At 67.4% G+C, this 54569-nt stretch carries 55 protein-coding genes and 1 tRNA gene (2 of these 56 cut by a window edge); 38 read left to right on the top strand and 18 right to left on the bottom strand.

The features are described from left to right. The 6 genes from asd to ACFOPI_RS07470 all read left to right on the top strand — a co-directional run. On the top strand, positions 1-439 hold the 3' portion of the coding sequence (gene asd, locus ACFOPI_RS07495; RefSeq protein WP_382172581.1) for an archaetidylserine decarboxylase. It extends 467 nt beyond the left edge of the window; only the last 439 of its 906 coding nucleotides appear in the window; its start codon lies beyond the left edge, outside the window; its stop codon occupies positions 437-439. Positions 440-558: 119 nt separating this feature from the next. Then, positions 559-855 (top strand): hypothetical protein, encoded by a 297-nt coding sequence (locus ACFOPI_RS07490; RefSeq protein WP_382172579.1) that lies wholly within the window; start codon positions 559-561, stop codon positions 853-855. 260 nt (positions 856-1115) lie between these two features. Then, positions 1116-2132, top strand: a complete 1017-nt coding sequence (locus ACFOPI_RS07485) for a M14 family zinc carboxypeptidase (protein ID WP_382172577.1) — start codon at positions 1116-1118, stop codon at positions 2130-2132. 13 nt (positions 2133-2145) lie between these two features. Next, positions 2146-2907, top strand: coding sequence for an alpha/beta fold hydrolase (locus ACFOPI_RS07480; protein ID WP_382172575.1), 762 nt, complete (start codon positions 2146-2148; stop codon positions 2905-2907). A 20-nt stretch (positions 2908-2927) separates the two neighbouring features. Further along, positions 2928-5204 (top strand): esterase-like activity of phytase family protein, encoded by a 2277-nt coding sequence (locus ACFOPI_RS07475; RefSeq protein WP_382172573.1) that lies wholly within the window; start codon positions 2928-2930, stop codon positions 5202-5204. Between the two features lie 160 nt (positions 5205-5364). Further along, positions 5365-6345 carry a porin gene (locus ACFOPI_RS07470; protein ID WP_382172571.1) on the top strand — a complete coding sequence of 327 codons (981 nt, stop codon included), beginning with the start codon at positions 5365-5367 and terminating at the stop codon, positions 6343-6345. A gap of 103 nt (positions 6346-6448) precedes the next feature. Here ACFOPI_RS07470 and ACFOPI_RS07465 read toward each other — a convergent pair whose 3' ends face one another. Both ACFOPI_RS07465 and ACFOPI_RS07460 read right to left on the bottom strand, forming a co-directional pair. Next, a complete protein-coding gene (locus ACFOPI_RS07465) occupies positions 6449-8893 on the bottom strand; it encodes a UvrD-helicase domain-containing protein (RefSeq protein ID WP_382172569.1) in 2445 nt (814 codons plus the stop codon). After that, on the bottom strand, positions 8893-9516 hold the full coding sequence (locus ACFOPI_RS07460) for a Crp/Fnr family transcriptional regulator (RefSeq protein WP_382172567.1): 624 nt from the start codon (positions 9514-9516) through the stop codon (positions 8893-8895). The genes ACFOPI_RS07465 and ACFOPI_RS07460 overlap by 1 nt, the downstream gene beginning before the upstream one ends. An 85-nt stretch (positions 9517-9601) precedes the next feature. On the opposite strand from ACFOPI_RS07460, the gene ACFOPI_RS07455 reads away from it, so the two are divergent. The 3 genes from ACFOPI_RS07455 (at position 9602) to ACFOPI_RS07445 (ending at position 13465) form a co-directional block, all read left to right on the top strand. Beyond that, positions 9602-10084 (top strand): (2Fe-2S)-binding protein, encoded by a 483-nt coding sequence (locus ACFOPI_RS07455; RefSeq protein ID WP_382172565.1) that lies wholly within the window; start codon positions 9602-9604, stop codon positions 10082-10084. Then, positions 10081-12288 carry a xanthine dehydrogenase family protein molybdopterin-binding subunit gene (locus ACFOPI_RS07450; RefSeq protein ID WP_382172563.1) on the top strand — a complete coding sequence of 736 codons (2208 nt, stop codon included), beginning with the start codon at positions 10081-10083 and terminating at the stop codon, positions 12286-12288. The genes ACFOPI_RS07455 and ACFOPI_RS07450 overlap by 4 nt, the downstream gene beginning before the upstream one ends. Positions 12289-12487: 199 nt before the next feature. Continuing rightward, a complete protein-coding gene (locus ACFOPI_RS07445; protein ID WP_382172561.1) occupies positions 12488-13465 on the top strand; it encodes a GMP reductase in 978 nt (325 codons plus the stop codon). On the opposite strand, the gene ACFOPI_RS07440 is transcribed toward ACFOPI_RS07445, so the two are convergent. Further along, complete coding sequence (locus ACFOPI_RS07440) at positions 13458-14345, bottom strand: alpha/beta hydrolase (protein WP_382172559.1); 888 nt, start codon at positions 14343-14345, stop codon at positions 13458-13460. The two genes, ACFOPI_RS07445 and ACFOPI_RS07440, sit on opposite strands and share 8 nt — an antisense overlap. A 96-nt stretch (positions 14346-14441) precedes the next feature. Between ACFOPI_RS07440 and ACFOPI_RS07435 the strand changes: the two genes are divergently transcribed. From ACFOPI_RS07435 to ACFOPI_RS07405, 7 genes are all read left to right on the top strand, one after another. Continuing rightward, entirely contained in the window at positions 14442-15155 is a 714-nt protein-coding gene (locus ACFOPI_RS07435) for a GntR family transcriptional regulator (RefSeq protein ID WP_382172557.1), read from the top strand. A gap of 60 nt (positions 15156-15215) precedes the next feature. After that, positions 15216-16112 carry an NAD(P)-dependent oxidoreductase gene (locus tag ACFOPI_RS07430; RefSeq protein ID WP_382172555.1) on the top strand — a complete coding sequence of 299 codons (897 nt, stop codon included), beginning with the start codon at positions 15216-15218 and terminating at the stop codon, positions 16110-16112. Positions 16113-16209: 97 nt separating this feature from the next. Beyond that, entirely contained in the window at positions 16210-17010 is an 801-nt protein-coding gene (locus ACFOPI_RS07425; RefSeq protein WP_382172553.1) for a motility protein A, read from the top strand. Between the two features lie 3 nt (positions 17011-17013). Then, positions 17014-17814 (top strand): OmpA/MotB family protein, encoded by an 801-nt coding sequence (locus tag ACFOPI_RS07420; RefSeq protein WP_382172551.1) that lies wholly within the window; start codon positions 17014-17016, stop codon positions 17812-17814. A gap of 35 nt (positions 17815-17849) precedes the next feature. Continuing rightward, a tRNA-Ala gene (locus tag ACFOPI_RS07415) sits at positions 17850-17925 on the top strand. A 111-nt stretch (positions 17926-18036) separates the two neighbouring features. Next, positions 18037-18264, top strand: coding sequence for a hypothetical protein (locus tag ACFOPI_RS07410; RefSeq protein WP_382172549.1), 228 nt, complete (start codon positions 18037-18039; stop codon positions 18262-18264). A gap of 92 nt (positions 18265-18356) precedes the next feature. Next, the gene (locus ACFOPI_RS07405; protein ID WP_382172547.1) at positions 18357-18566 is read left to right on the top strand and encodes a hypothetical protein; all 210 of its coding nucleotides are present in this window, start codon (positions 18357-18359) and stop codon (positions 18564-18566) included. Between the two features lie 3 nt (positions 18567-18569). On the opposite strand, the gene ACFOPI_RS07400 is transcribed toward ACFOPI_RS07405, so the two are convergent. Next, the gene (locus ACFOPI_RS07400) at positions 18570-18899 is read right to left on the bottom strand and encodes a hypothetical protein (protein ID WP_382172545.1); all 330 of its coding nucleotides are present in this window, start codon (positions 18897-18899) and stop codon (positions 18570-18572) included. Positions 18900-19072: 173 nt separating this feature from the next. Here ACFOPI_RS07400 and ACFOPI_RS07395 point away from each other — a divergent pair, with 173 nt between their 5' ends. The 8 genes from ACFOPI_RS07395 (at position 19073) to ACFOPI_RS07360 (ending at position 25360) form a co-directional block, all read left to right on the top strand. Next, on the top strand, positions 19073-19264 hold the full coding sequence (locus tag ACFOPI_RS07395) for a helix-turn-helix domain-containing protein (RefSeq protein WP_382172544.1): 192 nt from the start codon (positions 19073-19075) through the stop codon (positions 19262-19264). A 234-nt stretch (positions 19265-19498) separates the two neighbouring features. Beyond that, on the top strand, positions 19499-19741 hold the full coding sequence (locus tag ACFOPI_RS07390) for a hypothetical protein (protein WP_382172542.1): 243 nt from the start codon (positions 19499-19501) through the stop codon (positions 19739-19741). Further along, a complete protein-coding gene (locus tag ACFOPI_RS07385; protein ID WP_382172540.1) occupies positions 19738-20043 on the top strand; it encodes a hypothetical protein in 306 nt (101 codons plus the stop codon). Before ACFOPI_RS07390 ends, ACFOPI_RS07385 begins: the two co-directional genes overlap by 4 nt. Beyond that, a complete protein-coding gene (locus tag ACFOPI_RS07380; RefSeq protein ID WP_382172539.1) occupies positions 20031-22130 on the top strand; it encodes an AAA family ATPase in 2100 nt (699 codons plus the stop codon). The genes ACFOPI_RS07385 and ACFOPI_RS07380 overlap by 13 nt, the downstream gene beginning before the upstream one ends. A 159-nt stretch (positions 22131-22289) precedes the next feature. Then, positions 22290-22703, top strand: a complete 414-nt coding sequence (locus ACFOPI_RS07375) for a hypothetical protein (RefSeq protein ID WP_382172537.1) — start codon at positions 22290-22292, stop codon at positions 22701-22703. A gap of 55 nt (positions 22704-22758) precedes the next feature. Next, positions 22759-23025: a hypothetical protein gene (locus ACFOPI_RS07370; RefSeq protein WP_382172535.1), complete on the top strand. Its 267-nt coding sequence runs from the start codon at positions 22759-22761 to the stop codon at positions 23023-23025. A gap of 347 nt (positions 23026-23372) precedes the next feature. Further along, on the top strand, positions 23373-24506 hold the full coding sequence (locus tag ACFOPI_RS07365; RefSeq protein ID WP_382172534.1) for a phage major capsid protein: 1134 nt from the start codon (positions 23373-23375) through the stop codon (positions 24504-24506). 263 nt (positions 24507-24769) lie between these two features. Further along, positions 24770-25360 (top strand): hypothetical protein, encoded by a 591-nt coding sequence (locus tag ACFOPI_RS07360; protein ID WP_382172532.1) that lies wholly within the window; start codon positions 24770-24772, stop codon positions 25358-25360. A 234-nt stretch (positions 25361-25594) separates the two neighbouring features. On the opposite strand, the gene ACFOPI_RS07355 is transcribed toward ACFOPI_RS07360, so the two are convergent. Together ACFOPI_RS07355 and ACFOPI_RS07350 are read right to left on the bottom strand one after the other, a co-directional pair. After that, entirely contained in the window at positions 25595-26134 is a 540-nt protein-coding gene (locus ACFOPI_RS07355) for a hypothetical protein (RefSeq protein ID WP_382172530.1), read from the bottom strand. Then, positions 26131-27348 carry a phage integrase gene (locus tag ACFOPI_RS07350; RefSeq protein ID WP_382172529.1) on the bottom strand — a complete coding sequence of 406 codons (1218 nt, stop codon included), beginning with the start codon at positions 27346-27348 and terminating at the stop codon, positions 26131-26133. Before ACFOPI_RS07350 ends, ACFOPI_RS07355 begins: the two co-directional genes overlap by 4 nt. A gap of 368 nt (positions 27349-27716) precedes the next feature. Here ACFOPI_RS07350 and ACFOPI_RS07345 point away from each other — a divergent pair, with 368 nt between their 5' ends. The 8 genes from ACFOPI_RS07345 (at position 27717) to ACFOPI_RS07310 (ending at position 35495) form a co-directional block, all read left to right on the top strand. Continuing rightward, positions 27717-28457 carry a GntR family transcriptional regulator gene (locus ACFOPI_RS07345; protein ID WP_382172527.1) on the top strand — a complete coding sequence of 247 codons (741 nt, stop codon included), beginning with the start codon at positions 27717-27719 and terminating at the stop codon, positions 28455-28457. 10 nt (positions 28458-28467) lie between these two features. Beyond that, the gene (locus ACFOPI_RS07340) at positions 28468-29475 is read left to right on the top strand and encodes a tripartite tricarboxylate transporter substrate binding protein (protein ID WP_382172526.1); all 1008 of its coding nucleotides are present in this window, start codon (positions 28468-28470) and stop codon (positions 29473-29475) included. Beyond that, positions 29472-30275 (top strand): amidohydrolase family protein, encoded by an 804-nt coding sequence (locus ACFOPI_RS07335; protein WP_382172524.1) that lies wholly within the window; start codon positions 29472-29474, stop codon positions 30273-30275. Before ACFOPI_RS07340 ends, ACFOPI_RS07335 begins: the two co-directional genes overlap by 4 nt. 20 nt (positions 30276-30295) lie before the next feature. After that, a complete protein-coding gene (locus ACFOPI_RS07330) occupies positions 30296-30964 on the top strand; it encodes a response regulator (protein ID WP_382172522.1) in 669 nt (222 codons plus the stop codon). Further along, positions 30961-32385 (top strand): sensor histidine kinase, encoded by a 1425-nt coding sequence (locus ACFOPI_RS07325; RefSeq protein WP_382172520.1) that lies wholly within the window; start codon positions 30961-30963, stop codon positions 32383-32385. Before ACFOPI_RS07330 ends, ACFOPI_RS07325 begins: the two co-directional genes overlap by 4 nt. Positions 32386-32498: 113 nt before the next feature. Then, on the top strand, positions 32499-33485 hold the full coding sequence (locus ACFOPI_RS07320) for a tripartite tricarboxylate transporter substrate binding protein (RefSeq protein ID WP_382172518.1): 987 nt from the start codon (positions 32499-32501) through the stop codon (positions 33483-33485). Positions 33486-33535: 50 nt separating this feature from the next. Beyond that, the gene (locus tag ACFOPI_RS07315) at positions 33536-33982 is read left to right on the top strand and encodes a tripartite tricarboxylate transporter TctB family protein (RefSeq protein WP_382172516.1); all 447 of its coding nucleotides are present in this window, start codon (positions 33536-33538) and stop codon (positions 33980-33982) included. 1 nt (position 33983) lies between these two features. Next, positions 33984-35495, top strand: coding sequence for a tripartite tricarboxylate transporter permease (locus ACFOPI_RS07310; RefSeq protein WP_382172514.1), 1512 nt, complete (start codon positions 33984-33986; stop codon positions 35493-35495). Positions 35496-35532: 37 nt separating this feature from the next. Here ACFOPI_RS07310 and ACFOPI_RS07305 read toward each other — a convergent pair whose 3' ends face one another. Beyond that, the gene (locus ACFOPI_RS07305) at positions 35533-37059 is read right to left on the bottom strand and encodes a CoA-acylating methylmalonate-semialdehyde dehydrogenase (protein ID WP_382172513.1); all 1527 of its coding nucleotides are present in this window, start codon (positions 37057-37059) and stop codon (positions 35533-35535) included. 104 nt (positions 37060-37163) lie between these two features. Between ACFOPI_RS07305 and ACFOPI_RS07300 the strand changes: the two genes are divergently transcribed. Together ACFOPI_RS07300 and ACFOPI_RS07295 are read left to right on the top strand one after the other, a co-directional pair. Beyond that, entirely contained in the window at positions 37164-38147 is a 984-nt protein-coding gene (locus ACFOPI_RS07300) for a LysR family transcriptional regulator (RefSeq protein WP_382172511.1), read from the top strand. Positions 38148-38202: 55 nt separating this feature from the next. Continuing rightward, positions 38203-38421: a hypothetical protein gene (locus tag ACFOPI_RS07295; RefSeq protein ID WP_382172509.1), complete on the top strand. Its 219-nt coding sequence runs from the start codon at positions 38203-38205 to the stop codon at positions 38419-38421. 30 nt (positions 38422-38451) lie between these two features. Here ACFOPI_RS07295 and iolB read toward each other — a convergent pair whose 3' ends face one another. From iolB to ACFOPI_RS07255, 8 genes are all read right to left on the bottom strand, one after another. Next, the gene (gene iolB, locus ACFOPI_RS07290) at positions 38452-39255 is read right to left on the bottom strand and encodes a 5-deoxy-glucuronate isomerase (protein WP_382172507.1); all 804 of its coding nucleotides are present in this window, start codon (positions 39253-39255) and stop codon (positions 38452-38454) included. A 17-nt stretch (positions 39256-39272) separates the two neighbouring features. Next, on the bottom strand, positions 39273-40199 hold the full coding sequence (gene iolE, locus ACFOPI_RS07285; RefSeq protein WP_382172505.1) for a myo-inosose-2 dehydratase: 927 nt from the start codon (positions 40197-40199) through the stop codon (positions 39273-39275). Between the two features lie 30 nt (positions 40200-40229). Further along, entirely contained in the window at positions 40230-41177 is a 948-nt protein-coding gene (locus ACFOPI_RS07280; RefSeq protein WP_382172503.1) for a substrate-binding domain-containing protein, read from the bottom strand. A 23-nt stretch (positions 41178-41200) separates the two neighbouring features. Beyond that, positions 41201-43078 carry a 3D-(3,5/4)-trihydroxycyclohexane-1,2-dione acylhydrolase (decyclizing) gene (iolD, locus tag ACFOPI_RS07275; RefSeq protein ID WP_382172501.1) on the bottom strand — a complete coding sequence of 626 codons (1878 nt, stop codon included), beginning with the start codon at positions 43076-43078 and terminating at the stop codon, positions 41201-41203. Positions 43079-43094: 16 nt separating this feature from the next. Beyond that, complete coding sequence (locus ACFOPI_RS07270; RefSeq protein ID WP_382172499.1) at positions 43095-45050, bottom strand: bifunctional 5-dehydro-2-deoxygluconokinase/5-dehydro-2-deoxyphosphogluconate aldolase; 1956 nt, start codon at positions 45048-45050, stop codon at positions 43095-43097. Beyond that, positions 45050-45835 carry an ATP-binding cassette domain-containing protein gene (locus ACFOPI_RS07265; RefSeq protein ID WP_382172497.1) on the bottom strand — a complete coding sequence of 262 codons (786 nt, stop codon included), beginning with the start codon at positions 45833-45835 and terminating at the stop codon, positions 45050-45052. Before ACFOPI_RS07265 ends, ACFOPI_RS07270 begins: the two co-directional genes overlap by 1 nt. A gap of 14 nt (positions 45836-45849) precedes the next feature. Then, on the bottom strand, positions 45850-46995 hold the full coding sequence (locus tag ACFOPI_RS07260; protein WP_382172495.1) for an ABC transporter permease: 1146 nt from the start codon (positions 46993-46995) through the stop codon (positions 45850-45852). Between the two features lie 67 nt (positions 46996-47062). Next, a complete protein-coding gene (locus tag ACFOPI_RS07255; RefSeq protein ID WP_382172493.1) occupies positions 47063-48091 on the bottom strand; it encodes a sugar ABC transporter substrate-binding protein in 1029 nt (342 codons plus the stop codon). Between the two features lie 174 nt (positions 48092-48265). Between ACFOPI_RS07255 and ACFOPI_RS07250 the strand changes: the two genes are divergently transcribed. Genes ACFOPI_RS07250 through ACFOPI_RS07240 form a run of 3 tightly spaced genes read left to right on the top strand, consistent with a single transcriptional unit; the run spans position 48266 to position 51199 of the window. Continuing rightward, positions 48266-49132, top strand: coding sequence for a MurR/RpiR family transcriptional regulator (locus ACFOPI_RS07250; protein ID WP_382172491.1), 867 nt, complete (start codon positions 48266-48268; stop codon positions 49130-49132). Positions 49133-49170: 38 nt separating this feature from the next. After that, on the top strand, positions 49171-50166 hold the full coding sequence (gene iolG / locus ACFOPI_RS07245; RefSeq protein WP_382172489.1) for an inositol 2-dehydrogenase: 996 nt from the start codon (positions 49171-49173) through the stop codon (positions 50164-50166). Positions 50167-50176: 10 nt separating this feature from the next. Continuing rightward, positions 50177-51199: a Gfo/Idh/MocA family protein gene (locus ACFOPI_RS07240; RefSeq protein ID WP_382172487.1), complete on the top strand. Its 1023-nt coding sequence runs from the start codon at positions 50177-50179 to the stop codon at positions 51197-51199. Here ACFOPI_RS07240 and ACFOPI_RS07235 read toward each other — a convergent pair. After that, positions 51159-52103 carry an aldose 1-epimerase gene (locus tag ACFOPI_RS07235; protein ID WP_382172485.1) on the bottom strand — a complete coding sequence of 315 codons (945 nt, stop codon included), beginning with the start codon at positions 52101-52103 and terminating at the stop codon, positions 51159-51161. The two genes, ACFOPI_RS07240 and ACFOPI_RS07235, sit on opposite strands and share 41 nt — an antisense overlap. Before the next feature lie 31 nt (positions 52104-52134). Then, the gene (locus ACFOPI_RS07230) at positions 52135-53067 is read right to left on the bottom strand and encodes an SMP-30/gluconolactonase/LRE family protein (protein ID WP_382172483.1); all 933 of its coding nucleotides are present in this window, start codon (positions 53065-53067) and stop codon (positions 52135-52137) included. Between the two features lie 98 nt (positions 53068-53165). Here ACFOPI_RS07230 and ACFOPI_RS07225 point away from each other — a divergent pair, with 98 nt between their 5' ends. Further along, positions 53166-53969 (top strand): SDR family NAD(P)-dependent oxidoreductase, encoded by an 804-nt coding sequence (locus ACFOPI_RS07225; RefSeq protein ID WP_382172481.1) that lies wholly within the window; start codon positions 53166-53168, stop codon positions 53967-53969. 7 nt (positions 53970-53976) lie between these two features. On the opposite strand, the gene ACFOPI_RS07220 is transcribed toward ACFOPI_RS07225, so the two are convergent. Then, on the bottom strand, positions 53977-54569 hold the 3' portion of the coding sequence (locus ACFOPI_RS07220; protein WP_382172479.1) for a LysR substrate-binding domain-containing protein. The gene runs 364 nt beyond the window's last position; 593 of the gene's 957 nt are visible here — the last part of the coding sequence; its start codon lies beyond the right edge, outside the window; it ends in the stop codon at positions 53977-53979.

Raw genomic sequence — 54569 nt, 5'->3', positions numbered from 1 at the left:
CATGTACCACCGCTTCCACGCGCCATGCGACGCGCGGCTCGAACACGTCACCTACATCAGCGGCGACACCTGGAACGTCAACCCGATCGCACTGCAGCGCGTGGAGCGCCTGTTCTGCCGCAACGAGCGCGCGGTGCTGCACCTGCGCCAGGCCGATGGTGCGCGCCTGCTGCTGGTGCCGGTGGCGGCCATCCTGGTAGCGAGCATGCGGCTGCATGCGCTGGACGTGCCGCTGAACCTGCGCTACCGCGGCCCCAACGAACTGCCCTGCGACATGGACTGCAGCAAGGGGCAGGAACTGGGCTGGTTCGAACACGGCTCGACCATCCTGGTGTTCGCGCCGCCGGGGCACGCGCTGGCACCGGGACTGGCCACCGGCCAGACCATCCGGATGGGGCAGCCGCTGCTGGTGCGCAACGAGGCCCGGTCCTCAAGCTGACGTCAGCTTTCTTTCACAAAACCGTCATCAAAAGCCGCTGCCCGGCCGGTAAGCTCGGTTGAACGGTGGACTGACACCTCGTCCGCACCGAACCACCAACGTTGGAAGAAAGGCCTCCTGTGAAAGCCCTGAAGAAAGCCCGCAAGCTGATTGAAAACGCGCCCGAGTCCAGTGAAGCGCGCATCCTGTCGGCCCTGGTCGTCGCCCTCGAGTCAGAAGCGGCCTACCCGGTCAACGACCTCTACAAGCTCAGCTTCGACAACTTCGAGCTCGCGCTGGACCTGCTCAAGGAATGGCGCCTGGACCGCTACTACATGAGCAAGGTGCGCCTGCTGGACCTGTCGGTGCAGCTCGGCGACATGGAGAAAGCCGCAGCGGCTCCGGTCGCCGCGGAGTCCTCGGCCAAGGCAGGCTGACCACCTGGAGCTAGCGCCACCAGGGCGGCGGCGACCCACGATGCCGAACCTGGGCCCGCCAGCGCTGCAGGGCCAGGAACTCCACCAGCCCGCCCGCCAGACCACACACCACCACCCCCGCCTGCACGCACCGGCACAACAGGGTCGGCCGCGCGGGACGGCGGGAGGAATGGTGGAAGCCGGCGGTCATGTTCTCTTGATTGCACTGGTCGTAGCCCCACGGTAGGGCCGGTCTGTGACAACCCTGTGTCAACCCTCCCATGAGCTCCGCCCACCCGCTGCCCGAGTTGCAGACGCTCGAACGGCTGATCGAGCGGGGCGGCCCGCACATGCAGGCGCGGATCGCGTGCCATGTCAACCTGCCCGGCGGTCCCGGCTTTCCGGTCTGGGCCATCACGCTGGGCAACCCCGATCCGCGCTGCCCCGGCGTCGGCTACTTCGGTGGCGTGCACGGGCTGGAGCGCATCGGCGCCGAGGTGGTGATCGCCTTCCTGCAGAACATCGTCACCCGGTTGTCCTGGGACCGCTCGCTGCACCGCCTGCTGGAGGATGTGCGCCTGGTGTTCATGCCCATCGTGAACCCCGGCGGCATGTGGGCCTCAACGCGCGCCAACCCGCGCGGCGTCGACCTGATGCGCAATGCCCCGGTGGAGGCGCGCGAGAAGGTGCCCTGGCTGATGGGCGGCCAGCGCCTGAGCGCCGGCCTGCCCTGGTACCGCGGCCGCCTGGGCGACCCGCTGGAGACCGAGAGCGAGGCACTGTGCGAGGTGGTGCGGGCGGAGCTGCTGGCACGCCCGTTTTCGCTGGCGCTGGACTGCCACTCGGGCTTCGGTATCAGCGACCGGCTGTGGTTCCCCTTCGCCCACACGCGCGAGCCCATCCCCCATCTGGCCGAGGTGCGGGCGCTCAAGACCATCTTCGAGCAGGCGCACCACCACCACCCCTACATCATCGAACCGCAGAGCGCCCAGTACCTGACCCACGGCGACCTCTGGGACCACCTCTACCTGCAGGCCTGCACCGACCCGACGCGCACCTTCCTGCCGCTGACGCTGGAAATGGGGTCCTGGCTCTGGGTCAAGAAGAACCCGCGACAGCTGTTTTCGCGCAAAGGCATCTTCAACCCGCTCATCGGCCACCGGCAGCAGCGCGTGCTGCGGCGGCATCTGGCGCTGCTGGACTTCCTGGCGCGCGCGGCGGGCAGCCATGCGCAATGGACACCGGGCCCGTACGAACGCGACAGCGCCCGTGCGCAGGCGCTGGCCGACTGGTTCTGAAAGGCCAAGAACGATGAGTGACTGGGTGTTCCTGCGCGGCCTGACGCGCGAATCGGCGCACTGGGGCGACTTTCCGGCGCGCTTCGAGTCGGCGCTGCCCGGCGCCCGTGTGCACCTGATAGACCTCCCGGGCAACGGCCTGCGCTGCGCCGAGCGCAGCCCGGCCACGGTGGCGGACATGGTGGCGGATGCCCGGGCCCAACTGCAGCGGCTGGGCATCACGACCCCGGTGCACCTGCTGGCCCTCTCGCTGGGCGCGATGGTGGCCACGCAGTGGCTGCACAGCGCGCCGCAAGACATTGCGTCCGCGGTGCTGGTCAACACCAGCATGCGACCCTTCAGCCCGCTGCACCACCGGATGCGGATGCACAACCTGCCAACCCTGTTGAGACTGGTGTTCGGCAGTCCCTCGTCGGAAGAGGCCGAGCGGCTGATCTGGCGCATGACCAGCCGGCAGGCCACCGTCGACGAAGCGGTGCTGGCGCGGTGGATCGCCGCGCGGCTTCAGCACCCGGTGCAGGCAGTCAACGCGCTGCGCCAGCTGCTGGCTGCGGCCCGATTCCGCGCGCCAGCCGGCCTTCCGCAACGCCCGGTGTTGCTGCTGACAAGCCGCGGGGACCGGCTCGTCAGCAACCGTTGTTCGGAGGCGCTGGCGCAGGCCTGGGGTTGTGCGCTGGCGCTGCACCCGGACGCGGGGCACGACCTGCCGCTGGACGACCCGGACTGGGTCATCGCCCAGGTGCGGCCATGGGTGGAGCGCCTCCAGCCCGGATGATCGGTGGCCCCGTCACGGCCATGACACAGAAGGTGCCTAGGCTGCGGCGCTTTGTGTCCATCCCTTCTCCCGCCACCATGCCCCTGTTCCGTCTGACCGCCTCGGCCCTCGCATCCGCACTCACCCTGGCCACCGCATTCACCGCCGCCGCCCCTGCCCTCGCCGCCCCGTCCGCAGGACGCTTCGCCATGGTCCACCACCTGCCGGTAGACGGTGTGGCCGAAATCATCGCTGCCACACCCGACGGCCGGACCTTGGTCTACACCAGCGCCGACGCCGGCGCCCTGGGCTTGGTGGACATCAGCGACCCGGCCCGCCCGGCCCACCTGCCGCGCGTGGACGTGCGCCTGGGCGGCGTCGGTGAGCCCACCTCGGTGGCCATCAGCCCCGATGGTCGCTACGCCGTGGTGGCCATGCGCATGGACGACGATGTGGCGAACGCCCGCCGCGGCTTCCTGCGCATCTACGACGTGCGCAACCCGAAGGAGGTCACGCATGTGAAGGACATCACCGTGGGCGTTGGCCCCGACTCGCTGGCGCTGGCCGGCAGCGGCAAGACCCTGCGCGCCATCGTCGCCATCGAGGACGAAGAGACCGACGCCAAGGGCGACGCCACGCTGGACGGGAAGCGCCCCGGCCGCATCGACGTGGTCGGTCTGCAGGACCTGTACGGCGCCACCTCCAGCGGCCTGCAGAGCATCGATCTGGTGGAGGCGCTCAAGGCCCTGCCCGGTGCGATCTACCCGCAGGACCCGCAAGCGGAATTCGTGTCGATTTCGCCGGACGGCCGCACCGCCGCCGTGACCCTGCAGGAGAACAATGCCGTGGCGCTGGTCGACCTGCGCCACCCGCGCCAGGCCCGTCTGCTGCGCATGCTCTCTGCCGGCACGGTGGAGCGCAAGGGCAACGCCGACCTGCAGCGCGACAAGGAGATCACCTTCAAGGACAGCTTCAGCGGCCGGCGCGAACCCGACGCGGTCACGTGGGTGTCCAACGAGGTGTTCGCCCTCGCCAACGAGGGCGACGGCAAGAAGGGCCAGGACGGCAGCCTGCCCGGCGGCCGCGGCTTCACCCTCATGAACACACGCGGCGAGGTGGTGTACGAAACCGGCGAGCGCACCGAGCAGCACGCGGTGCAATTCGGCCACTACCCAGACAGCCGCTCAGCCGCCAAGGGCGTGGAGATCGAAGGCGTCGCCAGCGCCCGCTTCGGTGGCCTGCCTCATCTGCTGGTGGGTTCAGAGCGCGGCGCCTTCCTGGCCGTCTACGAGGTGAGTGACCCGAAGCAGCCGCGCTTCGTGCAGTTGCTGCCCACCGGTATGTCGCCAGAGGGCATCACCACCATCACGCGCCGCGCCGACGGCCAGCAACTAGCGGTGACCGCCAACGAAGGCGACGGTTCGATCAACCTCTACCGCTTCCACGCCCAGGGCGCACCGGTGGCCGAGCCACAGATCGCCGCGCGCGATGCGGACATGCCCTGGGGCGCGCTCTCGGGCCTGACCACCGACGGCAGCCACCTCTATGCCGTGCCCGACAACGCCTTTGGACAGTCGCGCATCTGGCGCCTGAACATGGCCGAGACCACGCAAGGCCGCGTGGTGATCGACCAGGTGATCCCGCTCACCGACAACGACCAGCCGCTGAAAGTGGACCCCGAAGGCATCGCACGCGTGGCCGATGGCTTCTGGATCGCATCCGAAGGCGCCACGGTGGACGGCAACGAGCTGATCAAGGTGAACGCTGCGGGCGCGGTGCAGCAGCGTGTAAAGCTGCCCGCCAGCGTGCAGGCGAAGTTCGCCAGCGCCAAGACCAGCACCGGCTACGAGGGCGTAACCGCCAGCGCCGACGGGCAGACGCTCTACATGGCCGTCCAGCGCGGCTACGACCTGGGCAAACCGCAGGCCGCCATCCTCAAGCTGCACCTGCCGACCATGACCTGGACCAGCGCGCTCTACCCGCTGGAGCGGCACAGCAAGGACGCCAAAACCTACTGGATGGGCTTGTCGGAAATCCAGCTCACCGACGATGGCCGTCTGCTGCTGCTCGAACGCGACAAGGGCGGTGGCGAAGGCAGGGCCATCAACGCTGAAGTCAAGCGCGTGTACAGCGTCAACGCCGCCGATGTGGTGGAGGGTGCGGTGCTGAAGAAGACCCTGGTGAAGGACCTGCGCAAGGACCACAACTGGCTGCACGAGAAGGCCGAAGGCATGGTGCTCTTCAAGGGCGATCTCTGGGTCGTGAACGACAACGACGGCGCCGGCTGGACCCGCCTGCTCAACGCTGGCAAGCCTTGAAGGATTACCGTCAAAAACTGAAACGCAGCGTTTCGTGGCAACAGCGATACACCGTCTTCTGATTTTCACATTCGCCCTGTGAAATAGCGCCACCTGAATGTTCTCTGCATCAGGTGGGCATCCGCCCCACACGTTCCAACGAATCCATCAAGGAAATATCATGAAAAAGAGCCTGATCGCTCTGGCCGTGCTGGCCGCTTCCGGCGCCGCCATGGCCCAATCCTCCGTCACCGTGTACGGCCGTGTCGACCTGTCGGTCGGCAGCCTCAAGGAACTCGACAAGGGCAGCCAGACCAAGCTGTTCAACGGCGGCGACGGCGGTCTGACGACTTCGCGTCTGGGCTTCCGCGGGTCCGAAGACCTGGGTGGCGGCCTCAAGGCCAACTTCAAGATCGAGCACCGCTTCAACGCCGATGAAGGCACGTCGCAAGAGCCTTTCTGGAAGGGCGAGTCGACCGTGGGCCTGGCCGGTGGCTTCGGTGAAGTCAAGCTGGGCCGCAGCTCCACCATCTACGACGAAGTGCGTGGTGTGGCGATGAGCTCCAACGTGTTCGACTCGGCCTTCACCCCCGCCTCCAACGGCGTCTGGGGCTCGGGTGGCGACTACAGCAGCCGCTTCAACAACAAGATCACCTACAACCTGCCCAAGCTGGGTGGCGTGTACGGCGGCATCGAGTACGCGCTGGACGAAGACGCCACGGTGGACGCCAACATGCTGGGCGCCAAGATCGGCTACAAGGCCGGCCCGCTGGACGTGGCCCTGGGCCTGCAGCAGGAAAAGGGCAAGGACAACGACTACATGCTGATCGCCGCCGCCTACGACCTGGGCGCCGTGAGCCTCTCGGGTGGCTACAACACCCGCCGCGGCGACGACGCCAAGGGCGACGACAACGAACTGACCGTGGGTCTGAACGTGCCGATGGGCAATGTCAACCTGTCGTTCGGCTACGCCACCAGCAAGACCGAAATCGGTGGCTCCACCTCCGCCAAGTCCTCGGGCTTCGGCATCGGCGCCACCTACGCCATGTCCAAGCGCACCAAGGCCTATGCCGGTTTCCGCTCGCACAACGTGAAGGACGGCGCGGGCACCAAGACCGCCGACACCCGTCTGTTCGCCATCGGCCTGCGCCACGACTTCTGAGCACCCGCTTCCGGGGAAGTTGCGCAGGGGGAACTTCCGTTACCGCAATCAGAGTCTGCGCAACGATTTGATGCCACTGGCGTTCACACGCCAGTGGCTTTTTTCATTCGTCGACCGGCGTGAGCTTGGCCACCGACAGTGCCAGCCACTTGACGCCGTGGCGGCTGAAGCTCACTTGCGCACGGGCATCGGCGCCGGCGCCTTCGAGCGCCAGCACCTTGCCCTCGCCGAACTTGTTGTGGAACACCTTCTGCCCGGTGCGGATGTCGACGCCGCGGTCGGGCTCGCTGGCCTTGGGCGGCGGGTTGCCGCTGCCGGTGGACAGGAAGCCCGGCGACCAGGCCGGGTTCGCGGCCGGTGATCCGCCGGTGCCGTACGACCCGCGGCGACCACCCTGCCAGCCCCCCACCGAGGGCGCGGCGGCGGCCCAGGCCGGCTGCGGTGGCGTGAGCCACTTCAGGCAGGCCTCAGGCAACTCGTCAAAGAAGCGGCTTTTCATGTTGTAGCGCGTCTGGCCGTGCAGCATGCGCGTCTGCGAATGGCTCAGGTAGAGGCGCTTACGCGCCCGCGTGATGGCCACGTACATCAGGCGCCGCTCTTCCTCCAGCCCGTCGCGGTCGCTCATCGAGTTCTCGTGCGGAAACAGACCCTCCTCCAGACCGGTGATGAACACGCAGTCGAATTCCAGACCCTTGGCGGCGTGCACCGTCATGAGCTGCACGGCGTCCTGACCGGCCTGCGCCTGGTTGTCACCGGACTCCAGCGCAGCGTGCGTCAGAAATGCGGCCAGCGGGCTCAGCGTCTCGCCGGTTTCGGCGTCCGGGGCCAGCGATTCGTTCAACACCGGCGCGTCCGGGTCCAGGCCCTGGCTCACGGGACTCTGCGTCAGCGGCGTGCCGTGTTCGTCCACCGGCAGCGCCACCGCATCGCGGCCAAAGCCCTCCTGCATCACAAAGCTCTCGGCCGCGTTGACCAGTTCCTCCAGGTTCTCCACCCGGTCCTCGCCTTCGCGCTCGTTGCGGAAGTGTTCGATCAGGCCGCTCTTGTCGAGCACCAGCTCGATGATCTCTTTCAAGGTCATCGCTTCGGTCTTCTCGCGCATCACGTCCAGCAGGGCGACGAAGTTGGCAATGGCCGCACCGGCGCGCCCGGTCACGCCGCTGACCGCGTCGTGCAGCGAGCAGCCGCTGCTGCGCGCCACGTCCTGCAGTTGCTCCACACTGCGTGCGCCAATGCCACGCGGCGGAAAATTCACCACCCGCAGGAAGCTGGTGTCGTCGTGCGGGTTCTCCAGCAGGCGCAGATAGGCCAGCGCGTGCTTGATCTCGGCGCGCTCGAAGAAGCGCAGGCCGCCGTAGACGCGGTAGGGGATGGCGGCGTTGAACAGCGCGGTCTCGACCACACGGCTCTGCGCGTTGCTGCGGTAGAGCACGGCCATCTCGCTGCGTGTTGTGCCCTCGCGTTCGAGCTGCTTCATCTCGTCCACCATCCACTGCGCTTCGGCGAAGTCGCTGGTCGATTCGTAGACGCGCACCGGCTCGCCCGCGCCCGCATCGGTGCGCAGGTTCTTGCCCAGGCGGCGGCTGTTGTGGCTGATCAGCTCGTTGGCGGTGTTGAGGATGTTGCTGGCGCTGCGGTAGTTCTGCTCCAGCTTGATCTGGTGCTGCACCTGGAACTCGCGCACGAAGTCGGCCATGTTGCCCACGCGCGCACCGCGGAAGGCGTAGATGCTCTGGTCGTCGTCGCCCACGGCAAACACCGCATTGCCCGAGGGCGGCAGGCCTTCGAGCGGGGGTGAGGAGAACATCTTGATCCAGGCGTACTGCAGGCGGTTGGTATCCTGGAACTCGTCGATCAGGATGTGCTTGAAACGCCGCTGGTAGTGCACGCGGATCGGGTCGTTGTCGCGCAGCACCTCGTAGCTGCGCAGCATCAGCTCGCCGAAGTCGACCACGCCCTCGCGCTGGCACTGCTCTTCGTAGAGCTGGTAGATCTCGACCTTGCGCCGCGTCTCGTCGTCGCGCACCACCACGTCGCGCGGGCGCATGCCGTCTTCCTTGCAGCCGCTGATGAACCACTGCAGCTGTTTCGGCGGAAAACGTTCGTCGTCCACGTTGTGCTGCTTGCACAGGCGCTTGATCGCGGAGAGCTGGTCCTGCGTGTCCAGGATCTGGAAAGTCTGCGGCAGGCCGGCCGCCTGGTGGTGCGCACGCAGGAAGCGGTTGCACAGGCCGTGGAAGGTGCCGATCCACATGCCGCGCACGTTCACCGGCAGCATGGCGGTCAGGCGGGTCATCATTTCCTTGGCCGCCTTGTTGGTGAAGGTCACGGCCATGATGCCGCCCGGCCCCGCCTGAGAGCTCTGCAGCAGCCAGGCAATGCGGGTGGTGAGCACCCGGGTCTTGCCCGATCCGGCACCGGCCAGGATCAGCGCGTGTTCGGGCGGCAGGGTGACGGCCGCGGCCTGCTCGGGGTTCAGGCCCGCGACCAGCGAAGCGGAGACCTGCGCCATGCCGTCGGGCAGGGCGCCATGGTTGAAAAGACTCATCACAGGATTGTAGGCAGCGTCCGTCCGCCGGCGCCTTCCCGACCGAGGCGGGCACGGATGCGGGACAAGCTCACGGGTGTGATGCCGAGGTACAGCGCCAGTTCCTTCTGAGGCACCCGCCGCAAGAGATCTGGTGACTGTTGCAGCAGCAGCCTGTAGCGGTCCGGCGGGCCCAGCGTCAGCAGTTCTCGCTCGCGCTGTTCCTTGCGCTGCCCATAAAACTCCAGCGCCCGGCGCAGCGCCTTCTGCCAGGGCAGGTGCCGGTCGGCCAGCTCCAGAATGACGGGATAGGGAAGGCACGCGATCACGCTGGGCTCCACGGCCACGACCGAAAAGCTGCTCACGCCTCCGGGAGCCAACGCCGACAGGCTGGCAAAGAACCCGCCGGCATCGATGAAGGATTTGATGCGCTCCGTGCCGTCGTCGCGCAGGTACACCAGCTTGACCAGACCCCGGAACACCACGGCCACCTGGGGCCAGGCTGCGCCCTCCCGAAACAGCGTCTCGCCCGGCGCCATCTGACGGACGCTGACGCGGTCAGCCAGCTGCTCCCATTCGGGCAGGGCGGCCTGGGCCAGGCTTTCGAGCAGTGCGTGCGCGGCACCGACGGCGTCTTGGGTCATGCGTCGATCTTAGAACCAGCCGACCGGGGTGCGGCTTAACAAGGGATAACGACAGGCCGGGCGAAGCGGCCTACCGTACGCGCCCATGAACACCCTGCTCAACCGACACCCAGCGGCACTGCCCGACCACACCGTGCCCGCCCGCCCCCTGCTGTGGTGGCTGCGCGAAGACATGGGCCTGCACGGCACCCGCCACGGCTGCGGCGAAGGAGCCTGCGGCGCCTGCACCGCCTGGCTGGACGGACAACCGGTGCGCACCTGCGTGACCCCGTGCAGCGCCGCCGCGGGGCGTCACATCACCACCATCGAGGGCCTGGCGGAGGGCGGACGCCTGCACCCCGTGCAGCAGGCCTGGATCGAACTGCAGGTGCCGCAGTGTGGTTACTGTCAGAGCGGACAAATCATGGCCGCGGCCGCCCTGCTGCAGCGGGTGGCCGACCCGAGCGACGAACAGATCGACGCGGCCATGGCCGGCCACCTGTGTCGCTGCGGCACCTACCAGCGGATCAGGCAGGCCATCCACCGTGCGGCCCACCTCATGCGGGCTGGCCGGGGAGCGCAGTCATGAAGGGCGCAGCACTGCCCGGCATCCGCCGCCGCACCGTACTGACCAGCGCCGCGGGACTGACCGTCACATGGGCGCTGCCCGGCTGCGCGCTCATTCCACCGATTCCCCGGCGACCCATGCCCACCGAGGCGGACGCGGCCGGCTGGGTCCGCCTCACACCGGGCGGCCGCTTCGAAATCTGGTGCGTGCGCATGGAGATGGGTCAGCACATCACCGCCGCCCTGCGGGAAGTGGCAGCGCTCGAACTGGGCGTGCCCCCGGGCCTGATCGACACCCGCCTGCCGGCCACCACCGATGTGCCCCCGTTCAAGGCCACCGTCGGCAGCGACTCGGTGCGCGAACTGCTGCTGCCGCTGGCCAGCGCCTGCGCCACCCTGCGCACAGCGCTGTTCGGACGCGCCGGGCAGCGACTGGGTCAGGCGCCGACCCAACTGCAGGTCACCGACGACGGGCGTGTCCAGGCCCATGGCCGGTCGTTGGCGCTGGGCGATCTCGCGGAGCCGGGCCTGACGCTGTCGGCTCCCGGTGTTCCGGCCGACGCCTTGCGAGCACCTTTGGCACTGGCCAGACGCAGCCGGGATGCAGCGGCCCCGTTGGTGGGGCGTGCCGACGACATCGCACTTGTCACCGGCCAACCCAGCTACACCGCCGACATACGGCTGCCGGGCCTGCGCCACGCCACGGTGCTGCATCCGCCGTGGCGGCGCGAACTCGACCCACGGCTGGTCAGCCTCGACGAGACAGCCCTCGCGCGCGTCCCCGGCTTCGTGGCCGTGCTGCACATTCCCGAAGTCGACGGACCGGTGCTGCTGGCCGACCACCCCGGCGCCCTGCCCGGACTGCGCCAGGCCGCCCGGCCGCAATGGGAACTGCCCGGCGGCGCCACCGACCCGCATGAAGTGGTCGACATCGACCGCGCCCTGTCGCGCGACCGATTCACCCAGGACAGCGGCCGTGTCGCGGAGGGAGCCTGGACGGTGGACCTGCGGCTGGACATTTCCATGGCCGCACACGCGGCGCTGGAGCCGCGGTGCGCCATCGCTCGCTTCAACACCGACGGCACGCTGGAACTGTGGTGTGGCAGCCAGGACCCGTTCTACATGCGCGACGTCCTGGCACGCGACCATGGGCTGGCCGCCGACAAGGTCCGGGTCCACGCGCAGCGCATGGGCGGCGCCTTCGGCAGCCGCACCGTGGCCCTGATCGAGCGCGAGGCGGCCTTCATCGCGCGCGCCGCCGGCCAACCGGTCAAGCTCCAGTGGACACGCGAGGACGAGTTCGTCGCAGGGTTCCACCGACCGCCCTCCTCGCACCAGGTGCGCGCACGGCTGGACAGCCAGGGCCGCATCAGCGACTGGTGGCATGCACTCTCCAGCTCGCACGTCATCTTCACCTCGGCCGGACTGCCGAGGTGGCTGCAGGCGCTGACCGACTTTGTCGGAGACCCTGGCACCTCGCGTGGGCTCGTGCCGCCCTATGCCATCGACCGGCGCAGGGAATCCCTGCAGCTCACCCGTCTGAGCCTGGCCACCGGACCCTGGCGCGGGCTGGGTGCCGGGCCGAATGCACTGGCCATCGAGTCGGCCATGGACGCCCTGGCCCGTGCCGCCGGCCAGGACCCGGTGGCCTTTCGCCTCCGGCACCTGGACGCACAGGCGGCCGGCCCCCACCTGCCCGACCCCGACCGCCTGGCCCGGGTGCTTCGCTCAGTCAGTGCACGGGCCGCGGCGCACCCGCGACCGACGCCGGCCCCGGGCGAGCGCATCGGCCGCGCTGTGGCCTGCGGCGTGTACAAGGGACTGTCGTACGTGGCGGCGGTGGCCGAAGTGCGGGTCAGCCACGACCGGATTCGCGTCACCCGCCTGTGGTGCGACCACGACTGTGGCACCGTGGTCGACGCGCAGGGGGTGCGCGCCCAAATCGAAGGCTGCCTGGTCTGGAGCCTGTCGATGGTGCTGCACGAGGCCTTGCCAGCGCCCGAAGGCCGCGCAGCCATCACCGGCCTGGCCGGTTACGCCCTGCCCCGCATGCCGGACATGCCGATCCTCGACATCCAGTTGGTCGACAGCAGCGACAGCCCTGGCGGCGCGGGGGAACCCGCGCTGGTCGCGGGCGCGGGCGCCGTCTTCAACGCCCTGGTCGATGCCAGTGGGCACCGCCCGCAGCGCCTGCCCGTGAGGCCGGGTGACCTGCCCGCCGGATAAGCGGCCCATACGGGCAATCATATGAACCCCATACCCGTATGGGCGGCTATCCAGGCCTGCGCATGTACGCCTAGAATCAAGCACCGGGCCCAAGCAATTGCGCCCGGTTTTTTGTTTCCGCCCCCCGGAATCAAGGGCCGGCCAGTTCCAAGCGCCTTTTCACCAACCCACCCCACCGCGGGGTGACTGAAAGGCCCACATGGAAATCTTCGACTACGACAACATCCTGCTGCTGCCGCGCAAATGCCGCGTGGAAAGCCGCAGCGAGTGCGACCCCTCCATCGAATTCGGCGGCCGGCGCTTCAAGCTGCCGGTGGTGCCGGCCAACATGAAGACGGTGCTGGACGAGTCCATCAGCGAATGGCTGGCCGCCAACGGCTACTTCTACGTGATGCACCGCTTCGACCTGGACAACGTGGCCTATGCGAAGCGCATGCGCGAGAAGGGACTGTTCGTCTCCATCAGCTCGGGCGTGAAAGCGCCGGACTACGAGGTGATCGACTGCCTGGCCGCCGACGGCGTGGGCGCCGACTACATCACCATCGACATCGCCCACGGCCATGCCGAGAGCGTGCGCCTGATGATCGAGCACATCAAGAAAAAGCTGCCGAAAGCCTTCGTGATCGCCGGCAACGTGGCCACACCCGAGGCCGTGATCGACCTGGAGAACTGGGGCGCCGATGCCACCAAGGTGGGCGTCGGCCCGGGCAAGGTCTGCATAACCAAGCTCAAGACGGGTTTTGGCACCGGTGGCTGGCAGCTGTCGGCGCTCAAGTGGTGCGCCCGCGTGGCGACCAAGCCCATCATCGCGGACGGCGGCATCCGCCACCACGGCGACATCGCCAAGAGCGTGCGCTTCGGCGCCACCATGGTGATGATCGGCTCGCTGTTCGCGGGCCACGAAGAATCACCGGGCCAGACGGTCGAGGTCGACGGCAAGCGCTACAAGGAGTACTACGGCTCGGCCAGCGACTTCAACAAGGGCGAGTACAAGCACGTCGAGGGCAAGCGCATCCTCGAGCCCATCAAGGGCCAGCTCGCCGACACGCTGCGCGAGATGCAGGAAGACGTGCAGAGTTCGATCAGCTACGCCGGCGGCACGCAGCTGACCGACCTCAAGAAGGTGAACTACGTGATCCTCGGCGGCGAGAACGCCGGCGAGCACCTGTTCATGTGAGCAGCTGGCGCGCGAGGTCATTCAGCCGGTGGCGCGGCTGGATCAGCGCTTCGAGCACGCTGAAGTGGTTCAAACCCGGCAGCAGCTCGCAGATCGGCACCACGGCCTCACCCCAGGTCTCGCGGATCAGGCAGGCCTGGCGCTGGAACTCGGCACTCTCGTCACCGCCGGCCACGCTCAGCAACACCCCTCGCTCCTCTTCGGTGTCGGGCGGCGCCTTGGGCAACCAGGCCGGGCTGGCCATGCGCACCTGTTCGGGCGTCAGGCGCAGCGAGTCCTTGAGGAACGGCGTGTGGCGCAGCGGCTCCAGGTCGAACACGCCGGAGATGGACAGCGCGTTGTAGACCAGGTCCTCGGGCAGATCAGGCGCAAAGCGCTCCCATTCACAGGCCAGCAGCATCGCAGCCAGGTGCCCGCCCGCCGAGTGGCCGACGATGGAGATGCGCCGCGGATCGCCGCCGTGCACCGCAATGTGGCGGTAGGTCCAGGCCAGCGCCTGCACCATCTGCATCGTGATCTCGGGAATCGTCACCGCCGGGCACAGCGCGTAGTTCGGGATCACCACACAGGCGCCCTGCTTCACGAAGGCCGGCGCCAGAAAGCTGTGGTCCGACTTGTCCAGGCTGCGCCAGTAGCCGCCGTGAATGAACACCAGCACCGGCGCCAGCGGGTCGCTGTCGCGGCGCTGCGCCGGGAACAGGTCCAACGTTTCGCCCGGCCCGTGCCCGTAGGCCAGGTCGGGCAGGCAGACCAGCTGCTCGCGTGCGGCTTTCGAGTCCCGTGCCCAGCGTTCGAAATACTGCGCGTGGTCCGGCACCAGGGCGCGGTTGTTGTACTGGGCGTCAAGCCAGGCCGGGTCGTTTGGGAGGGGCGTGTTCATGGCGGGAAATTGTGTCACGCGCGAGCGTCAGGCCCTTGACAGCCTCGAACGGGCTGGCTTGACGTATTCTGTATACAGTGTACAAAATACCTTGCCATGACCTCTCAGCTGCTGCGACTCGAAACCGCACCCGACCTGGTCGACCAGGTCTACCGCGCCCTGCTCGACGCCATCAGCGCCGGTGCGCTGGCGCCCGGGCAGCGGGTCACGCAGGAGGAACTGGCCGAGCGGCTGGCGGTGTCGCGCCAGCCCGTGATGCAGGCGCTGCGCCTGCTCAAGCGCGACGGTTTCGTGCAGGACGCGCCGCTGGCGGGCAACGCCGGCCGCAGCCGCGGCCTGCAGGTGACGCCGCTGGACCCGGCCTGGATCGCGCAGGTGTACGAGGTGCGGGGTGCGCTGGACACCCTGGCGGCCCGACTGGCCGCGGAGCGCCGTGCGCACATCGACCCGGCGCTGATCGAACAGGGCCGCCAGGCCGTGGACGCGGGCGACATCAAGGCCATGATCGACGCCGACCTGGCCTTCCACCGCGCGCTCTACCAAGCCTCGGCCAACCCGCTGATCGAGCAGAGCGCCCTGCTGCACTGGCACCACATCCGCCGCGCCATGGGCGAGGCCCTGCGGCACGACAGCCTGCGCGACCCGGTCTGGGACGAACACGCCGAGATCGCACTGGCGGTGGGTCAGGGCGACGTGGCACGCGCCGAGGCCCTCATGCGCGAACACAGCCACCAGGCCAGCCTCTACCTGGGCGCCCAGGCAGCACCCGCTGCCAGCGCGCAGACTCCGAACAACTCCGTGGTTCGTTGAACCACTTCATGCGGTTTCCGGGACACTCCCGGAAACCGCATTTTTTCTTCCCCCGAGTCCATGACCTCCGCTTCCACCACCCCTGCTCTGTCCATCGCCGTGCTGGGCATCGGCATGATGGGCTTCCCCATGGCCCGCCGCCTGTGCGAAGCCGGCCACCGCGTCACCGCCTGGAACCGCTCGCGCGCCAAGGCCGAGCGCCTGCAGCCTTTCGGCGCCCAGGTGTTCGACCGCCCGGCCGACGCGGTGGCGAACGCTGACATCGTGGTCTGCCTGCTCGAAGACGGCCGCGTGGTCGAAGACGTCTTGTTCGCCCAGGGCACGACCGACGGCCTGCGCCCGGGCAACCTGGTGATCGACATGTCGTCCATCCAGCCGCGCCAGGCGCGCGACCACGCGGCGCGCCTGGCCGCGCTGGGCGTCCACCACCTGGATGCGCCCGTCTCGGGTGGCACCGTCGGCGCCGAGGCCGGCAGCCTGGCGATCATGGCCGGTGGCAAACCCGCCGACTTCGAGCGCGCCCTGCCGGTTTTCGCCACGTTCGGCCGCGCCACCCACGTCGGGCCGCACGGCTCGGGGCAGCTGGCCAAGCTGGCGAACCAGATGATCGTCGGCATCACCATCGGCGCCGTGGCCGAAGCTCTGCTGCTGTGCGAGAAGGGCGGCGCCGACATGGGCAAGGTGAAGCAAGCCATCAGCGGCGGCTTTGCCGACAGCCGCATCCTGCAGGTGCACGGCCAGCGCATGGTCGACCGCGATTTCGCCAAGCGCGGCGCCATCTCAGTCCAACTCAAGGACATGCGCAACGCACTGACCACCGCCAGCGAAATCGGCTTCGATGCCCCCATCACCGGCCTGTTCGAGCAGCTGTTCGCCCAGGCCGCCGACCACGGCCTGGCCGACCTGGACCATTCGGCATTGTTCATGGAGCTCGCCAGCAGGAACGGGATGAACTGAATCAAGAGGGAAATTCCCCCCCTTATCTCCCCCTCCGCAGGCGCTGGCCTGCCGAGAATCTCCAGGGTATGCACCGCAATCCCGAGGAACCCCTGGCGTGAACCCGTCCACCCTGATCGGCATGGTGGCCAGCGTGGCGCTGATGGCCGTCATCCTGCTGTTCGGCTCCGACAAGCCGGGCAACTTCATCGACGCCCCCAGCATCGCCATCGTGCTCGGTGGCACGCTGGCGGCCACCTTCCTGAGCTACCCGCTGCGCGAGGTGCTGCGCGTGGTCCACCTGGTCTCCCAGGTAATGCGCGAGGAAAAGCTCAACACCAAACACGACATCGAGGAACTGGTCGGCCTCTCCAAACTCTGGGTGCAGGGCGACCTGCAGGCGGTGGAGAAGGCGCTGACCCATGTGACCAACCCCTTCCTACGCACCGGCGTGCAGCTGGTGATCGACCGCACGCCCGAGGAGGAAATCATCGACCTGCTGCAGTGGCGCATCGCACACCTGCGCCAGCGCGAAGCGGCCGAGGCACAGCTGTTCCGGGTCATGGCCAGCTACGCACCCGCTTTCGGCATGCTGGGCACGCTGCTGGGCCTGATCAACCTGATGGACCTGGTCGGCGGTGGTGACATGGGGGCCATCGGCTCGCAGCTGGCGATTGCCCTGGTCACCACCTTCTACGGCGTGCTGCTGGCCAACCTTGTGTTCAAGCCCATCGCGGTGAAGCTGGAGCGCCGCACCGAGCAGCGCCTGGTGCTGATGAACATGGTGCTTGAAGGCATCTCGATGATGTGTGTGGGCCGCAGCCCCTCGCTGATGCGCGAGACGCTCAAGGCCTTCGTGGCCCAGTACGACGACGAAATCTACGACCGCCGGGGCACCCCACGCCCGGCCACCCGCTGAACCATGGCCGCCACTTCGCAGACCGGACCCTCCCCTGCACGCCAGCCCCGCGTGTCCACGGCCGTCGGCCGCTACCGCCGCTGGCATGTGGATTCCCGCGTGGAGGTGGAAGAGGAAGGCTGGCTCATCACCTACCTGGATGTGATCACGCTGATCCTGGTGCTGATGGTGGTGCTGCTGGCTTTCGCGGGCCCCGGCAAGGACAAGGACAGCCAGCGGGCCGAAGACGGTGCGTCCGCGCATAGCAGCGGACCGGTGCCCGGAGCACCCTACCCCAGCGGCAGCATCGTGCCGCCCGCGGTACCGCCGACCTCGCCCGAAGCGTCTGCGGCGCCCGCCGCCGCGCTAACCCCGAAGACCCTCAACGGCCTGCCACTGGACCAGCTGGGCGCGGACGTGGAGATCGTCATGACGGACGATGCGGTGCGCTTTCGCATCAGTAGCGAGATCCTTTTCGAGTCAGGCGCGGCCAGCCTGGCCACCGGTGGTCTACCCGTGCTCGACCGCCTGATCCCCCTGCTCAACAGCGACCCGAACCTGCGCCTGGTGGTCGAAGGCCACACGGACAGCATCCCGATCCAGAACGAGCGCTTCCCTTCCAACTGGGAACTCTCCACCGGGCGCGCGGCCGCCGTGGCGCGCTATCTGATCGAACGGGGCGTGGCGCCGCAGCGCGTGCAGGCCAGCGGCTTCGCCGACACACGCCCCCTGGGCTCGCGCGACAACCCGGTCGACCGGGTGCACAACCGGCGCGTGGAGCTGACGATGGAGCGGACACCGTCATCCACCGACAAGGCGCGCTGAGGCCGCCCCGGTTTGATAAAATTTTGCTCGTTTGTGGGGACGTAGCTCAGCTGGGAGAGCGTCGCGTTCGCAATGCGAAGGTCGGGAGTTCGATCCTCCTCGTCTCCACCAATAAAATCAACCACTTACGCGAGATACTGGCAACCAGATCAACCGACGCAAGTGCAGTGCAAGTGCAAATCCAGACGGCCCCATGCGGGCCGTTTGTCTTTTGGGGTTCCCGTGAACCTGCCCACCACCCTCTCCAAACCCGCCTGGACATTCGACGAGTTGTGCGCAGTGTTGGGGCTGCCACCCGCCACGCTTGAGCTGATTGCACGGCAGGAGCCCGCACCGCCGTTCTTCTTGCTGGGGCGCAGGCGGTACATCCTGCAAGCCGATGCGCTGGAATGGCTACAAGACGTGCGCAACGCCCGCCCGTGGGTGCCCCGCAAAAACAACAGGCGGTAAGAAGGTTTCGCCTTCAAGAGCCGAGTTTGTTCTTGCGAGCCTCCCGACCGCTTCCTGAAACTTCAGTCATCGCAACACCACTGGAGTTCAACATGCAGCCCACCACCTACGCAGACCCGGCAGACGCCTTCCAAGCCGCGCTGGATTCGGGTCGCAGCAATCCAGGCATCGCAGCCACGTCAGACGGCACCTATGCGGCGTGCAGCCGCCACACGGCAACCAAAAACGGATGGGAGTGGCTTGGCCGTGTGTATGCCCAACCACCCAAAACGCGCAGCAAGAAAACCGTGCTGGGCGAGTGACCTCTACTTGAACGCCGAGTTGTACTCCTCCACGGCCTTGTTCGCCTGACACATCGCGTACTCCTGCGCCTCGTTCGCGTACTTCAAGGCAGCAGCTCGCGATTCCTCTGCGTATTCCTTCATCTGCCGCAGGTAGCTTTCTACGTCGTTCCGATACCCGTCAAGGTCAAAGCGCGAGCACGAATGCCTGCCACTGAACCGGTACCCGGAAAGGCAGTGCGGCACCGAGGGCTCAACGACAAACACAGACACACGCGGGGGTCTGGGTTCCATGCAGAAGGATTGAGCCACCCCGGAGGTGAGCACAAGTACAGATGCGAGCAGGTATTTCATGTTGTCGGCGTAACGGCAAGAGGTGCGTTTTTGATCATAGCCAGCCACACCGGCCGAGGCCTTGTTTTAGGGGGTGGTAATTGGTGCGATTTGCGCCGTTGGCACACACGGCGACAAACGGCCAAATGCACCCCTGTACCGCTACCTATCGCGGTGACACACAAGGAACCGCAATGGCCCCCAGCAACCCACCTATCACCGTTTCTGTTGACGACGCAGTGCAGCGCCTTGGGCTGTCGCGCATGACGATCTACAGGCTCATCCGTTCAGACCAACTCCGCACGTTGAAGGTGGGGCGCCGCCGCCTGATTCGCGTGACCGAGCTTGACCGCTTCGCCGCAGCCCGCGAGCGCGCCAGCAACTGAACCCACACGGACCAAACACCCCCGCGTGCCCACAGCGCCCGGGGGATTTTTTACGCCATGCCATCCCTCGTAATCCTGGAGCTGTCCGAGCACTTAGCTCATCTTTCTGTAGCAACACATTCAGAAATACCAATCGGTACGGTCCAGAAAGTTCCGGACCTTGCCAGCCACTGGACCCACACTGAATCGCAACAGCCGCCGCAGTGGTGGCTCCAACCGAAAGGACTTCAAGCCATGTCGCAACGCAAGACAGCGCTCGCCCAGCGCGCCCAACCCGCCGCCAATGAATCGTTCCTCACGTCTGCCCAAGTGGGCGCGATGCTAGGTGGCAGCACCAACGCCACGGCCCGGGAAATCATGAGCCGCGAAGGGGTGCCCGTGACCCTGCTGGGTGGGCGCTACTTCTACCCAAAGGCCGCCGTCCTGGCTGTCATCGAGCGCAACACCATCAAGCCCGTGAAGGGAGCCCGCGCATGAGCCGCTTCGCCGAATCGTTGCGCCAGCACTTCGAGGCGCGCACGGCTGGCCGCACGCCACCCCCACGGCTCAAGAACCCCGTGGTGTCGGGGCCGCACCGGCTGGGTGACAGTGGGTATTGCTTCACGGTTAAGCAGAGCCGTTCGATACCCGGCGCCGTGTCAGTGGTGTGGTCGCCGTCTGTGCCCCTTGCTGGCGTGCTGGATGCCCACATGGACGCATACACGCGGGTCATGGAACAAGTGCTGCCCGCCATCGCACAGAACATGCCTACTGGAGGTATCGAGTCATGGACGAAATGAAAATCCGCGTGGCCGTGGCGCAAGGAGGTGTGATGAACACGCGCCCAAAGACTGCGGAATACGCGTCGTTGGCCGCGTTCGTGCACGAGTGGGAAGAACCCACGCCGATCCCTGACAACAGCCCCGAATCCAAGAAGGGGTTGCCGTACTTTGTGGGCGGTGTCGTCAGCGGCAAACGGCACGACAGCAATGTGATTGAACGCACGATGCTGACGCTCGATATTGAAGCGCCCGCAGACGCGAAGAAGCAGCCACCACGGCCCCAAGTGGTTTCCGCCGCGTTGAAGGGGCAGGGAGTGGAGTTCTGGCTGTACACCACGGCCAGCCACGAAACGGCGAAGCCCCGGTATCGCATCGTTCTGCCGTTGGCAAAGCCATTGCCCGCCGATGCTGACACGCTGCGCACCGCCACGCTTGAGGCCGCCGCCCTTGCTGGTGTGGCCGACTGGTGCGCATCCGAATCGTGGGTGCTGTCGCAGCCCATGTTCCTGCCCGCGACGGTGGACGGTAAAGCCCCCAAGACGTGGCGCAACACGGGCACACGCTTTGCCCCGTCCGGCAAGCCCACCAAGGACGCGCCAGCAGACATCCCGGACGAGCACATTGACCCAGTGCTGCGCGCCCTGCAGCGGGCCGGGCTGTACCTGCGCGAGGATGCCGCGCACAAGGGCAAGCACTACATCACGTGTCCTTGGGACTCGGAACACGGCAAGCCCACCGCAGGCGACGGCACCAGCACGCAGACTGTCTACTACGAAGCCCACCACGACGGCAACCCGCGCCCCGCTGCGCACTGCCTGGACACGGCGCCCGATGAAGGCGGCAAACCGCACCTGACGTATCGCACGCTGGTGAACTGGCTGCGTGAAAACGGGCACCTTGCCGCGACTGAAGAGAACGCCGACACCGAGGCCGAACTGGAAGAACCGGAAACATTCTGGGACGGGACGGCTATCGGGCACATGCTCGACACGGACCCTACCCCGACAGAGTTCGCTATCCGTGGGCTTGCCCCGGTGGGCAAGGTCACCGTGTTGGCGGGGCCGGGCGGTGTGTCCAAGAGTTCGCTTGCGTTGCGTGTGCTGCTGGCCGCTGCAACCGGGAGTTCGTTTGGTCCCTTCACGGCGAACAAGCCGATGCGTTGCATGTACTTGTCCTACGAGGACGACGCACAGACGTTCCATAACCGTATCCATGCCATGTACGCGGCGCTTTCCAACAGCGTGGAGGGCATGCTCTACGACACGGCACTGGTCTACAAGAACCTGCGCATTGCACCTGTGGCGGATCAAGCCGCAAGCTGGACCCTGATGCAGAAGGACGGGAGGTTCGGCGCGGCACAAGCCACCGAGCGGCTGCGCTGGCTCACAAAGCTGCTGAAAGAACAGCGCGTGCGCTTGCTGGTGATTGACCCCGTGGCCTATGCGCACCACCTTGAAGAAAGCAGTCCAGGTGAAATTGCGCAGTTCATGCAAGCCATGGGGAGAGCCGCTGCCGAGGCCCGTTGCGCGATTTTGATGCTGCACCACATGCACAAGACGGCCCTCTGGGCTTCTCTTGAAGACATCCATCAGGGCTCGTTGCGGGGTGCGTCTTCCTTCGGTGACTACGCCCGTTCTGTTGCCGTGCTGGTGAGCATGCCCCAGAAGGACGCGCCTGCGTATGGCCTGCCTGCAACCCACGAAACGGTGGGCCGCTACGCAGTGTTCAAGCACGTCAAGCACAACTACTCGGAATCACTCGGGGTGCATGTCTTTGAGCGCAAGGGGCCGCTGCTGGTACCCACGGACATAGCCCAGCTTTCACCGCTTGAGGTGGCAGAAACCAAGGCGCAGCAGAAGCAGGAAGAACGTGAGCGAAAGCTGGACATGGCGACCCATGAGCTGCTGGAGTACTTGCACATGCAGCCGAACCACACCGCAAAGGCCAGCGCCGTGAGTGTGGACGTGTTCAGGAAGCACACCGACAGCCTCGGGGTCGTGGACTGGTGCATTGCGCAGGGCTACCTGACGGTGCCCGAGGTGAAAAACGGGCAGGCAAAGCCCTACACCTTGACACCGAAAGGGGTTGCCTTCGTGACGGGATAGGACCAACCAACCGCACCCACCGCAACCCACCGCAAAACCAACCGCGCGGCAGGTAAAAACCACCACCCCCCGCAACCCTACTTTTATGTAGGGTGCGGGCGGGCGGTAGGTAGGGGCAGCGGGGGGGGGAAGCCAGCAATCAAGAAAGGACACACCGCCATGCTCAACACACGGCACATCAACACAGCACGCAACGGGAATACCAATGCGGCGAAGCACCCAAAGCAATGGGCTATCTACCGGGCAACGGTGGACCTCTACCTGCTGCTGCATCGTGGCGCACTGCCACGGCAGGACGCACTGGAGCACATGAAGCAACACGGCCACGGGCACAACACCATCCACGCGGCTGCGGCGCTCATTGGCGTGCCGCTGAGTGCACCGGGCTATGTGGCCTTCTGGTCAATGCCTGATCCGGCGCCCCGCTTGCTTGATCTGCTTGAACACATCGAGCGCACAGACCGGCGGGTTGGGAAGCGCGCACGAAGCACACGGCGCGAACGGGACCGCGAACTGATGCGGCGCCTGCTAGGGAGGGGTGAGTCCAAAGTGCAAAAGATGCCATCTACGTAACCGCCTCTTCCCCTTTGCTTGCACAAAACGATTTGAAAAAACCGAAAGTTGATCCATGAACACGAACACCATCCCCGCCAACACCGCAGAAGCGGTGAACTCCCTGCTCCAAGCATCCGGCATCACGCTCGCCCGTTGGCTCGAAGGCCTCACGTCTGAACAAGTCCAACGGTTCGATGCACTGCTGGCCGCAGGCGGCACGCCGGGGGCCGATGTGCTGCTGGCCGCAAGCGGCCCGACCGTCACGCTGTACGTGCTGGACCCCCACGGCACACGGCACCCGTTGCTGTCGGCCACCACGCCCCCACCCACGGCGCACTGATACCAAAGCACTAGACCGCCCAGTGCCGGCACCCGCATGGGGGCTTTTTGTTGCCCAAAAGGGGAGCGCCGGGTCGGGAAATCAGGCCGTGGCTCGGTTTTTGGGGCCACCCCGAGCCCTACCCCTCACCCCACGGCCCAAAGGGCCCACACGGCCACCCCGCAAAGCGTCGGTATCGGCCCGTGTTGCGCCGTTTCCTTAGCGTGTGCGGCATGCACGGTGCTGCCTCGTTTGCGGGATGCCGATGGGGCGGGCCGGGCACAGTCGTTCAAGCACATTTCGCCGGGGGGAGCCTGTGTGGATGAAGCGGTACGGCGCCAAACCTCTTCACCTTCAAAGGAATCGAAATGCTTGCATCTGAAAAGGCGGAAGTCCGCCACCTCATGGAAGAAGTGCTCAAGGGCTTGAACTCCAACTTCTCCGAGTACACCGAGCGCACCTCGGAAAAGATGGCCGAGCTGGGCGACCGGCTGGTGTCGCTGGAGCAGAAGGGCCTCAAGGCGCCTGCCCACGGCAAGACCGGCGACAGCCTCAGTGACTACGTGCTCAAGTCGGACAACTTGAAGTCCATGCTGTCGGGCAACGGCAAGAGCTGCCGCATCGACCTGCCTGCGGGCATGCTGTCGGCCAGCAAAGCGGCCATCGTCACGGATGGGCAAGTGCTCAGCCCCGCTATGCGGGTGCCGGGCATCGTGGCCAATCCGATGCGCATGGCCCGCGTGCGTGACCTGCTGCCCGTGGGCACCACGGCGAACAACCTCGTGGAGTTCACGCGTGAAAACGTGTTCACGAACAATGCCGGTCCCCAGTACGCCAGCCCCGCAACGGAAAACGTGGTCAAGCCCGAATCGGGGATCACGTTCACGCTGGAGGAAGCCCCGGTGCGCACGCTGGCGCACTGGATTCCGGTCTCGAAGCAGGTGCTGGCCGACTCGCAGCAGATGGCCTCGTACCTGAACACCCGTCTGATGCACGGCCTCAAGGTCAAGGAAGACCTGCAAATCCTGTCCGGCGACGGCACGGGTGCAAACCTGAAAGGCATCCTCGCCACCGGGCAGCACGTTGCCGCGCCGACTTACGTCTCGGGTGACACCCGCCTGGACACCATCCTGCGCGTGTTCGCAGCACTGGCCGAGGACGAAATGCTGGCGGACGGTGTGCTGGTGCACCCGCAGGACTGGGCGACCATGCAGCTCACCAAGGACGACAACGGTCAGTACCTGCTGGGCAGTCCGGGCAGCGCAACAGTGCCCAACATCTGGGGTGTGCCGGTGGTCGCCAGCACGGCCATCGACGAGGGCGAGTTCTGCGTGGGCTCGTTCGCCATGGGTGCGCAGGTGTGGGACCGCGAGCAAGCCAGCATCCAGATCAGTTACGAGGACGGCAACAACTTCGTCAAGAACATGGCGACGGTGCTGTGCGAAGAGCGTCTGGCGCTCACCGTGTACCGGCCCAAGGCGTTCCGCGTGGGCAGCTTCTAAGCGCTGGGGGCGGCTGACGTCCGTCCATTGCCCGGTGTAGCGCCGTCCGGGTTCCCCCAGCAGCTACGGTGCAGCCAGCGTCACATGCAGGTGATGCCTCACCCTCGGGACTACGCCGGGGCTGGCGCAAACGGTAGGCAAAGAGGCCCCGTGCTGTCCCCCCGGCACGGGGTCTTGATGTTTCTACAGAGTCGACAGATGCCGTCCGTCGGATTCCTTCCATTCAGAAGACAAAAGATGGAAGGAAAGATTAGAATCCAGACATGCACGAAAATCCACCCAGCGGAAACACCTCTAAAGCGGCCCTTGAGAGCTTTCTTGAGACGCAGATTCTCTTCGGTGAAGCCAACCCAAACACAGTCGGCTCGTGGCGCGCTGCTGTGCGAAAAATTCTTGCGGATGTAGCGCCAGACGCTGACGTGAGCAGTATCAACGTCGATGCACTCACAAGTAGCATCCAAAACAGCCCGAGCAATGCGCTTCGGCAGGATTCTTTGCGAGTGTACGGACAGCGGGCAAAGATCGCAATCCAAGAATTTCTTGCCTACACAAAGAATCCGGATGGGTACAAGCTTTCAACACAACGAACGAAAGTGGAGACGATCCCCATCTCGCAGGTATCTATGCCTTTCCCAACACGGAAAAGGACACGGCTTCTACACGACCCAGAGTCGCCCCGTGATACCCCATCACCCAGCCCACAACAGAACATGCAGCCAAGCGAATCAGCATTGGATATCCCGTTCCCACTGCGCCCGGATTTTCTTGCTCAGGTAAAGATTCCTCGCGACCTCAGCAAACAGGAAGCGGAACGCCTTTGCGCATTCATCAAAGCACTGGCGCAAGAACAATGAACACTAGAAATGGCGAAGGCCGGATGCGTCAACACCCGGCCCTCAGTGTGCAAGTTGGTCTTGGACAGACTACCGAGCTTGTCGGTTTGAACAAGCGGAAAGGACTGGTGATGAAGAAGACCATCTCAAGAACTTAACCGCTGAGCGGGATGCACGTCCCGCTTGGCATTTTAAAACACACGGGGGCTTTGTGCTCCCGTTGTTGTTTCTGCGGTACTGCAGTGCGTCTGTCGCCTAGTCTCTGAAGTCTTCCGATGCGTCGGGCCTGTCTGGGATGGCTGGCGGTTCTGCCGCATCGTGTGCGTCATCCTGCTGCTCGCGCTCCAGCCGGACGCGCAACGGAGTCCTCTTGACTACCTTCTTACCGTAGGTGCGTTCCACGCGGTCGTCCACCTTCTGGTTCTTCTTGCCTTTCCCAACCCACCAGTTGTCGTACAGGGTGTCGGGATTTACGCCGAGTTCGGCCGCTACCAACTCGGCGACCTTGGCATCTGACAAGTCCAGACGCTGGTTCCGCAGCTCCAGCATGCGACGCACGGCTCGTGCCTCCAGTTCCTTGCCGCCGGGTGGCTTGCCTGCCGTGGCGCGCTTAAGCCCCAACACCTTGCCGGGGTCTGCACCGTCCTGCAGGGCCTGCAATGCGGTCGCCAGCACGTCCAACGCGTCGGGTGCGGGGGGTTGCCCTGCCCTGCCCGCTACAACCACCTGCGCCAGCGCCTGTACGACCTTGCTTGCCGCTGCCGCCTTGCGCCGTTTGTCCTGCTCGGTGGTCATTTCCAGCCCCCCATGGCAATCTTCTCGACGGCTGCAGCCTTGTGCTCCGGCGCGAGGTGGGCATAGCGCAGCGTCATCTTGATATCAGCATGGCCCAACAGTTCACGCACCGTGTTCAGGTCCACGCCACCCATAACCAAACGGCTGGCGAAGTCGTGGCGCAGATCGTGCCAACGGAAGCCCTCGATCTTGGCGTCTTCCAGCAACCCGGCCCATGCCTTCTTCACGTTGTCAAACGGTTTGCCTTCCACCTTGCCGGGGAACACCAGCCCCGCATCACGTTCTGTTATCTCTTGCCACGTCTCCAGCGCTTCTATGGCCGTGGTGTTCAGCGGTATGTGGCGCGTCTTGCCGCTCTTGGCGACCTTGCCCCGCACGGTGAGGATGCGGCGGTCCAAGTCAACATCCTCCCAGCGCAGCTCAAACGCTTCGCCCTGTCGCATGCCCGTATGCATGGACAGCAGCACCAACGGCGTCAGGTGGTCCGCAAACACTCCCATCGTGGGCAGTGTGGCCCGTGCGCGCTTGCTGCGCCAATGGTTCGCGCTGGCCCGTTTGGTGCGCATGGTGGCATCCCGGGCCTTGAGTGCGTCCAGAAGGCGCCGCTGCTCCGCATCGGACAGAAACCGTACCTGCTCGTTCGAGAGCTTCATGGGTTTGACCTTGTGCACGGGGTTTGCCTCCAGCGCACCCCACTCAACGGCCTTGCTCAGCACGGCACTGAGCGCGGCAAGGTCACGGTTCACGGTTCCATCGGAAAGCCCAGCATTCAGCCGTGTGGTGCGGTGCTTTTCAAGCGCTGGCACTGTGATTTCCTCAAGCCGCTGGGCGCAGAACTTGGGGCCGAACACGGACTTCACGCGCCTCCCGGTGGACTCGCCGGTCTTGTGGTGGGCTTTGGCCCATGGGGTGTAGTGCTTGTCTAGGAAGTCGTCCAGGCTGTCGGCCTTGTGCTTGTCGCGGATGAATGCGTCAGGGTCCACCAGCACGCGCCGTGCACGGTCCTCGGCTTGGGCTAGAGTGAGCGTGCGGGCGTTGCCCAGCTTGTGCCGTTTGCCGCGCGCCACCTGCACCCAGAAGGTTTGTGTGCCGGACGCCTCCACACGGAGCAGCAAGCCGGGGGAACGGTCGGAGCCCAGCTCATAGGGCTTGTCCTCGGGTTGTGCGCTTTTCAAGCTGCTGGCCGTGAGTCTCGGGCGCGGGGTGTTACGCATGCCGTTGTTCCATCAAACGCAAGTGCAGTGCAAGTGCAAATGATAGTGTCTGGGGGTGTCCTGCGATATACCGCCGTATATCAATCCCCTTAAAGATCAATCACTTACGCGATAAATCAACAACTTGCCGGGAGACAAAAAGGCATTCGCAATGCGAAGGTCGGGAGTTCGATCCTCCTCGTCTCCACCACAAGACCCCGCCGGATCGTCCCAGAACCATCCGGACTTCCAAGAGCCCTCAGGCACCCAGGCCTCCGGGCTTTTTTCTTGCCCGTTCGAAACCGCACCGGGACGCAGCACACACCTGAGCGCCCACTCAGGGTTTTCCCGTTATCGCCTAGTCCTATAGAGGACTAGAGTTCAAAGTCATGAACAACACACTTCGACTGATCACGTCCTCCGAACCGGGGGTCAGCCGCTACGCCACGCTGGCGCAGGCGCTGCGGGCGCGTGTGGTGGCGGGCGAGTGGTCGCCAGGCTCGGCCCTGCCCGCCGAAAGCCAGCTGGCCAAGGAACACGGCGTGGCCTTGGGTACCATGCGCCGCGCGCTGGAGCTGCTGGTGGAGCAAGGTTTCATCGAACGCATCCACGGCCGCGGCACCTTCGTGCGCCAGGGGCTGGCCGGTGCGTCCATGCTGCGCTTCTTCCGGTTCGACAGCGGCACCGGCGAGGTGCCCGCCTCCCGCATCCTGCAGCGCAGCCGCGTGAACGCACCGGTCTCTGTCTCGCGCGCGCTGGGCATCGGCGCCGGGGAACCGGTGCTGCGCATCCACCGCCTGCGCCTCATGGGTGATCAGCCCCGGCTGTTCGAAGAACTCTGGCTGCCGCTGGACCTGTTCGCACCGCTGGCCGACGACGACCTGACCACCTGGGACGATCTGCTCTACCCCATGTTCGCGCGCAAGGTGCAGGTGCACATCCACCGCGCGCTGGACGACATCGGCTTCGGGCAGCTCAGCGCTGCACAGGCCCGCCACCTGGGCCTGCCGGCCGGCCACCCCTGCGCGCAGGTGCAGCGCTCGGCCTACGACCTCTCGGGCCGCTGCGTCGAGCTGCGGACCACGCGCGGCGACGCCCAAGCCTTCCACTACTCCGTCCACATCACCTGAAGGAACCCCCATGGCCCACCCGAACACGCTCTCCCAGGGCTGGATGCCCTCGCGCCGCCACCTGATCGCCTCGGCCGGCGCGGCTCTGGCCACGCCCTGGATCGGTGCCCACGCGCAAGGCAAAGTCGCCGGCGGCAAGCCGATCACGCTGGTCGTCTCCTACCCGCCCGGCGGCGGCGCCGACCTCATGGCCCGCACCATCGCGCCCAAGCTCGAAGCCGCTCTGGGCCAGACCGTGGTGGTGGAAAACAAGGCCGGCGCCAGCGGCCAGCTGGCTGCCGGCCATGTGGCTCGCGCCACACCCGACGGCAGCGTGCTGCTGCTGGACGCCTCGTCCTTCGCGGTCAACCCTTCGCTCTTCCCCAAGCTGCCGTACGACAGCGCCACGGCGTTCACGCCGCTGGCCGTGCTGGCCACCTTCCCCAACGTGCTGGTGTGCACACCCAGCTTCGAAGCCCAAAGCGTGAAGGACGTGATCCGCCTGGCCAAGGCCAAGCCGCTCAACTACGCCTCGTCCGGCAACGGCTCGGCCCAGCACCTGGCCGGAGCCCTGTTTGAGCAGCGCGCGGGTGTGGACCTGACCCACGTGGCCTACCGCGGCGGCGGTCCGGCCATGAACGATGTGATGGGCGGCCAGGTGCCGCTGTTCTTCGCCAACGTCGCGTCGTCGCTGGGTCACATCAAGGCGGGCAAGCTGCGTCCGCTGGCCGTGACCAGCCGGCTGCGCGCCCGCTCGCTGCCGAACGTGCCCACCATGGCCGAGGCCGGCGTCAGCGGCTACGAGGTGCTGGAGTGGAACCCCATCCTGGCGCCCGCCGGGCTGCCGGCGGATGCGAAGGCCGCCCTGGTGGCGGGTATCCGCAAGGCGCTGGACGACGCCGAGGTGCTGGGCCGCATTCGCCAGCTGGGCGGCGACGTATTCGCCGACACCAGCCAGCAGAGCGCCGGCAATTTCATTGCGGCCCAGCAGGCGCTGTGGGCCAAGGTGATCAAGGAACGCAACATCACCACCGGATGAGCCCGCACACGAACCCCGTCCCGCCGGGCTGGGACTGCCATATACACGTGTTCACCCCCACCCACCCGGCGCAGGCCGGGCACTACCGGCCGGTGCTGCGCGACCTGGGCGAGATCGAACAGGCCGCGGCGCCGCTGGGCGTGGGCCACCTTGTGCTGGTGCAGCCCAGCGTCTACGGCACCGACAACACGCTGATCATGCGCTCGCTTGCGCGCCGGCCTGGCCGCCACCGCGGCGTGGTCGTGGTGGACACAGCGGTGACCGACGCCGAGCTCGACAACATGCACCGTCTGGGAGTGCGCGGCGTGCGCTTCAACCTGGTCTCGCCCGTGGGCAACGGACCCGAGGCCTTTCGCGCGCTCGCGCCGCGGCTGGCGGCGCGCGGCTGGCATGTGCAGTGGTACGCGCGGCATGACCAGCTCGCCACCATCGCCGATTTACACGAGGGCAGTGGCCTCGCCGCCGTGCTCGACCACCTGGCCGGCCTGCACGTGGGCATCGGCACCGAAGACCCCGCCTGGGCCGCCCTGCAGCGCCTGGCCAACCAGGGCGCCTGGGTCAAGCTCTCGGGCTGGTACCGGCTGCAGGCCAGCGCACCGTACGACGTGCTGCATGCCCACATCCGCCACGTGGCGCAGACGATGGGCGAACGCCTGGTCTGGGGGTCCGACTGGCCACACACCGCGTTTCCACCCGAAGCACTGCCACCCTATTCCAGCGTCTGGCAACCGGTGGTACAGGCGCTGGGCGAAACGCGCGCCGCCGCCGTGCGCGCGGCTGGTGCCTTGCTCTACGCCTGAGCACAGGAGAGACTCGCGCCATGCGCATCCTGCTCGCCGAAGACGAAACCGAACTGGGCACCTGGCTGGTCAAGGCCCTGGGCCAGAACGACTTCCAGGTCGACTGGGTGAACGACGGCCGCCTGGTGCGCCGCAGCCTCAAAGCCACGAAGTACGACGCGCTCATCCTCGACCTGGGCCTGCCCGGCCTGGGCGGGCACGACGTGCTGTCCGACCTGCGCGAGGCGGACGAGCGCCTGCCGGTGCTCATCCTCACCGCGCGCGATTCGCTCATGGAACGGGTCAACTGCCTGCACGGCGGGGCCGACGACTTCCTGGCCAAACCCTTCGACATGGCTGAACTCGAAGCGCGGCTGGTCGCGCTGATCCGCCGTTCGCGCGGGCAGGAGCACCCGCGCTTTGCCTGCGGGCCGCTGAGCTACGACAGCGTGGCCAAACAGTTCCGCCTGCAGCACGAGGTGCTGAGCCTCACGCCGCGCGAGCACGCGGTGCTGCGCGCCCTCATCCAGCATCCGGGTGAGCCGCTGTCCAAGCGCGAGCTGCTGGAGCGTGTGTTCTCCGACGAGCAGGACGTGAGCCCCGAGGCCATCGAGGTGCTGATCCACCGCCTGCGCAAGCGGCTGGAAGCCTCGCCGGTGCGCATCGCCACCCTGCGCGGGCTGGGCTATCAGCTCGAAAGCACGCCGTGACGGCGCTCGGGTGGGCCCGCGCCAGCGTGCGCCGCTTCCTGCTGGTGCTTCTGCTGCCGGGCCTGGGCGTGGTGATCGCGGGCGAGCTCTGGCTGGGCTGGCGCACCGCCAGCGACGCTGCCGACGCGGCCTACGACCGCTCCCTGCTGGGCGCGGTCAAGTCCATCGATTCGAGCATCTCCACCGCCAGCGGCGGCATCGGTGTGGAGCTGCCCTACCGCATGCTCGAGTTCTTCGAACTCACCGCACAAGGTCAGGTGTTCTACCGCGTGGCCACCGAAGACGGCCTGGTCGAGATCGGCAGCGCCGACCTGCCCGCCCCACCCCGGCCGCTGAAGACCGGCCAACCCCAGTTCCACGAGAGCGACTACCTTGGCCAGGCGGTGCGCGTGGGCAGCTACGCGCGCGAACTGAACCCGCCGTTGGCCGGGCACAGCGGGCCGCAACGCGTGGTGATCCAGGTGGCCGAGACGCTGGAAGCGCGCAATGACTTTCGGCGTGCGCTGGTGCTGCAGTCGCTGGCGCGCGACATCCTGCTGATGCTGGTCGCCACCGGGCTGCTGGCGCTGGCCATCGCCTGGGCCATGCGCCCGCTGGACCGCTTGCGACAAGAGGTGGATGCGCGCGACCCACAGGACCTCACCCCCGTGGACGACACCGGCGCACCGGCCGAGGTGCGGCCGCTGGTGCAGGCCATCAACCACCACATCGACCGCCACCGCGAGCAGACCGAGGCACGCCGCCGCTTCATCGACGACGCCTCGCACCAGTTGCGCACGCCGCTGACCACACTCGCCACCCAGGTCGCCTACGCGCAGCGCGAGGCCGACCCGGCCGCGCAGCGCCAGGTGCTGGAGACCATCCGCGAGCAGCTGGACGAAACCATCCGCCAGACCAACCAGATGCTGTCGCTGGCCCGCGCCGACAGCGCGCCGCCGCAACGCCAGCCCTTCGACGCGGTGGCACTTGCCGAGGCCCTGGTGCGCCAGTGGTGGGGCCCCGCGCGCGAACAGGGCGTGGACCTGGGCCTGGACGCGCCCGACGGCCCGCTGCCGCTCAGTGGCGAGGCCGACCTGCTGCGCGAAGCGCTGGCGAACCTGCTGCACAACGCCATCCGCCACGGCGGCGCCGGCTGCCACGTGACGCTGGTGGTGCGCGGGCAAGCGGATGTCGCGGTGCGGCTGGCGGTGGTGGACGACGGCCCGGGCCTGCCGCCCGACGAGATGGCACGCGCCGGAGAACGCTTCTTCCGTGGCCGGGGCGGCGCCCTGCCCGGCTCCGGCCTGGGCCTGGCCATCGTGCGCACGGTGGCTCAGCGGCACGGCGGGCAGATGGCGGTGAGCGCGGGGCCCGAGGGCCGCGGGCTGGCCGTCACGATCACACTGCCCGCCGCGCGGGCGTCCGAGACCTCCCCGGGTTAACCCGGTGTTTTGGGCCGGTTTCCTGAAAGCGCGCTGAAAGTGCCCGGTTTCTACAGTGACCTCACCGCAGCGCCTGTGCTGCGTGGCTTTACCCCACCCGAGGAGACACCGTCATGAACTTCGCCTTCAAACTCGCCGCCGCTGCCGTCGCGGCCTCTGCCCTGACCGCCTTCGCCAACCCGCTCGACAAAACCGAGTGCATCGCGCCGGCCAAACCCGGTGGCGGTTTCGACCTGACCTGCAAACTCGTGCAGAGCGCGCTGCAGGAGGGCAAGTTCATCGCCGACCCGATGCGCGTGACCTACATGCCCGGCGGCATCGGCGCCGTGGCCTACAACACCGTCATTGCCCAGAAGCCCGACGCGGCCAACGCCATCGTCGCGTTCTCCGGCGGCTCGCTGCTGAACCTGGCCCAGGGCAAGTTCGGCCGCTACACCGAGAACGACGTGCGCTGGCTCGCCGCCATCGGCACCGACTACGGCGCGGTGGTGGTGGCCGAGAACTCGCCCTTCAAGACCCTCAAGGACGTGATGGCCGCCATGAAGGCCGACCCGACCAAGGTGGTGCTGGGCGCGGGTGGCACCGTGGGCAGCCAGGACTGGATGAAGGCCGCCCTCGTGGCCCGCGCCGGGGGCGTCAACCCCAAGACCATGCGCTACGTGGCCTTTGAAGGTGGCGGCGAGGCGCTGACCGCGCTGCAGGGCGGCCACATCCACGTGTTCACCGGCGACGCCGCCGAAGCCGGACAGCAGATCAAGGCCGGCGCCAAGGTGCGCATCCTGGCGGTGATGAACGACAAGCGCCTGCCCGGCGACATGGCCAACATCCCCACCGCGACCGAACAGGGCTTTGACGTGGACTGGCCCATCGTGCGCGGCTTCTACGTGGGCCCCAAGGTCAGCGACGCCGACTACAAGGTCTGGGTCGACACCTTCAACAAGCTGATGGCCACGCCCGCCTACGACAAGCTGCGCAACGAACGCGGCCTGTTCCCCATGGCCCTGACTGGCGCGCCGCTGGACGCCTACGTCAAGAAGCAGGTGGCCGGCTACCGCAAGCTGGCCGAAGAGTTCGGCCTGAACGTCGTCCCGGCCAAGTGACGCCCGCGGGGCCTGCCAAGGCCCCGCCCCTTTCCCCACCGGAGTCCCCTATGAGTGACCGCGCCCTCGGCGCGGTGTGTGTTGTCGCGTCCGCCGCCATGGCCTGGGCCGCGCAAGACTACGCCGCCGCCATCTCTTACGAACCCGTCGGCCCGCGCGCGTTTCCGCTGCTGCTGGCCAGTGGCCTGGGCCTGTCGGGCCTGTGGCTGGTGCTCAAACCCAGTGCCGGCGCCGAGGCCTTCCGCGGCGTGCCCTGGGGCCCGACTGCGCTGTGCGCGGCCGCCGTGCTGGCGTACGCGCTGCTGTTCCAGTGGCTGGGTTTTCCGCTGGCCACCGCGCTGATGGCGGTGCCCGTGGGCATGGCCTTCGGTGGCAGCTGGAAGCAGTCGCTCATCGGCGGCGCCGCGCTGGGTGGGGTGCTCTACCTGCTGTTCGACAAAGTGCTCGACGTGGTGCTGCCCGCCGGCCCGCTGGCGGCCCTGCTCGGAGGGAGCTGACATGGACATCCTGCAACACCTGGTGGCGGGCTTCGGCGTCGCACTCAGCCCCACCAACCTGCTGATCGCCGCGGTCGGTTGCTTCATCGGCACCATCGTCGGCCTGCTGCCCGGCCTGGGCCCCATCAACGGCGTGGCCATCCTGATGCCGCTGGCCTTTGCCATGAAGCTACCGCCCGAGACCTCGCTGATCCTGCTGGCCGCGGTCTACATCGGCTGCGAATACGGCGGCCGCATCTCGTCCATCCTGCTCAACGTGCCGGGTGACGCGGGCGCCATCATGACCGCGCTCGACGGCTACCCCATGGCGCGCCAGGGCCTGGGCGGCGTGGCGCTGTCCATCTCGGCCTGGAGCTCCTTCGTGGGCTCGCTGATCGCCACGCTGGGCATCGTGCTGTTCGCGCCGCTGCTGGCCAGCTGGGCGCTGTCCTTCGGGCCGGCCGAGTACTTCGCGCTCATGTGCTTCGCCTTCGCCTGCATCGCCGGCCTGATGGGCGACGCACCGGTGAAAGCCGGTCTGGCCGCCATCATCGGCCTGTCCATGTCCTGCGTCGGGCTGGATTCGAACTCGGGCGTATACCGCTTCACCGGTGGCGACATCCACCTGTCCGACGGCATCCAGTTCGTGGTGGTGGTCATCGGCGTGTTTTCCATCAGCGAGCTGCTGCTGATGCTGCAGGAGCACCACAGCAGCACCGGCCTGGTGACGCAGACCGGGCGCATGCTGTTCAACCTCAAGGAGCTGGCACACACCTGGTGGGGCACCGTGCGCTCCAGCGTGGTGGGCTTTGTGGTCGGCGTGTTGCCGGGGGCCGGCGCCACCATCGCGAGTGCCATGACCTACTCGATGGAAAAGCGCCTGACCGACAAGGACGGCACCTTCGGCAAGGGCGACATCCGTGGCGTGGCCGCGCCCGAGGCGGCCAACAACTCGGCCGCCACCGGCTCCTTCGTGCCCATGCTCACGCTGGGCGTGCCCGGCTCGGGCACCACGGCGGTGATGGTGGGCGCGCTCTCGCTCTACAACATCACGCCTGGCCCGGCGCTGTTCACCCAGCAGCCCGACCTGGTCTGGGGCCTGATCGCCTCGCTGTTCCTGGCCAACGTCATCCTGCTGGTGATGAACATCCCGCTGGTGGGCGTGTTCACCAAGGTGTTGAGCGTGCCCAACTGGCTGCTGGTGCCCGGCATCGTCGCCGTCAGCAGCGTGGGCGTGTACGCGGTGCACGCCACCACGTTCGACCTGGTGCTGATGACCGCGCTCGGCTTTGCCGCCTATCTGCTGCGCAAGCAGGGGGTGCCCATGGCGCCGCTGATCCTGGGCTTCGTGCTCGGCGACATGATGGAACAGAACCTCCGCCGCGCCCTGTCCATCAGCAACGGCGACGCGGCCATCCTGGTGGGCAGCCCCATCACCATCGGCCTGTGGACCGCGGCCGTGCTGATGCTGGTGGTGCCGGTGGCGTTGCGGTGGTGGACCCGCCAGCGGGCCGCCGTCCAGGTTCAGGCCTGAACCGCAGAGGCCGGCCGATCCGCCGGGCGCTACCGGTTTACTTGGCCGTCGGCATCACGAACTCGGCGCCCTTGCCAATCGATTCCGGCCAGCGCTGCATGATCGACTTCTGCTTGGTGTAGAAACGCACGCCCTCTTCGCCATACGCGTGCATGTCGCCGAACAGGCTCTTCTTCCAGCCACCAAAACCCTGCCAGGCCATGGGCACCGGGATCGGCACGTTGATGCCCACCATGCCCACCTGGATGCGGCGCGCGAACTCGCGCGCCACGTTGCCATCGCGGGTGAAGCAGCTGGTGCCGTTGCCGAACTCGTGGTCGTTGATCAGCTGCACGGCTTCACCGAAATCGGCCACGCGCACGCAGCTGAGCACCGGGCCGAAGATCTCTTCCTTGTAGATCTTCATGTCGGTCGTCACGTGATCGAACAGCGTGCCGCCCATCCAGAAACCACCCTCACAACCTTCGCCGGCCTGCTTCGCATCGAAGCCGCGGCCATCGACCAGCAGCTGCGCGCCTTCGGCCTGGCCGGCGTCGATGTAGCCGCTGATGCGGGCATGCGCGGCGGCGGTGACGATCGGGCCCATCTCGGCCGCCAGGTTGGTGCCGTTGAGCACCTTGAGCGTTTTCGTGCGCTCGATCAGCTTGGGCATGATCTTCTCGGCCACGTCACCGACCAGCACCGCCACCGAGATCGCCATGCAGCGCTCGCCGGCCGAACCGTAGGCCGCACCGACCAGCGCGTCCACCGCCTGGTCGAGGTCGGCGTCGGGCATGACGACCATGTGGTTCTTGGCGCCGCCCAGAGCCTGCACACGCTTGCCGTGGTGGGCGCCGGTTTCGTAGATGTAGTTCGCGATGGGGGTGGAGCCGACGAAGCTGACCGCCTTCACGTCCGGGTGCACCAGCAGCGCATCTACCGCCTCCTTGTCACCCTGCACGACGTTGAACACGCCGTCGGGCAGACCCGCCTGCTTGAGCAGGTCGGCGATCATCAGAGAGGGCGTCGGGTCGGTTGGGCTGGGCTTGAGCACGAAGGTGTTGCCGGCCGCAATCGCCACCGGGAACATCCACATGGGCACCATGACCGGGAAGTTGAACGGCGTAATGCCGGCCACCACACCCAGCGGCTGGCGGATGGTCCAGTTGTCCATGCCGGTGGAGACCTGGTCGGTGAAGTCGCCCTTCAAGAGCTGGGGGATGCCGCAGGCGAATTCGATGATGTCGATGCCTCGCGCAACTTCGCCCTGGGCGTCGGTGAAGACCTTGCCGTGTTCGGCGGTGATGGCATGGGCCAGTTCGTCCTTGTGCTGGTTGACCAGCTCCAGAAACTTGAACATCACGCGCGCACGGCGGATCGGCGGCGTGTCGGACCAGGCGGGGAACGCTGCCTGGGCTGCGGCCACGGCGGCGTCCACGTCCGCGGCGTTGGCCAGCGGCACCTGGCCAGTGACGGCGCCGGTGGCCGGGTTGGTCACGGTCTGGCTGCGCGTGGCGCTGCCGGCGAAGCGGGCGCCGGCCACGTAGTGCGGAATGTCGGTGACGGCGGGGTGGCGTGCGTTCATGAATGTGTCTCCAGTGGATGAATGCACGCAGTCTAGGAAGCACCCCGGATCGATACAAGACCGGAACCTTGAATTGATTGTTCACATTGGTGAACAATCGGACCATGAACGAACAGAAGATCCACGAGTTGTGGGGCCACGTGCACTGGCTCACCGTGCTTGACCAGCAGGGCAGCTACACCGCCGCCGCCGCACGCCTGGGTGTGAGCAAGGCGGCCATGAGCCAGCGCATCGCCGAGCTGGAGCGGCTGGCCGGCGTGGCCCTGGTGCAGCGCACGACGCGCAGCGTGCGCCTGACCGAGGCGGGTCAGCGGCTGGCCGACCAGGCGCGGCCGGCGTTCGAGCAGATTGCGCAGAGCGTGGCCCAGGTGCGCGATCTCGCGGGCGCGCCGCGCGGGCTGGTGCGGCTGACGGCGCCGGTGGCGCTGGCACGGCAACAGCTGGTGCCGCGGTTGGCCGAGTTCCTGCGCCAGCACCCGGAGGTTCGCATCGAGCTGAACCTGTCTGACCGGCTGGCCTCGCTGGCCACCGAGGGCTTCGACCTGGCCATCCGCCACACCGCCCACCCACCCGACACCCACGTCGCCTGGACGCTGTGCGCCACGCGTTCGGTGCTCGTGGCCAGCCGCGCCTACCTTCGCCGCCACGGCACGCCAAAGCACCCGTCGGACCTGGTGGACCACAACTGCCTGCACTACCCACGCTCCCAGGACAACCCGGCCTGGACGCTGGAGCCGCGCGAGGCGCGCCTGGGCGAGCGGGTGACGGTGCAAGTGCGCGGGTCCCTCGCCGCCAACAACAGCGAGGCCTTGCGCGACGCCGCGCTGGATGGCCTGGGCATCGCCCTGCTGCCGGACTTCAGCGCGCAGGCGGCCCTCAAAGCCGGCAAGCTGGTCGAGGTGCTGCCGGGCTGGACGCCGGTGGGCTCGTTCGCCGACCGGCTGTATGCGATCCGCCCTTATTCAGCCCATGTGCCGCTGGCGGTGTCGGCCCTGGTGAACTTCCTGCGCGAGGCGATGGCGGACGGATTCGGTGATCTGGAGAGCTCCCCCCAAAACACCGGACATACATCACGACACAAAACCTAGGGTTTACCCTATACTGCAGTGCAGCAAATCCGCTGTTGTCCCTCAGGAGCGTGTCATGAGCACTGCAACCTTTTCCCATTCCGCCCACTTTCTGAGCACCGTCCGCGAGATGTTCGCAGGCTGGTTCGCCACCCGCACCGCCACCCCGGCCCGCCCGCTGACCCGCTTCGAAGAAGCCGAGCAGCTGCGCGCCATGGCCGACGACGTGGCCCAGAGCGATCCGGCGTTCGCGCAAGATCTGTACGCCGCAGCAGACCGCCACGAGCTGGGGTAACACCCCCCTGCGCCGCTGACGCGGCTTCCCCTACTTCAGCATCCATTCGTGCTGGGGGTCGTTCTTGAACACCCAGAAGCGGTTCGGCCCCGCCATCACGTTGAGGTAGTACAGGTCGTAGCCGTGGGGCGCCACCACCGGGTGGTAGCCGCGCGGCACCATCACCACGTCGTGATCTTCCACGGCGCAGGCCTCGTCCAGGCTGCGGTCGTCGGTGTAGACGCGCTGGAAGGCAAACCCCTGCGGCGGGTTGAGGCGGTGGTAATACGTCTCTTCCAGCTGGGTCTCGGTGGGTGGCGTTTCCTGGTCGTGCTTGTGCGGCGGGTAGCTGCTCGAATGGCTGGCCGGTGTCATCACCTCCACCACCAGCAGGTGCGCCGCGGTCGGGTCGTCGTGCGGCAGGATGTCGCAGACATAGCGCGTGTTCGTGCCCTTGCCGCGCACGCTGCGCTTCATGTTCTTGGGGTCGAGCACCTGCACCTTGCGGTTGCGCGCATCGGCCGGCGCGCTACACAGCGCCACCTCGGCCGCCCGCACCGCACGGATGTGCACCACCTTGCCCGCCGGCACGTAGACCGCAGCCGGCGACACCTCTTCAAACACACTGTTGCGCGTGCCCAGGTGGCTGTAGGTCTCGCCGTCGATGGTGACGTCCACCGTGCCGGTGAGCACCACCAGGCACAGCTCGCGCTCCCCGGTTTCCACCGCTTCCGACTCACCCGCCGCCAAGCGCAGCGCCCGGAACCCCACGTGGGTCCAGCCGGCGCGCTCGGGCGTGACGTTGACGATCTCGCGCCCGCTGGGCGCGGCCTTGGCAAGCAATGGGCTGACCATGGTGGTTCTCCTGCTGCTCAGTTCAGGCTGTCGACCAACGTGCGCAGGGTCTGGTACCCCTTCTTGGCGTACTGGTAGCTCGGCGCGACCGCGGGGTCCTGCTCGGCCTCCACCACCAGCCAGCCTTCATAGCCGTTGTCCTTCAAGGTCTTGAGCACGGCGACGTAGTCGATGCTGCCGTCGCCGGGCACGGTGAAGGTGCCGTTGATCACGCCGTGCAGGAAACTCCAGCCGTCGTTGCGGGCCTGGGCGATGACGGGGGTGCGCACGTCCTTGCAGTGCACGTGCACCACGCGCTTGACGTGTTTCTTGAGCAGGTCGACCGGCGCGGCGGCACCGCCGAAATAGGCATGGCCGGTGTCGAACAGCAGGAAGACCTTGGCCGGGTCGGTCAGCGCCATCAGCTTGTCCACATCGGCGGGCGACTCGACGTAGGCGCCCATGTGGTGGTGGTAGGCCAGCTTGATGCCGTAGGTCTTGAGCAGGTGCTCACCGAAGGCGTTCAGGCGCTCGGCGTAGGCGTGCCACAGCGCCTCGTTGGCGAACTGCGGGCGCCTGGACACTGGGGTGTCCATCTGGCCCTGCACCGTGCCGGCGCATTCGCCGTAGACCACCACCTTCACGCCGTTGTACTGCAGCTTGCTCATGTGGGCCTTGCAGCGTTCGATCTCGGCGGCGACGGCCTGTTCGTTGGTCTGGCCCGGCTCGAGTTCGGCGAGGAAACCGGAGTACCAGCCCGAGACGCAGGCCAGACCGAACTCGTCGAGTTTGGCTTTCAGGCCCGGGCCGTCCTTGGGGAACTTGTTGCCCAGCTCAAAGCCTTCGTAGCCGATCTCCTTGCCTTCCTTCAGCGCGGTTTCCAGCGGGGTTTCGCCGCCCAGGGACGGCAGGTCGTCGTTCATCCACGACAGGGGATTGATACCGATGCGGACATTCCAGCTCATGGCTTTGGCTTTCTTTCAGAGGATCAATGATCAGTTGTTGTGAGGAAGGAGCTTGTCGAGATTGGCGGGCGTGACCAGTTCAAATGGCACGTCCACGAAACGGGGCACCGGCTGCTGGCGGATCAGCTTGAGCGCGGTGTGCACGGCGCCAGCCCCCTGGCCGGCGGCGTTCTGCAGCACGGTGACCTTGAGGTCGCCCGCCTTCATGGACGCCAGCGCGTCGGGCGTCGCGTCGATGCCGGCGACGACGAAATCGGGCGTCCAGGCCTTGCCGGCCTTCAGGGCCTCGATGGCCCCCAGGGCCATCTCGTCGTTGTTGGCCACCACCGCGTCGAAGCGCTTGCCCGTGTTCGCAGAGGCGGCCAGCAAGTTCTGCACGATGTGGCGGGCGCGGGTGCGGTCCCAGCCTCCCAGACGCTTGTCCAGGATGCGGATGCCGCTGCAGGCCGGCCGGGCCAGCACGTCCTCCACGTCCTGCGTGCGGGTGCGGGCCGCCTCGTTGGCCAGGTTGCCCATCAGCACCACGATCTGCCCGCGGCCGTTCAGGCGGCGGCACACCTCTTCGGTCTGCAGCGTGCCCGAGACCTTCTCGTCCGACGCGACCAGGGCCACGCCCGGCGGCAGCTGGTCGAAGTCGACCGGCTTGCGGTTGACATAGACCAGCGGGATGCGGGCCTGCGTCACCATGTAGGTGATCAGGCGAGTGGACTCGGTGTCCACCGGTACTACCACGATGGCATCGACCTTCTGCGCCACCAGGTGGCGTATCTGGTCGAGCTGCGCCGTCTTGCTGCCCTTGGCGTCTTCCAGCTGCACCGTGGCGCCGGTGGCCTTGGCCGCGTCCATCACGCCGTTGCGCAGCAGGGACAGGAACGCGTCCTGCTCGGACAGTGCGAAGCCGATCTTCTGGGCGTGCGCCGACAAAGGCAACAGCGCCGCGCCCACCACCAGTGCCAGCCCTTTCAGAAAGCGCTTCATGCCGGTTTCCATTGTGGTTCGCGTCAGAGGCGCTGCTGCGACTGGCCTTGCACATAGGTGGCATGCGCTGCGCGCACCTCGGCGCGCGCCGACACCTCGGGCACCGCCACCTCCCACCAGCAGCCACCCTCGGTGGTGCGGGTGTGGGTGGTGTCGATCACGATCACCTGGGTGCGCGTGGCCTGACGGGCCTTGACCATCGCGGCCTTGAGTTCGACCACGTCCTTCACATGCACCGCGTCGGCGCCCATGGATCGCGCGTGCATGGCGAAGTCGATGGTGCTGCGTTCGCCGCCCTCGGGCACGCAATCGTCCAGCAGGTTGTTGAAGGCCGGGCTGCCGGTGGCGGTCTGCAGGCGCTGGATGCAGCCGTAGCCGCGGTTGTCGAGGATCACCACGATGATCTTCTGGCCCAGCATGACCGAGGTGGCCAGCTCGGAGTTGGCCATCATGTAGGAGCCGTCGCCCACCAGAACGATGGACTCCTGCTCCGGCCGGGCCATCTTCACGCCCAGGCCGCCGGCCACTTCGTAACCCATGCACGAATAGCCGTACTCCATGTGGTAATTGCCCGGCAGGCTGGCACGCCAGAGCTTGTGCAGCTCGGCCGGCAACGTGCCGGCGGCGCACAGCGCCACGTCTTGGGTGCCGCTGTCCAGGCCCAGTTCCAGCGCCGAATCGCGCACCGCACCGATGACCTCGGCGTCGTAGGGCAGCATGTCTTTCGGCACGTTCGTGGTCAGCTCGGTGATGCGGGCGTTGGCTGCGGCGGCCTGCTGTTTCGCGCGTGCCGTCCAGGCGGCGTCGGCGGCCCAGCCGGCCAGACCGGCTTCGAGCTGGCCCAGGCCCACGCGGGCGTCGGCCACCAGGGCCTGACCGCTCCACTTGCCGGCGTCGTAGGGCTGCACGTTCAGGCTCAGCAGCTTCGCCTGCGGGAACAGGGCGTGCGAGCCGGTGGTGAAGTCCTGCAGCCGGGTGCCGACGGCGAACACCACGTCGGCCTCGCGCGCCATGTCGTTGGCCCAGGACACGCCGTCGACGCCGATGGCGCCCAGGTTGAGCGGGTGGTCCCAGGGCAGGCTGCTCTTGCCGCCGTGCGACTCGACCACGGGCACGCCGTGCGCGTCGACGAAGGCGCGCAGCGCGGCCCAGGCCTGGCTGTAGAGCACGCCGCCGCCGGCCACGATCAGCGGGCGCTTGGCGTTGCGCAGCAGGGCGATGGCGTTGGCGAGCTCGCGCTCGTCCGCGGATGGGCGGCGGAAGCGCAGCAAGCCGGGATTCAAAAAGTCTTCGGGGCAGTCGAAGGCCATGGCCTGCACGTCCTGCGGCAGCGAGAGGCAGGCCGGTCCGCAGGAGGCCGGGTCCGTCATCATCTGGATGGCGCGCGGCAGCGCGGTCAGGATGTGCTCGGGCCGGGTGAGGCGGTCGAAGTAGCGCGTGACGGGGCGAAAGCAGTCGCTGGCGCTGACGTCGCCCTGGCCGAAGTGTTCGATCTGCTGCAGCACCGGGTCGGGCCGTCGGTTGGCGAAGATGTCGCCGGGCAGCAGCAGCACGGGCAGGCGGTTCACATGGGCCACCGCGGCTGCCGTGACCAGATTGGTGGCACCTGGGCCGATGCTGGTGGACACGGCCATGATGCGCTGGCGGAACTGGGCCTTGCTGTAGGCGATCGCTGCGTGCGCCATGGTCTGTTCGTTGTGGGCTCGCAGCGTGGGCAGCTGGTCGCGAACCTGGGCCAGCGCTTCGCCCAGCCCGGCCACGTTGCCGTGGCCGAAGATGGTGAACACGCCGCCGCAATAGGGCTCGATGGATGTGCGGCCGTCGAGGTGTTCCACCTCCACGCGCAGTGCGGCCAAGTGCTTGACCAGGGCCTGCGCCATCGTGAGTCGTTGGGTTTTCATGTCTTGAACCAGTTGTTCAGGCGGCAGCGCGCTGGGCCGTATGGCGCGAGCGCCAGGCATCCACCAGCACTGCAAAGTTGCGGGCCACTTCGTCGATCAGGGCCGCATCATCGATCTCGCCCTTGAACCATTTCAGGGACGCGTCGGCCCAGAGGGTACGCCCGACCATGAAGCCCTTGACGATGGGGTTGGTGGCGTTGGCGAAGCTGCTCGCCAGAAAGTCCAGCGGCTGATTCAGGCCCAGGATGACGGCGCCACGGCAGTGGCGGTCGCGCTCGGTGATCAGCGCCTCCAGATCGCGCCAGCCTTGCTCCTGCATGGGGGCCAGCTTCCACCACTCCGGCTTGACGCCCAGGTTGTAGAAGCGCTTGACCGCGCGCAGCACGGCAGCGTCGGCCGTGCCGTCGGGCGTCATGGCCTTCGGGGGAATGATCTCCAGCAGCAGTTCGTTGCCGCTCGCGCGCGTGGCCTCCCAGAGCTCCAGCACGGTCTGCTCCTGCTCCAGGCGCAACGCGAAGTGATCGTCCGGGTGGTAGTGCACCAGGCACTTGACCACCTGCTCGGTCGGCCAGTGCACCAGCGCGCTGCCGATGGAACGTGTGCCGTCGAAGCGCAGCGGGCGCGAGCCCGGCAGCTCGACCGGCCGGCCGACCCACCAGCCGCGGCCGGTGGCGCTGGCCAGCGCGTCGCGGCCGTAGTCGCCACCGTCGATCAACACACCGGTGTGGCCCTGCAGCCAGCGGCTGCGCTCGACCTGCTCGGCCGCCTGCACCAGCAGCTTCTTCAAGGCGGGAATGCGCGATTCGGCAGCCCCGGCGGCGCGGGCAATGTCGTAGAACTGGCTGCGGTGGTCGAAGGCCATCACGCACAGGTCTTGCCAGCTCGGGCGCGCGGCGGTGACGCGGTGCAGGTGCGCCAGTTGCTCGTCGGCGTCGACCTTGGGGTTGCGGCTGCCGCCGAACCAGTGGGCCAGCTCCGCCGGCGTCGGCATCGCGGCGGAGCAGGCGTGGCGCGAGACCACGATGGCGCCGCAGGCATTGGCCACTTTCGTGGACTCCGCCCAGTCCTTGCCCTGCAGCAGGCTGGCCATGAGGCCGGAGAGGAAGGCGTCGCCCGCGCCCAGCACGTTGAGCACCTCCACGCGCTCGCCGCGGTAGGTCGGTGCGGCGTCGATGTCGTCGGGCACATCGCCCTCGATCACGCAGCAGCCCAGAGCACCGCGCTTGACCACCATCGTGGCGGCGGGGCACAGCGCGCGCACGGCGTGCAGGCTGGCGATGATGTCGTTCGCCACGCCGCCGGCGATGAAGAACTCTTCTTCGGTGCCGACCAGCAAATCGAACAGCGGCAGGCTCTGCTGCAGCTGGCGCGTCACGCCCGCATCGTCCACGAAGCGGTTCTCGCCGGCGCCGCGGCCGGTCAGGCCCCAGAGCACCGGGCGGTAGTCGATGTCCAGAACGGTCACGGTGCCGTGGCGGCGCGCAGCTTCCAGCGCCTTGTGCGCGGCGGCACGGGTGCCGTCGGTCGAGAGGTGGGTGCCGGTGATGGCCAGCGCGCGGCACTGGGCGATGAAGTCTTCGCTGATGGCCGCAGCGTCCAGCGCCATGTCGGCACAGTTCTCACGCATGAACAGCAGCGGGAAGGTGTCGCGGTCTTTCAGGCCCAGCAGCACCTGGGCGGTGAGGCGGTCCTTGTCGATCTGCACCTGGCTGGTGTCGCAGCCTTCGGCCTGAAGCCGCTCCAGCAGAAAGCGGCCCATCTGCTCGTCGCCGACGCGCGAAATCATGGCGCTGCGGCAGCCCAGGCGGGCCACACCAAACGCCAGGTTGGCGGAGCTGCCACCGAGGTACATAGAAAAGCTGCGCGCGTCTTCCAGGCGGCTGCCGAACTGCTGGGCGTAGAGATCGACGGCCAGCCGGCCCAGGCAGGCCAGGTCGTGCGCGCGGCCTTGCGGGAACGGGAGCTTGGGCATCAGATGGTCACTCCTTCCAGGTCTTCCATCAGCGTCTTCATCTCCGCGCCGCCGGCCATCATGTCCAGCAGCGCTTCTTTCGAGATGTCGGCCTTGGCGTAGGTGCCCAGCGACTTGCCGCGATTGAGCAGGGTGAAGCTGTCGCCCACCGGGTAGGCGTGGTTGGCGTTGTGGGTGATGAAGATGACCGAGATGCCGCGCTGGCGCGCCTTGAGGATGAGCTTGAGCACGTTGGCGCTCTGCTTGACGCCCAGCGCCGCGGTGGGCTCGTCCAGGATCAGCACCTGCGCGCCGAAGTGGATGGCGCGCGCGATGGCCAGGCACTGCTTCTCGCCGCCGGACATGGTGCCGATCATCTGGCCGGCGTTGCGCACGCGGATGCCCATCTCGCCCAGCTTCTCGGTGGCGATGGCCTCGGCCGAGGCGTGGTCCATCACCGGCAGCACGCCGAACAGCTTGCGCACCGGCTCGCGCCCCATGAAGAAGTTGCGCGCCACGCTCATCAGGGGCACCAAGGCCAGGTCCTGGTAGACGGTGGCGATGCCGGCGTCGAGCGCGTCGCGCGGCGAGCGGAAGCGCACCGGCTCACCGTTGACCAGGTACTGGCCTTTGTCGGCCAGGTGCACACCGGCCAGGGTCTTGATCAGCGTGGACTTGCCGGCGCCGTTGTCGCCCAGCAGGCAGTGCACCTCGCCGCGCCTCAGGCGCAGGGTCACACCGTTGAGGGCGATGACCGGGCCGAAGAACTTGGAGATGTCTTCGAGTTGAAGGATGTAGTCGCTCATGGCCATCTCCCCGTTCACAGCCTGCCCATCGCGAAGCGGCGGCGGATGTAGTTGTTGAACAGCACGGCGGCCAGCAGCATCACGCCCAGGAACACGCGGTACCAGTTGTTGTCAATGCTGGTGTAGCCGATGCCGATCTGCACCATGCCGAAGATCAGCGCCCCGAAGGCCGCACCGATCACCGAGCCGTAGCCCCCGGTCAGCAGGCAGCCGCCGATGACCGCCGCGATGATGGCTTCGAACTCTTTCTGCAGGCCGCGGTCGGCGGCGGCAGAGCCCGCGTCGGCCACCTGCAGCACGGCGAACAGCGTGGCGCAGAAGGCGGTGAACATGAACAGGCCGATCTTGACCCGCGCCACCGGAATGCCCACGTTCTTCGCGGCATTCGCGTCGCCCCCCACGGCGAAGATCCAGTTGCCGGCCCGGGTGCGGGCCAGCACGAAGGCGCCGGCCGCCGTCAGCAGGAACCACCACACCACCACCTTGGGCACGCCGATGGCCAGGGCCGTGCCGTCGTCGCGCGCCGCCATCCAGCCGGCCGCGGCGAGGCTGTCGAACAGGCCGGTCAGCACATGGCCGTGGAACAGGGCCGACACCACCGGGTCGGCCAGCATGGCTTCCTGCAGCACGATGTCGCCGCTGCTGGACAGGATGGTCTTGCCGGTCAGCAGCACGGCCACCGCCAGCGACAGCCCGCGCAGGATGAAGAAGAAGGCCAGGGTCACGATGAAGCTGGGCAGGCCGGTCTTGATCACCAGCCAGCCGTTGAGCCAGCCCAGCGCCAGCGCGCAGGCGAAGGCGAACACCACCGCGGCGCTGGGCGCCCAGCCCCATTCGAGGATGGGGATGGCCACCATCATCCCGGCGAAGCCAATCATGGAGCCGACCGAAAGGTCGAACTCGCCGGCAATCATCAGCAGGGCCGCCCCCACGGCGATGATGCCCAGGAAGCCCGCCACGGTGCCCCAGTTGACCGTGCCCTCGGCGCTGAACATGCCGGAGTCGCCGGCCGCCAGCAGAAAGATAGCCACCACGAGCAGTGTGCCGGCGATGGCGCCGAACTCGGGGCGGGCAAGCAGCTTGCGCACCGTGCCCACGTTGCGCACGCGCTCGTCGCCCGGCAGGTTGGCGGGCGCGCCGCTCAGGTTTGCACTGGCCATGTCATGTCCTCAATCAATGTCTCTGTCGAAAGACCGGCGCCCTCCCGGGCACCGGTCGGGGTGCGGGTCAGCGGTACTGGCCAGCGTACTTTTCCACCTTGGGCAGCGTCTCCTTGGTCACGAAGCCGGGGCCCGAGCCGATGTGGCGCGCGCCGAAGGCGGGCGCCAGGCCGTACTCGGCGAAGCGGGCCTTGGTCTTGGCATTGGCCTGGATGGCCTCGGACACCTTCTTGATGTCGGTGGTCTTCTGGGCCTTCATGGTGGCCATCACCGCGACCGGGATGTAGCCCTGCAGGTAGGGCTGCTGGTCGATGCCGAACTGGATGGTGCCGCCCTTGATGGCCTTGCCGATTTCATCGGAGAGGTCGAAGGTGGCGAACCAGAGCTTGCCGGCCTGGCCGCCCTTCTCCAGCGCCTTGAGCGTGGGGTGGGCCGAGGTCGGGCCCAGGGTCAGCACGGCGCCAGTGCCGGCGTTCTGGCGCAGGTAGGCGCTGACCTTGGACTCGATGGTGGTCGGGTCGTCGCCGGAGTCGATGGTGCTCTTCTTGAAGTCGGCGCCAATGGCTTCGGCAAAGCCGCGGCAGCGCTCGAACGAGGCCGGGTTGGTGGCGTAGTGGTTCACGCACAGGAAGCTCTTGACGCCCGCTGCCTTGGCGCGCTCGCCCGCGCCCTTGCCGGCCTCGTACTCGGGCTGGCCCACGTGCATGATCGCTCCCAGTTTTTCGCTCTGCTCCGTGGTGCCGGAGTTGATGGTGATCAGCGGGATCTTCTTGTCGGTGACCTTCTTGAGCGCGCCCTGCAGCACGTTGAAGTCGGCGATGGTCGTGATCACGCCGTCGACGTTCTGCGCCGCGGCCTGCTCGATCAGGCGGGCCATGTCGGCCAGGTCGCCGTTGGCCGGGTTGCGGTACTCGACCGTCACCCCATAGTCCTCGCCCGCCTGCTTGACCGAGTTCTTGATGGTGTTCCACCACGAGTCCGAATCGGGCGCGTGGCTGATGAGCACGTACCGGCCCTGGGCCTGCGCGGCACCGGCGGCCAGCAGGGCGGCCAGGGCCAGGGTCTTGAGCACGGGTCGCACGGAAGAAGCGTTCATGAATGTCTCCAGTCGTTGGTTGAAGCGGAATGCCTGCGTGCCGTCAGGAGCGGACAGACCGGCCCAGCGGTGGCACGGGACGGATGGTAGGACGCTAAGAGAATTTTTCTTCTAGATGTTTTCCCTAATGAAAGATTTTTTCTATTTTTTCATTTCTCGGCTACATTGCTTCCCATGACTTCTCCCAAGCCCGCCACCCCTGTGGACGAGTTCCTGCAGCGCCTGGTGCAGGAGCACGGACAGCTCAGTCGGCAGCTCAAGCTGATCGGCACCTACATCGAACAGCACCGCGACCACGTGGGCCTGGAGCGCATCCAGGACATCGCCGACCACTGCGGCGTGCAGCCCTCGGCTGTGGTGCGGTTTGCCAAACACTTCGGCTTCTCGGGCTTCTCGGAAATGCAGGCCCTGTTCCGCGCCGGCATCGCCACCCAGATCGCCCCCAGCCGCAGCTACCAGAACCGCATCCGCGAGGCCGTGGCGCGCAGCGACCACCCGCTGGACGGCACCAGCATCGCGCAGGAATTCGTGAGCGGCGCCGTGGCCGGTCTCGAAGAGCTGGGCCGCCATCTGCACGAGCTGCCCATCGACCGCGCGGTGGACCTGCTGGCCCACGCGCCATCGCTGTGGGTGGCCGGCGCGCGCCGGGCCTTTCCGGTGGCGACCTACCTGGCCTACGCGTTGCAGCACACCGACAAGCCGGTGCAGTTGGTGGACTTTGCCGGCGCCATGCACGTGGGCCAGGTGCGCGGGCTGCGGCGCGGCGACGTGATGGTGGCCATCAGCTTTGCGCCCTACGCCGAAGAGACCATGGACGTTGTGCGACAGGCCCGCCAGGCCGGCGCAACCGTGATCGCCATCACCGACAGCCGCGTCGGCGCGCTGGCCCAGCTGGCCGACGTGGCCCTGGTGGTGCAGGAGAGTGCCGTGTTCGGCTTTCGCGCGCTATCCAGCACCATGGCCCTGGCGCAGTGCCTGTTCATCGCCCTGGCCTACCGGCTCGAACTCGAATACAAGCCCAGCGGCGCCGCGGCGCGCTGACCCGTTTTCCCCTTCCACCCCAACCTTTTCACACGCACATGAAACACGTTGCCGTTTTCGGCGCCGGTCGCATCGGCCGCATCCACGCCACCAACCTCGCTGCCCAGCCGGGCGTCCAGCTCAAGTACGTCTGCGACGCCCTGCCCGCCGCCGCGGCCGATCTGGCCCAACAGCTCGGGGCGCAGGCCTGCGACATCGACACCGTGTTCGCGGACAAGTCCATCGACGCGGTCGCGATCTGCTCGCCCACCACCACCCACAGCGACCTGATCGCGCGCGCCGCCGCCGCGGGCCAGCACATCTTCTGCGAGAAGCCGGTCGACCTGTCGGTGCCGCGCGCCGAAGCCGTGGCACAGGCCGTGGCCGCCGCGGGCGTGGGTTGCATGATCGGTTTCCAGCGCCGCTTCGACCCGACCTTCAACGAAGCCCGCCGCCGCATGGACGCGGGCGAGATCGGCGCCCCCGAGATGCTGGTCATCACCAGCCGCGACCCGGGCGCGCCGCCGGTGGAGTACATCAAACAGTCGGGCGGCATCTTCCGCGACATGCTGATCCACGACTTCGACGTGTTCCGCTGGATCCTCTGCGCCGATGGCGACGAGGCCGCCTGGCTGAGCGCCACCGGCTCGGTGCTGACCGACCCGGCCGTCGGCGAAGCGGGCGACTTCGACTGCACCGCCGTCACCATCCGCACACACAAGGGCCGCCTGTGCCAGATCAACACCACGCGCCGCGCCGCCTACGGCTACGACCAGCGCTTCGAGGTGCTGGGCTCGGCCGGCCTGCTGCAGTGTGGCAACCACACGCCCAGCGAGGTGGTGCAGTGGGACGCGAACGGCGTGAAGGCCGACAAGCCCGAGGCCTTCTTCCTGCAGCGCTATGCCGCCGCCTACCGGCTGGAGATCGAACACTTCTTTGCCTGCCTGCAGTCGGGCCAGCCGTTCAAGACCACGGTGCAGGACGGCGTGATGGCGCAGAAGCTCGCCGACGCCGCGACGCAAAGCGCGACCACCGGCCAGCCCGTCACGTTCTGAGGCTGCCCGCATGAGCACCAAGATCCTCAACGTCGGCATCGCCGGCCTGGGCCGCCTGGGCAAGCGCCACGCGCAACAGCTGGCCCGCAACACGCCGGGCGCGCGCCTGGTCGCGGCCTGCAGCCCGGTGGCCGCGGAGCTCGACTGGGCGCGAGACGAACTGGGCATCGACCGCTGCCACGACTCGCTGGAAGCGATGCTGGCCGCGCCCGACATCGACGCCATCGTGCTGGTCACGCCCACCACGCTGCACGCCGACCAGACCAGCGCCTGCCTGCGTGCGGGCAAACACGTGTTCGTCGAGAAGCCGCTGTCGCTGGACGTGGCCACCTGCGAGGCGGTGGAGGCCGTCGCGAAGCAGCACCCGGATCGGGTCGCCATGGTCGGCTTCGTGCGCCGCTTCGACCCCAGCTACGCCGAGGCCAAGGCCGCCATCGACCAGGGCGCGCTCGGCAAACCCTTCCTCGTGCGTTCGCAGACTTGCGACCAGAACGACGAATCGGGCTTCTTCGTGCGCTTTGCCGAATCGTCGGGCGGCATCTTCATGGACTGCAGCGTGCACGACATCGACCTCGCGCGCTGGATGCTGGGCAACCCCAAGGCCACGCGTGTGTTCGCCAGCGGCACCATCGCCATCCACGAGGGGCTCAGGCCTTTCGGTGATGTGGACAACGGCCTGGCCATCGTCGAGTTCGAGGGCGGCCAGCGCGCGGTGTTCTACGCCAGCCGCACCATGCCGCACGGCCACGAGACCACCACCGAGGTCATCGGCACCACCGGCACGCTGCAGGTCGGCATGGGCGCACACCTTTCACGCGTGCAGTACCGCGACGCGAGCGGCGTGGGCCACCGCGCCCTGCCCGACTTCTTCGCACGTTTCGGCGACGCCTTCCGGCTGGAGATGGAAGCCTTCGTCGCGGCCTGCCGCGGCGAGCGCCCCTCCCCGCTGACGCTGAACGACGCCACCGAGGCCACGCGCATCGGCCAGGCGATCACGCAGTCGCTGCGGACCGGTCTGCCGGTGACGTGCTGAAGCGCCACTCCACCACCAGCGCCATGGACTGGCCGGGTGCCACCTCGGTCCAGCCGGGCTGGCCTGGCAGATGCGCGGCGTCGATGGGGTGGCTGATCGGCTCGAAGCAGAACACCGGCGGTTCGGCCGGCGCGTAGAGCAGGCAGTCCGGGTGCGCCTGCGAGCCGTCGGGCAGCGTCAACGTGCTGAGCATGTGCAGCGCCAGATCGCGCTCGGGCCATTCGATCAGCGCGGCGCCGTCCCAGCCGCCAAAGCCGTTGTCGATCACGAGGCGGTCCACCAGTGCGCCCTGGCCCAGGTCCCAGCCCTCGGGGAAATCGGTGCTGTAGCCGGTCGGGATCTTGTCGGGCCGCGCCAGCCACACGCCGTCGACCCGGGCGCGCAGGCGGCACGCGGGCGTGCGCGTGAACCAGGGGTGCTGGGCCAGGCCGAACGGCAGCGCATGTTCGCCGCGGTTGACCACCTCCAGCGACTGGTCCATGCCGCCGTCCACCAGGGTGAAGGTCTGCGTGGCCGTGTAGTGGTAGGGGCTGCCGCCAAAGCCCGCGCTGCGCAGCTGCATCTGCACGCCATCCTCTCCGGAACGGGTCAGCTGCCAGGGCTGGAGCCAGCCGTCGCCGTGGATGGGGTACGGGTCGTCGGGGGTGTTGGGCGCCAGGGGGTGGAAGCGCCCGGCGTGCTCGAAGCCGCCACCGCTGATGCGGTTGGACCAGGGCAGCAGCGGGTAGCTGGCCAGCGCCTGCATGCGCGCGGTGCGGCCGTCCCAGGCCCGCCAGAGGTCCACCGGCTCGCCGTCGCGCACCCACTGCCAGGCGACGACACCGCCGCCGGCATCGGGCATCACCGCCAGCCGCTGCGTGCGGTGTTCGATCCAGTGCACGCCGCCAAAATGTTGTTCGCCCATGGTCTGCTCCCGTGGTGGTGTCTGGTGATGGTCAGCCGGCGAAGGGGGACGCGAGCAGGCCCGCCACACCCGGCCGAACGGCAAACAGGCCACCGGCCAGCGGCTCGCGAGCCAGTGCCGCGTCGTCCAGGCTGAAGCGCGCGGAGGTGATGAACAGAGTCGAAAGGTCCGGCCCGCCGAAGGTGCACGAGGTGACCTGGCTCACCGGCAGACGCACCCGTGCCAGTTCCTGGGCTGTGTCGGGGTCGTGGCAGGTGACACAGCCGCCGCCCCAGTGGCAGATCCACACCCGCCCGAGCGCATCGGTGGTCATGCCGTCGGGCACGCCGTCCTCCGGGGCGAACTGCAGCCAGAGGCGACGCCCGGTGATCTCGCCAATGTCCGGGTCGTTGTCGTAGGCCAGCACCTGGCCGTTGACCGTGTCGTTGAACAGCATGGTCCGGCCCTGGTGGATCCAGGTCGGACCATTGGTGACCGCGAAGCCTTCGTCCATGCGCGCCCAGGCGCCGTCGGCCCCGACGCGGTAGAGCGAGCCGGTGGGCAGCGTGCACCCGAAGTCCATGCTGCCCATCCACCAGCGCCCCGCCGCGTCGCAGCGCGCGTCGTTGAAGCGGTTGTCGCTGCGTTCGGGTTCGGGCTGGCACAGGTAGCGCGGCGCTTCGCCTGGACGGTCGGGGTTCCAGAACGCCGGCCCCCGCCGCAGCGCGATCGCCAGGCCCTCGCCGGTGCGGCGCTCGGCCAGCGCAGACACCTCCTCGTCAAACGTCCAGCTCTGCCGCGCGCCGGTGGCGGGGTCGAGCCGGTGGATGTGGCGCGAGAGGATGTCGACCCAGAACAGGCACCGCCGCGACACCGACCAGAGCCCGCCCTCACCCAGCACCGCGGCCGCCGGCCAAAGGCAACGCACCTCGTCGGTCACCTGGAAGGGCTCGCGGTGGGCGGGTACGGAAGGCAGGCGCGGCATGGTGTCTCCAGGGGTCGGGGCTTGACGTTCGGCGCATTATGCGTTCAGATTGATATCTGTTTGATTGCAATTTTGATTTTTCAGATACCTATTTATATATGTCATCCAGCAGCAACCCCGACGTCCCCGCCGCCCACCCGTTGGCCGCCCGCTACCCCAGCCTGCAGGGCCGCCGGGTGTTCGTCACCGGCGGCGCCACCGGCATCGGCGCGGCCGTGGTGGCGGCCCTGGCCCGCCAGGGCGCCCAGGTCGCCTTTGTCGACGTGGCGGCGTCCGCCGCCGAAGCACTCTCGCAGCAGCTGGCCGACGAGGGCCACGCCCGCCCCTGGTGGCGCGCGGTCGACGTGAAGGACATCGCGGCGCTGCAGGCCGCCATCGCCGACGCGACGTCCACTCTGGGCGACTTCGGCGTGCTGGTCAACAACGTGGCCAGCGACGACCGCCATCGCCTGGAAGACCTCACGCCCGCCTACTTCGACGAGCGCATGGCCGTGAACCAGCGCCCCGCCCTGTTCGCGGTGCAGTCGGTGGTGCCCGGCATGCGCCGCCTGGGTGGCGGCTCGGTGATTAATTTCGGCTCTATCGGCTGGCAGACCAAGAACCCGGACTACCCCTGCTACGCCATCGCCAAGTCGTCGGTGAACGGGCTCACCCGCGGGCTGGCTGCCTCGCTGGGCAAGGACCACATCCGCGTCAACACCATCACGCCGGGCTGGGTGATGACCGAGCGGCAGGTGCGGCTGTGGCTGGACGCCGCGGGCGAACAGGAGATCGCGCGCAACCAGTGCCTGCCCGACAAACTCCTGCCGCACCATGTGGCGAGCATGGTGCTGTTCCTGGCCGCGGACGATTCGGCGATGTGCACCGCACAGGAGTTCGTCGTCGACGGCGGCTGGACCTGAAATCAAATCAGGCTGACAGCCTGATGCCGTACTGCGTGAGACAGGTTTGTTTCAGCACCTTCATCATCACCTTGGCGCCGGGCGAGAGCAGGCGGTCGGTGCGGGTGATGAGGCCGAAGGCGTCCATGTGGCAGGGCATGTCCAAGGGCAGCACGCTCAGCAGCCCGTGCGAGGCGTAGTAGTTCGCCACCTCGCTCGCCACCACACCCACCATGTCGCTCTGCTGCAGCATGCGGGTCATGAACAGCAGAGCCGAGGTCTCAATGGTGTTGATCGGTGGGCTCAGGCCCTCCTGCTGGAACATCAGGTCGAAGCGGTGGCGCAGCACGCTGCCGGCCGGCGGCACGATCCAGCCCGCGCCATGCACGTCGCGCAGGCTCAGGTTGCTCACCCCCATCAGCGGATGCCCCGGGCGCGTCACCGCCGACACCAGCTCCCCGGTGAGCGGCTCGTAGGCCAGGTTGCCCTTGTCGTGCTCGGCAAACAGGCGCCCCACCACGATGTCCAGCTTGCCCTGCTCCAGCCGGTCCAGCAGCACCGGGCTGGTCTCGATGTCCAGCGAGATGCGCAGGTTGGGGTGCTCCTGCTTCACCAGGGCCA

The sequence above is a fragment of the Hydrogenophaga luteola genome (genome assembly GCF_042648585.1).
Taxonomy (GTDB): domain Bacteria; phylum Pseudomonadota; class Gammaproteobacteria; order Burkholderiales; family Burkholderiaceae_C; genus Hydrogenophaga; species Hydrogenophaga luteola.
Note: the sequence above shows the minus strand (reverse complement) of the source record. Positions and strands in the feature narration are given on the sequence as shown.

What these genes read in the sequence shown, in the direction of transcription:
- ACFOPI_RS07280 (WP_382172503.1), bottom strand. Translation starts at nt 41,177, where the DNA reads ATGAAGCGCTTTCTGAAAGGGCTGGCACTGGTGGTGGGCGCGGCGCTG.
- ACFOPI_RS07235 (WP_382172485.1), bottom strand. Translation starts at nt 52,103, where the DNA reads ATGGGCGAACAACATTTTGGCGGCGTGCACTGGATCGAACACCGCACG.
- ACFOPI_RS07430 (WP_382172555.1), top strand. Translation starts at nt 15,216, where the DNA reads ATGACCTCCGCTTCCACCACCCCTGCTCTGTCCATCGCCGTGCTGGGC.
- ACFOPI_RS07480 (WP_382172575.1), top strand. Translation starts at nt 2,146, where the DNA reads ATGAGTGACTGGGTGTTCCTGCGCGGCCTGACGCGCGAATCGGCGCAC.
- ACFOPI_RS07460 (WP_382172567.1), bottom strand. Translation starts at nt 9,516, where the DNA reads ATGACCCAAGACGCCGTCGGTGCCGCGCACGCACTGCTCGAAAGCCTG.
- ACFOPI_RS07435 (WP_382172557.1), top strand. Translation starts at nt 14,442, where the DNA reads ATGACCTCTCAGCTGCTGCGACTCGAAACCGCACCCGACCTGGTCGAC.
- ACFOPI_RS07320 (WP_382172518.1), top strand. Translation starts at nt 32,499, where the DNA reads ATGAACTTCGCCTTCAAACTCGCCGCCGCTGCCGTCGCGGCCTCTGCC.
- ACFOPI_RS07365 (WP_382172534.1), top strand. Translation starts at nt 23,373, where the DNA reads ATGCTTGCATCTGAAAAGGCGGAAGTCCGCCACCTCATGGAAGAAGTG.
- ACFOPI_RS07485 (WP_382172577.1), top strand. Translation starts at nt 1,116, where the DNA reads ATGAGCTCCGCCCACCCGCTGCCCGAGTTGCAGACGCTCGAACGGCTG.
- iolE (WP_382172505.1), bottom strand. Translation starts at nt 40,199, where the DNA reads ATGAGCTGGAATGTCCGCATCGGTATCAATCCCCTGTCGTGGATGAAC.
- ACFOPI_RS07380 (WP_382172539.1), top strand. Translation starts at nt 20,031, where the DNA reads ATGGACGAAATGAAAATCCGCGTGGCCGTGGCGCAAGGAGGTGTGATG.
- ACFOPI_RS07390 (WP_382172542.1), top strand. Translation starts at nt 19,499, where the DNA reads ATGTCGCAACGCAAGACAGCGCTCGCCCAGCGCGCCCAACCCGCCGCC.
- ACFOPI_RS07370 (WP_382172535.1), top strand. Translation starts at nt 22,759, where the DNA reads ATGAACACGAACACCATCCCCGCCAACACCGCAGAAGCGGTGAACTCC.
- ACFOPI_RS07255 (WP_382172493.1), bottom strand. Translation starts at nt 48,091, where the DNA reads ATGAACGCTTCTTCCGTGCGACCCGTGCTCAAGACCCTGGCCCTGGCC.
- ACFOPI_RS07450 (WP_382172563.1), top strand. Translation starts at nt 10,081, where the DNA reads ATGAAGGGCGCAGCACTGCCCGGCATCCGCCGCCGCACCGTACTGACC.
- ACFOPI_RS07395 (WP_382172544.1), top strand. Translation starts at nt 19,073, where the DNA reads ATGGCCCCCAGCAACCCACCTATCACCGTTTCTGTTGACGACGCAGTG.
- ACFOPI_RS07440 (WP_382172559.1), bottom strand. Translation starts at nt 14,345, where the DNA reads ATGAACACGCCCCTCCCAAACGACCCGGCCTGGCTTGACGCCCAGTAC.
- ACFOPI_RS07300 (WP_382172511.1), top strand. Translation starts at nt 37,164, where the DNA reads ATGAACGAACAGAAGATCCACGAGTTGTGGGGCCACGTGCACTGGCTC.
- ACFOPI_RS07465 (WP_382172569.1), bottom strand. Translation starts at nt 8,893, where the DNA reads ATGAGTCTTTTCAACCATGGCGCCCTGCCCGACGGCATGGCGCAGGTC.
- ACFOPI_RS07420 (WP_382172551.1), top strand. Translation starts at nt 17,014, where the DNA reads ATGGCCGCCACTTCGCAGACCGGACCCTCCCCTGCACGCCAGCCCCGC.
- ACFOPI_RS07295 (WP_382172509.1), top strand. Translation starts at nt 38,203, where the DNA reads ATGAGCACTGCAACCTTTTCCCATTCCGCCCACTTTCTGAGCACCGTC.
- ACFOPI_RS07375 (WP_382172537.1), top strand. Translation starts at nt 22,290, where the DNA reads ATGCTCAACACACGGCACATCAACACAGCACGCAACGGGAATACCAAT.
- ACFOPI_RS07360 (WP_382172532.1), top strand. Translation starts at nt 24,770, where the DNA reads ATGCACGAAAATCCACCCAGCGGAAACACCTCTAAAGCGGCCCTTGAG.
- ACFOPI_RS07270 (WP_382172499.1), bottom strand. Translation starts at nt 45,050, where the DNA reads ATGCCCAAGCTCCCGTTCCCGCAAGGCCGCGCGCACGACCTGGCCTGC.
- ACFOPI_RS07405 (WP_382172547.1), top strand. Translation starts at nt 18,357, where the DNA reads ATGCAGCCCACCACCTACGCAGACCCGGCAGACGCCTTCCAAGCCGCG.
- ACFOPI_RS07260 (WP_382172495.1), bottom strand. Translation starts at nt 46,995, where the DNA reads ATGGCCAGTGCAAACCTGAGCGGCGCGCCCGCCAACCTGCCGGGCGAC.
- ACFOPI_RS07330 (WP_382172522.1), top strand. Translation starts at nt 30,296, where the DNA reads ATGCGCATCCTGCTCGCCGAAGACGAAACCGAACTGGGCACCTGGCTG.
- ACFOPI_RS07315 (WP_382172516.1), top strand. Translation starts at nt 33,536, where the DNA reads ATGAGTGACCGCGCCCTCGGCGCGGTGTGTGTTGTCGCGTCCGCCGCC.
- ACFOPI_RS07345 (WP_382172527.1), top strand. Translation starts at nt 27,717, where the DNA reads ATGAACAACACACTTCGACTGATCACGTCCTCCGAACCGGGGGTCAGC.
- ACFOPI_RS07350 (WP_382172529.1), bottom strand. Translation starts at nt 27,348, where the DNA reads ATGCGTAACACCCCGCGCCCGAGACTCACGGCCAGCAGCTTGAAAAGC.
- iolB (WP_382172507.1), bottom strand. Translation starts at nt 39,255, where the DNA reads ATGGTCAGCCCATTGCTTGCCAAGGCCGCGCCCAGCGGGCGCGAGATC.
- ACFOPI_RS07400 (WP_382172545.1), bottom strand. Translation starts at nt 18,899, where the DNA reads ATGAAATACCTGCTCGCATCTGTACTTGTGCTCACCTCCGGGGTGGCT.
- ACFOPI_RS07250 (WP_382172491.1), top strand. Translation starts at nt 48,266, where the DNA reads ATGACTTCTCCCAAGCCCGCCACCCCTGTGGACGAGTTCCTGCAGCGC.
- ACFOPI_RS07335 (WP_382172524.1), top strand. Translation starts at nt 29,472, where the DNA reads ATGAGCCCGCACACGAACCCCGTCCCGCCGGGCTGGGACTGCCATATA.
- ACFOPI_RS07385 (WP_382172540.1), top strand. Translation starts at nt 19,738, where the DNA reads ATGAGCCGCTTCGCCGAATCGTTGCGCCAGCACTTCGAGGCGCGCACG.
- ACFOPI_RS07470 (WP_382172571.1), top strand. Translation starts at nt 5,365, where the DNA reads ATGAAAAAGAGCCTGATCGCTCTGGCCGTGCTGGCCGCTTCCGGCGCC.
- ACFOPI_RS07225 (WP_382172481.1), top strand. Translation starts at nt 53,166, where the DNA reads ATGTCATCCAGCAGCAACCCCGACGTCCCCGCCGCCCACCCGTTGGCC.
- ACFOPI_RS07355 (WP_382172530.1), bottom strand. Translation starts at nt 26,134, where the DNA reads ATGACCACCGAGCAGGACAAACGGCGCAAGGCGGCAGCGGCAAGCAAG.
- iolD (WP_382172501.1), bottom strand. Translation starts at nt 43,078, where the DNA reads ATGAAAACCCAACGACTCACGATGGCGCAGGCCCTGGTCAAGCACTTG.
- ACFOPI_RS07340 (WP_382172526.1), top strand. Translation starts at nt 28,468, where the DNA reads ATGGCCCACCCGAACACGCTCTCCCAGGGCTGGATGCCCTCGCGCCGC.
- ACFOPI_RS07310 (WP_382172514.1), top strand. Translation starts at nt 33,984, where the DNA reads ATGGACATCCTGCAACACCTGGTGGCGGGCTTCGGCGTCGCACTCAGC.
- ACFOPI_RS07230 (WP_382172483.1), bottom strand. Translation starts at nt 53,067, where the DNA reads ATGCCGCGCCTGCCTTCCGTACCCGCCCACCGCGAGCCCTTCCAGGTG.
- ACFOPI_RS07455 (WP_382172565.1), top strand. Translation starts at nt 9,602, where the DNA reads ATGAACACCCTGCTCAACCGACACCCAGCGGCACTGCCCGACCACACC.
- ACFOPI_RS07475 (WP_382172573.1), top strand. Translation starts at nt 2,928, where the DNA reads ATGACACAGAAGGTGCCTAGGCTGCGGCGCTTTGTGTCCATCCCTTCT.
- ACFOPI_RS07240 (WP_382172487.1), top strand. Translation starts at nt 50,177, where the DNA reads ATGAGCACCAAGATCCTCAACGTCGGCATCGCCGGCCTGGGCCGCCTG.
- ACFOPI_RS07265 (WP_382172497.1), bottom strand. Translation starts at nt 45,835, where the DNA reads ATGAGCGACTACATCCTTCAACTCGAAGACATCTCCAAGTTCTTCGGC.
- ACFOPI_RS07305 (WP_382172513.1), bottom strand. Translation starts at nt 37,059, where the DNA reads ATGAACGCACGCCACCCCGCCGTCACCGACATTCCGCACTACGTGGCC.
- ACFOPI_RS07445 (WP_382172561.1), top strand. Translation starts at nt 12,488, where the DNA reads ATGGAAATCTTCGACTACGACAACATCCTGCTGCTGCCGCGCAAATGC.
- iolG (WP_382172489.1), top strand. Translation starts at nt 49,171, where the DNA reads ATGAAACACGTTGCCGTTTTCGGCGCCGGTCGCATCGGCCGCATCCAC.